At 73.0% G+C, this 51,143-nt stretch carries 52 protein-coding genes, 1 tRNA gene, 1 pseudogene and 1 riboswitch; of the genes and pseudogenes, 24 read left to right on the plus strand and 30 right to left on the minus strand.

Translation table 11 applies throughout. The features are described from left to right. Nucleotides 1-228 precede the first annotated feature (228 nt). Nucleotides 229-1,371: an ROK family transcriptional regulator gene (locus tag ACZ63H_RS09275; RefSeq protein WP_469863192.1), complete on the minus strand. Its 1,143-nt coding sequence runs from the start codon at nt 1,369-1,371 to the stop codon at nt 229-231. A 48-nt stretch (nt 1,372-1,419) separates the two neighbouring features. Between ACZ63H_RS09275 and ACZ63H_RS09280 the strand changes: the two genes are divergently transcribed. From ACZ63H_RS09280 to ACZ63H_RS09290, 3 genes are all read left to right on the plus strand, one after another. Then, on the plus strand, nt 1,420-2,493 hold the full coding sequence (locus tag ACZ63H_RS09280) for a Gfo/Idh/MocA family protein (RefSeq protein ID WP_469863193.1): 1,074 nt from the start codon (nt 1,420-1,422) through the stop codon (nt 2,491-2,493). Then, entirely contained in the window at nt 2,493-2,972 is a 480-nt protein-coding gene (locus ACZ63H_RS09285; protein ID WP_469863194.1) for a heme-degrading domain-containing protein, read from the plus strand. Before ACZ63H_RS09280 ends, ACZ63H_RS09285 begins: the two co-directional genes overlap by 1 nt. Before the next feature lie 96 nt (nt 2,973-3,068). Then, a complete protein-coding gene (locus ACZ63H_RS09290) occupies nt 3,069-3,935 on the plus strand; it encodes an LLM class F420-dependent oxidoreductase (RefSeq protein ID WP_469863195.1) in 867 nt (288 codons plus the stop codon). Nucleotides 3,936-4,033: 98 nt separating this feature from the next. On the opposite strand, the gene ACZ63H_RS09295 is transcribed toward ACZ63H_RS09290, so the two are convergent. The 4 genes from ACZ63H_RS09295 to ACZ63H_RS09310 all read right to left on the minus strand — a co-directional run bounded on the left by ACZ63H_RS09295 (nt 4,034) and on the right by ACZ63H_RS09310 (nt 6,947). Then, nucleotides 4,034-4,891 carry a fumarylacetoacetate hydrolase family protein gene (locus ACZ63H_RS09295; protein WP_469863196.1) on the minus strand — a complete coding sequence of 286 codons (858 nt, stop codon included), beginning with the start codon at nt 4,889-4,891 and terminating at the stop codon, nt 4,034-4,036. Nucleotides 4,892-5,026: 135 nt separating this feature from the next. Next, nucleotides 5,027-5,737, minus strand: coding sequence for a YidC/Oxa1 family membrane protein insertase (locus tag ACZ63H_RS09300; protein ID WP_469863197.1), 711 nt, complete (start codon nt 5,735-5,737; stop codon nt 5,027-5,029). Nucleotides 5,738-6,036: 299 nt separating this feature from the next. Continuing rightward, nucleotides 6,037-6,366, minus strand: a complete 330-nt coding sequence (locus ACZ63H_RS09305) for a DUF6412 domain-containing protein (protein WP_469863198.1) — start codon at nt 6,364-6,366, stop codon at nt 6,037-6,039. Between the two features lie 32 nt (nt 6,367-6,398). Next, nucleotides 6,399-6,947, minus strand: coding sequence for a winged helix-turn-helix transcriptional regulator (locus ACZ63H_RS09310; protein ID WP_469863199.1), 549 nt, complete (start codon nt 6,945-6,947; stop codon nt 6,399-6,401). 150 nt (nt 6,948-7,097) lie between these two features. On the opposite strand from ACZ63H_RS09310, the gene ACZ63H_RS09315 reads away from it, so the two are divergent. From ACZ63H_RS09315 to ACZ63H_RS09325, 3 genes are all read left to right on the plus strand, one after another. Next, entirely contained in the window at nt 7,098-8,486 is a 1,389-nt protein-coding gene (locus ACZ63H_RS09315; RefSeq protein WP_469863200.1) for an MFS transporter, read from the plus strand. Nucleotides 8,487-8,835: 349 nt separating this feature from the next. After that, nucleotides 8,836-9,849 carry a tetratricopeptide repeat protein gene (locus ACZ63H_RS09320; RefSeq protein WP_469863201.1) on the plus strand — a complete coding sequence of 338 codons (1,014 nt, stop codon included), beginning with the start codon at nt 8,836-8,838 and terminating at the stop codon, nt 9,847-9,849. Between the two features lie 68 nt (nt 9,850-9,917). Further along, nucleotides 9,918-10,340 carry a very short patch repair endonuclease gene (locus ACZ63H_RS09325; RefSeq protein WP_469863202.1) on the plus strand — a complete coding sequence of 141 codons (423 nt, stop codon included), beginning with the start codon at nt 9,918-9,920 and terminating at the stop codon, nt 10,338-10,340. Nucleotides 10,341-10,554: 214 nt separating this feature from the next. Here ACZ63H_RS09325 and ACZ63H_RS09330 read toward each other — a convergent pair whose 3' ends face one another. The 3 genes from ACZ63H_RS09330 to ACZ63H_RS09340 all read right to left on the minus strand — a co-directional run bounded on the left by ACZ63H_RS09330 (nt 10,555) and on the right by ACZ63H_RS09340 (nt 13,630). Next, nucleotides 10,555-11,361 (minus strand): DUF6551 family protein, encoded by an 807-nt coding sequence (locus ACZ63H_RS09330; RefSeq protein WP_469863203.1) that lies wholly within the window; start codon nt 11,359-11,361, stop codon nt 10,555-10,557. An 865-nt stretch (nt 11,362-12,226) separates the two neighbouring features. Then, complete coding sequence (locus tag ACZ63H_RS09335; protein ID WP_469863204.1) at nt 12,227-12,712, minus strand: DUF2267 domain-containing protein; 486 nt, start codon at nt 12,710-12,712, stop codon at nt 12,227-12,229. 489 nt (nt 12,713-13,201) lie between these two features. Then, on the minus strand, nt 13,202-13,630 hold the full coding sequence (locus ACZ63H_RS09340) for an Hsp20/alpha crystallin family protein (protein ID WP_469863205.1): 429 nt from the start codon (nt 13,628-13,630) through the stop codon (nt 13,202-13,204). A 169-nt stretch (nt 13,631-13,799) separates the two neighbouring features. Here ACZ63H_RS09340 and ACZ63H_RS09345 point away from each other — a divergent pair, with 169 nt between their 5' ends. After that, nucleotides 13,800-14,102: a hypothetical protein gene (locus ACZ63H_RS09345; protein WP_469863206.1), complete on the plus strand. Its 303-nt coding sequence runs from the start codon at nt 13,800-13,802 to the stop codon at nt 14,100-14,102. 61 nt (nt 14,103-14,163) lie between these two features. Here the strand turns inward: ACZ63H_RS09345 and ACZ63H_RS09350 are convergent, their stop codons facing one another. Next, nucleotides 14,164-15,120, minus strand: coding sequence for a GlxA family transcriptional regulator (locus ACZ63H_RS09350; RefSeq protein ID WP_469863207.1), 957 nt, complete (start codon nt 15,118-15,120; stop codon nt 14,164-14,166). 153 nt (nt 15,121-15,273) lie between these two features. Here ACZ63H_RS09350 and ACZ63H_RS09355 point away from each other — a divergent pair, with 153 nt between their 5' ends. After that, entirely contained in the window at nt 15,274-15,762 is a 489-nt protein-coding gene (locus tag ACZ63H_RS09355; RefSeq protein ID WP_469863208.1) for a hypothetical protein, read from the plus strand. Nucleotides 15,763-15,765: 3 nt separating this feature from the next. Here the strand turns inward: ACZ63H_RS09355 and ACZ63H_RS09360 are convergent, their stop codons facing one another. Together ACZ63H_RS09360 and ACZ63H_RS09365 are read right to left on the minus strand one after the other, a co-directional pair. After that, nucleotides 15,766-17,319: an MFS transporter gene (locus ACZ63H_RS09360; RefSeq protein WP_469863209.1), complete on the minus strand. Its 1,554-nt coding sequence runs from the start codon at nt 17,317-17,319 to the stop codon at nt 15,766-15,768. A gap of 61 nt (nt 17,320-17,380) precedes the next feature. Further along, entirely contained in the window at nt 17,381-18,694 is a 1,314-nt protein-coding gene (locus ACZ63H_RS09365; RefSeq protein WP_469863210.1) for a DUF445 domain-containing protein, read from the minus strand. A 192-nt stretch (nt 18,695-18,886) separates the two neighbouring features. On the opposite strand from ACZ63H_RS09365, the gene ACZ63H_RS09370 reads away from it, so the two are divergent. Together ACZ63H_RS09370 and rdgB are read left to right on the plus strand one after the other, a co-directional pair. Next, nucleotides 18,887-20,251, plus strand: a complete 1,365-nt coding sequence (locus ACZ63H_RS09370) for an SGNH/GDSL hydrolase family protein (protein ID WP_469863211.1) — start codon at nt 18,887-18,889, stop codon at nt 20,249-20,251. 26 nt (nt 20,252-20,277) lie between these two features. Further along, nucleotides 20,278-20,880 carry an RdgB/HAM1 family non-canonical purine NTP pyrophosphatase gene (gene rdgB / locus ACZ63H_RS09375; RefSeq protein ID WP_469863212.1) on the plus strand — a complete coding sequence of 201 codons (603 nt, stop codon included), beginning with the start codon at nt 20,278-20,280 and terminating at the stop codon, nt 20,878-20,880. Nucleotides 20,881-20,884: 4 nt separating this feature from the next. Here rdgB and ACZ63H_RS09380 read toward each other — a convergent pair. Continuing rightward, nucleotides 20,885-20,971, minus strand: a tRNA-Leu gene (locus ACZ63H_RS09380). 46 nt (nt 20,972-21,017) lie between these two features. After that, nucleotides 21,018-21,485 carry a thioredoxin-dependent thiol peroxidase gene (gene bcp / locus ACZ63H_RS09385; protein WP_469863213.1) on the minus strand — a complete coding sequence of 156 codons (468 nt, stop codon included), beginning with the start codon at nt 21,483-21,485 and terminating at the stop codon, nt 21,018-21,020. Between the two features lie 102 nt (nt 21,486-21,587). Here bcp and ACZ63H_RS09390 point away from each other — a divergent pair, with 102 nt between their 5' ends. The 3 genes from ACZ63H_RS09390 to sugE all read left to right on the plus strand — a co-directional run bounded on the left by ACZ63H_RS09390 (nt 21,588) and on the right by sugE (nt 22,774). Then, nucleotides 21,588-21,917, plus strand: a complete 330-nt coding sequence (locus tag ACZ63H_RS09390) for a DUF3618 domain-containing protein (RefSeq protein WP_344352987.1) — start codon at nt 21,588-21,590, stop codon at nt 21,915-21,917. 23 nt (nt 21,918-21,940) lie between these two features. Then, entirely contained in the window at nt 21,941-22,300 is a 360-nt protein-coding gene (locus ACZ63H_RS09395) for a GroES family chaperonin (protein ID WP_014672972.1), read from the plus strand. 48 nt (nt 22,301-22,348) lie between these two features. Beyond that, nucleotides 22,349-22,420: riboswitch (guanidine-III (ykkC-III) riboswitch) on the plus strand. Between the two features lie 33 nt (nt 22,421-22,453). Continuing rightward, nucleotides 22,454-22,774, plus strand: coding sequence for a quaternary ammonium compound efflux SMR transporter SugE (sugE, locus tag ACZ63H_RS09400; protein ID WP_030610391.1), 321 nt, complete (start codon nt 22,454-22,456; stop codon nt 22,772-22,774). Between the two features lie 19 nt (nt 22,775-22,793). Here sugE and ACZ63H_RS09405 read toward each other — a convergent pair whose 3' ends face one another. Further along, the gene (locus ACZ63H_RS09405; protein WP_469863241.1) at nt 22,794-25,853 is read right to left on the minus strand and encodes a transglycosylase domain-containing protein; all 3,060 of its coding nucleotides are present in this window, start codon (nt 25,851-25,853) and stop codon (nt 22,794-22,796) included. Between the two features lie 916 nt (nt 25,854-26,769). Between ACZ63H_RS09405 and ACZ63H_RS09410 the strand changes: the two genes are divergently transcribed. The 3 genes from ACZ63H_RS09410 to ACZ63H_RS09420 are packed head-to-tail and all read left to right on the plus strand — an operon-like array spanning nt 26,770 to nt 29,354. Continuing rightward, a complete protein-coding gene (locus tag ACZ63H_RS09410) occupies nt 26,770-27,570 on the plus strand; it encodes an ABC transporter permease (RefSeq protein WP_469863214.1) in 801 nt (266 codons plus the stop codon). Nucleotides 27,571-27,625: 55 nt separating this feature from the next. Then, nucleotides 27,626-28,390 (plus strand): ABC transporter permease, encoded by a 765-nt coding sequence (locus ACZ63H_RS09415; RefSeq protein WP_469863242.1) that lies wholly within the window; start codon nt 27,626-27,628, stop codon nt 28,388-28,390. A gap of 1 nt (nt 28,391) precedes the next feature. Further along, complete coding sequence (locus ACZ63H_RS09420) at nt 28,392-29,354, plus strand: ABC transporter ATP-binding protein (RefSeq protein ID WP_469863215.1); 963 nt, start codon at nt 28,392-28,394, stop codon at nt 29,352-29,354. Between the two features lie 45 nt (nt 29,355-29,399). Here the strand turns inward: ACZ63H_RS09420 and ACZ63H_RS09425 are convergent, their stop codons facing one another. The 3 genes from ACZ63H_RS09425 to ACZ63H_RS09435 form a co-directional block, all read right to left on the minus strand. Beyond that, nucleotides 29,400-29,807 (minus strand): hypothetical protein, encoded by a 408-nt coding sequence (locus tag ACZ63H_RS09425; protein WP_469863216.1) that lies wholly within the window; start codon nt 29,805-29,807, stop codon nt 29,400-29,402. A 117-nt stretch (nt 29,808-29,924) separates the two neighbouring features. Further along, complete coding sequence (gene rph, locus ACZ63H_RS09430; RefSeq protein WP_469863217.1) at nt 29,925-30,659, minus strand: ribonuclease PH; 735 nt, start codon at nt 30,657-30,659, stop codon at nt 29,925-29,927. Between the two features lie 78 nt (nt 30,660-30,737). Next, on the minus strand, nt 30,738-30,971 hold the full coding sequence (locus ACZ63H_RS09435) for a PTS sugar transporter subunit IIB (protein ID WP_469863218.1): 234 nt from the start codon (nt 30,969-30,971) through the stop codon (nt 30,738-30,740). A 155-nt stretch (nt 30,972-31,126) separates the two neighbouring features. Between ACZ63H_RS09435 and ACZ63H_RS09440 the strand changes: the two genes are divergently transcribed. Together ACZ63H_RS09440 and ACZ63H_RS09445 are read left to right on the plus strand one after the other, a co-directional pair. After that, nucleotides 31,127-32,413, plus strand: a complete 1,287-nt coding sequence (locus ACZ63H_RS09440; RefSeq protein WP_469863219.1) for a PTS transporter subunit EIIC — start codon at nt 31,127-31,129, stop codon at nt 32,411-32,413. Between the two features lie 177 nt (nt 32,414-32,590). Next, entirely contained in the window at nt 32,591-33,853 is a 1,263-nt protein-coding gene (locus ACZ63H_RS09445) for a PTS transporter subunit EIIC (protein ID WP_469863220.1), read from the plus strand. A 69-nt stretch (nt 33,854-33,922) separates the two neighbouring features. On the opposite strand, the gene ACZ63H_RS09450 is transcribed toward ACZ63H_RS09445, so the two are convergent. Continuing rightward, nucleotides 33,923-34,675, minus strand: coding sequence for an MBL fold metallo-hydrolase (locus ACZ63H_RS09450; RefSeq protein ID WP_467936691.1), 753 nt, complete (start codon nt 34,673-34,675; stop codon nt 33,923-33,925). A gap of 239 nt (nt 34,676-34,914) precedes the next feature. Here ACZ63H_RS09450 and ACZ63H_RS09455 point away from each other — a divergent pair, with 239 nt between their 5' ends. After that, nucleotides 34,915-35,373, plus strand: a complete 459-nt coding sequence (locus ACZ63H_RS09455; RefSeq protein ID WP_469863221.1) for a type II toxin-antitoxin system PemK/MazF family toxin — start codon at nt 34,915-34,917, stop codon at nt 35,371-35,373. Here ACZ63H_RS09455 and ACZ63H_RS09460 read toward each other — a convergent pair. The 7 genes from ACZ63H_RS09460 to clpS all read right to left on the minus strand — a co-directional run bounded on the left by ACZ63H_RS09460 (nt 35,370) and on the right by clpS (nt 40,677). Further along, nucleotides 35,370-35,831: a hypothetical protein gene (locus tag ACZ63H_RS09460; protein ID WP_469863222.1), complete on the minus strand. Its 462-nt coding sequence runs from the start codon at nt 35,829-35,831 to the stop codon at nt 35,370-35,372. The two genes, ACZ63H_RS09455 and ACZ63H_RS09460, sit on opposite strands and share 4 nt — an antisense overlap. Nucleotides 35,832-35,898: 67 nt before the next feature. After that, entirely contained in the window at nt 35,899-36,849 is a 951-nt protein-coding gene (locus ACZ63H_RS09465) for a PLP-dependent cysteine synthase family protein (RefSeq protein ID WP_469863223.1), read from the minus strand. Nucleotides 36,850-36,866: 17 nt separating this feature from the next. Next, the gene (locus ACZ63H_RS09470; protein WP_469863224.1) at nt 36,867-37,145 is read right to left on the minus strand and encodes a MoaD/ThiS family protein; all 279 of its coding nucleotides are present in this window, start codon (nt 37,143-37,145) and stop codon (nt 36,867-36,869) included. A 266-nt stretch (nt 37,146-37,411) separates the two neighbouring features. Further along, entirely contained in the window at nt 37,412-37,834 is a 423-nt protein-coding gene (locus tag ACZ63H_RS09475) for a M67 family metallopeptidase (RefSeq protein WP_469863225.1), read from the minus strand. 146 nt (nt 37,835-37,980) lie between these two features. Continuing rightward, nucleotides 37,981-39,417 (minus strand): amino acid permease, encoded by a 1,437-nt coding sequence (locus tag ACZ63H_RS09480; protein ID WP_469863226.1) that lies wholly within the window; start codon nt 39,415-39,417, stop codon nt 37,981-37,983. A gap of 327 nt (nt 39,418-39,744) precedes the next feature. Then, entirely contained in the window at nt 39,745-40,350 is a 606-nt protein-coding gene (locus tag ACZ63H_RS09485; RefSeq protein WP_469863227.1) for a DUF2017 domain-containing protein, read from the minus strand. A 9-nt stretch (nt 40,351-40,359) separates the two neighbouring features. Then, nucleotides 40,360-40,677 carry an ATP-dependent Clp protease adapter ClpS gene (gene clpS, locus ACZ63H_RS09490; protein WP_469863228.1) on the minus strand — a complete coding sequence of 106 codons (318 nt, stop codon included), beginning with the start codon at nt 40,675-40,677 and terminating at the stop codon, nt 40,360-40,362. A gap of 57 nt (nt 40,678-40,734) precedes the next feature. Here clpS and ACZ63H_RS09495 point away from each other — a divergent pair, with 57 nt between their 5' ends. Continuing rightward, nucleotides 40,735-42,081 carry a nicotinate phosphoribosyltransferase gene (locus tag ACZ63H_RS09495; RefSeq protein ID WP_469863229.1) on the plus strand — a complete coding sequence of 449 codons (1,347 nt, stop codon included), beginning with the start codon at nt 40,735-40,737 and terminating at the stop codon, nt 42,079-42,081. Between the two features lie 95 nt (nt 42,082-42,176). Beyond that, nucleotides 42,177-42,770, plus strand: a complete 594-nt coding sequence (locus ACZ63H_RS09500; RefSeq protein ID WP_469863230.1) for an isochorismatase family protein — start codon at nt 42,177-42,179, stop codon at nt 42,768-42,770. 63 nt (nt 42,771-42,833) lie between these two features. Here the strand turns inward: ACZ63H_RS09500 and ACZ63H_RS09505 are convergent, their stop codons facing one another. Both ACZ63H_RS09505 and ACZ63H_RS09510 read right to left on the minus strand, forming a co-directional pair. Continuing rightward, on the minus strand, nt 42,834-43,154 hold the full coding sequence (locus tag ACZ63H_RS09505) for a hypothetical protein (protein WP_469863231.1): 321 nt from the start codon (nt 43,152-43,154) through the stop codon (nt 42,834-42,836). A gap of 122 nt (nt 43,155-43,276) precedes the next feature. Beyond that, nucleotides 43,277-45,634, minus strand: a complete 2,358-nt coding sequence (locus tag ACZ63H_RS09510) for an immune inhibitor A domain-containing protein (RefSeq protein WP_469863232.1) — start codon at nt 45,632-45,634, stop codon at nt 43,277-43,279. A gap of 367 nt (nt 45,635-46,001) precedes the next feature. Between ACZ63H_RS09510 and ACZ63H_RS09515 the strand changes: the two genes are divergently transcribed. Continuing rightward, complete coding sequence (locus ACZ63H_RS09515; protein WP_469863233.1) at nt 46,002-46,238, plus strand: hypothetical protein; 237 nt, start codon at nt 46,002-46,004, stop codon at nt 46,236-46,238. A 15-nt stretch (nt 46,239-46,253) separates the two neighbouring features. On the opposite strand, the gene ACZ63H_RS09520 is transcribed toward ACZ63H_RS09515, so the two are convergent. Continuing rightward, complete coding sequence (locus tag ACZ63H_RS09520) at nt 46,254-46,940, minus strand: RDD family protein (protein WP_469863234.1); 687 nt, start codon at nt 46,938-46,940, stop codon at nt 46,254-46,256. A gap of 75 nt (nt 46,941-47,015) precedes the next feature. Further along, nucleotides 47,016-48,725, minus strand: coding sequence for an RDD family protein (locus ACZ63H_RS09525; RefSeq protein WP_469863235.1), 1,710 nt, complete (start codon nt 48,723-48,725; stop codon nt 47,016-47,018). A gap of 231 nt (nt 48,726-48,956) precedes the next feature. Between ACZ63H_RS09525 and ACZ63H_RS09530 the strand changes: the two genes are divergently transcribed. Beyond that, entirely contained in the window at nt 48,957-49,370 is a 414-nt protein-coding gene (locus ACZ63H_RS09530) for an SsgA family sporulation/cell division regulator (RefSeq protein WP_469863236.1), read from the plus strand. Between the two features lie 23 nt (nt 49,371-49,393). Here ACZ63H_RS09530 and ACZ63H_RS09535 read toward each other — a convergent pair whose 3' ends face one another. Continuing rightward, complete coding sequence (locus tag ACZ63H_RS09535) at nt 49,394-50,800, minus strand: FAD-binding oxidoreductase (protein WP_469863237.1); 1,407 nt, start codon at nt 50,798-50,800, stop codon at nt 49,394-49,396. 92 nt (nt 50,801-50,892) lie between these two features. On the opposite strand from ACZ63H_RS09535, the pseudogene ACZ63H_RS09540 reads away from it, so the two are divergent. Beyond that, nucleotides 50,893-51,143, plus strand: a pseudogene (locus tag ACZ63H_RS09540) (hypothetical protein); the annotation flags it as partial.

Consider the following 51,143-nt stretch of genomic DNA (forward strand, 5'->3'; position numbering starts at 1 on the left):
AAGTCACCGTGCCGCCGACAGGAACGGCCACACCGCCCGGCTGCCCGCCGTGGACACCCGCGGCCACACCGTGGCCGGTCACGCGGCTCCCCGCGCCCTCGGAAAGTCACCGTGCCGCCGACAGGAACGGCCACACCGCCCGGCTGCCCGCCGTGGACACCCGCGGCCACACCGTGGCCGGTCACGCGGCTCCCCGCGTCCCTTCCGGGCGCTGCGCGCACCGCCGCCTCAAGCGTCCCCGCGCCCGAACAGCGGTGCCAGCAGGAGCTGGGCCGCGCCCTCGGCCACCAGGCGCTCGCCGCCCGGGGCGAGCGCCACCGGTGTGGGGCCGGCCGCCCCCTGGCGCCGGGCGCGGGCCGCCAGCACCTCGGTGACGCCCCGGACGTAGACCTCCGGCGCCCCGGCGACCGTGCGTCCCCCGAGCAGGACGCCGTCGATGTCCAGCAGGCCGACCAGGTTCCCGGCCGCCACACCGAGGACCCGGGCCGCCTCCGCGATCTCCCCGCGCGCCGCCGCGCCGAGGCACAGCACCTCCACGCAGCCGCGGTTCCCGCACTCGCACCGCGGCCCGTCCAGCCGGATCACCTGGTGGCCGAACTCCCCCGCCCCGGTCCGCGCCCCGCGGTGCACGCTGCCGTCGATCACCAGCCCGGCCCCGAGCCCCGTACCGAGGTGCAGGTACGCGAACGAGCGGCCCGCCACCTCCTGCGCGCCCCCGACCGCCAGCCCGAGCGCCGCCGCGTTGGTGTCCTTGTCCACCACCACCGGCATCCGCAGCCGCTCCGCGAGCGCGTCCCGCAGCGGGAAGCCGTCCCACCCCGGGAACCCGGTGACCCGGTGCAGCACCCCGCGGACATGGTCCAGCGGGCCGGGCAGCGCCACCCCCACCCCGACCGGCGATCCGGCGCCGCCGGCGTCGGGGTCCTCGCCGAGGCGTTCCCCGGCCACCGCGCGGACCGCCGCGCACACCGCGCCGAGCACGGCCCCGGCCCCCGCCCCGAGGTCCAGTTCGCCGCGCCGCTCCGCCACCACGGCCCCGTCCAGGTCGACGAGCACCGCGCGCAGTTCGTCGCGGTCCAGGTGCACCCCGACGGCGTGCCCCGCCTCCGGCACCAGCCGCAGCACCGTGCGCGGCTTGCCCCCGGTCGACGCCCGCCGCCCGGCCTCCGCCGCGAACCCCTCCGCCCGCAGCCGCGCGGTGATCTTGCTGACGGCCTGCGGGGTCAGCCCGGTGCGCTCGGCCAGCTCCAGCCGGCTGACGCCTTCGGCCCCGGCGTCCCGCAGCAGCCCCAGCACCAACGCCGCGTTGTGGCTGCGCACCACGCCCAGATTGGCCCCCACCGGCCCACCACTGCTCTTCACGCCCCCCATTCTCCCCACCGCTTGCACTTTCGCAACAGCGTTGCCAAAGTGGAGGGCATGACTGCTACCCCCCTCCGCGTCGGCCTGATCGGCTACGGCCTCGCCGGCTCGGTCTTCCACGCCCCGCTGATCGCCGCGACCGAGGGCCTCGCCCTGGACACCGTGGTCACCTCCCACCCGGAGCGGCAGCAGCAGGCCCGCGCCGAGTTCCCGGACGTCACGTTCGCCGCCACCGCCGACGAGCTGTTCCAGCGGGCGGACGAGCTGGACCTCGTGGTGATCGCCTCCCCGAACAAGACGCACGTGCCGCTGGCCACCGCCGCCCTCGACGCCGGTCTGCCGGTCGTCGTGGACAAGCCGGTCGCCGGCACCGCGGCCGAGGCCCGCTCGCTGGCCGCCCGCGCCGAGGAGCGCGGTCTGCTGCTGTCGGTCTTCCAGAACCGCCGCTGGGACAACGACTTCCTGACCCTGCGCGGGCTGCTGGCGGACGGCGCGCTCGGCGACGCCTGGCGCTTCGAGTCCCGCTTCGAGCGCTGGCGTCCGCGGCCCAAGGGCGGCTGGCGCGAGTCCGGCGACCCGGCAGAGATCGGAGGTCTGCTCTACGACCTCGGCAGCCACGTCGTCGACCAGGCCCTGGTCCTCTTCGGCCCGGCCGCCGAGGTCTACGCCGAGACGGACATCCGCCGCCCCGGCGCCGAGACCGACGACGACACGTTCATCGCGCTCACCCACGCGAGCGGCGTCCGCTCCCACCTCTACGTCTCCGCGACGACCGCCCAGCTCGGCCCCCGCTTCCGGGTGCTCGGCTCGCGCGCGGGCTACGTCAAGTACGGCCTGGACCCGCAGGAGGCGGCGCTGCGCGAGGGCGGCCGGCCCGGCACCACCGGCGACTGGGGCGCCGAGGACGAGTCGCTGTGGGGCCGGATCGGCTCCGGGGAGTCCCCGCTGACCGGCGGCGGCACCCCCGTACCGACCCTGCCGGGCGACTACCCGGCCTACTACGCGGCCGTCGCCGCCGCCCTGCGCGGCGCCGGCCCCAACCCGGTGACCGCCCTGGAGGCGGCCGCCGCGCTCGACGTGCTGGAGGCGGCCCGCCGGTCCGCCCGCGAGAAGGTGACGGTGACCCTCTGATGCCCGAGAACACCCCGACCGTCGAGGAGCTGGAGGCGCAGCAGCGGCGCCTGGTCCTGAAGCGGTTCACCCACGAGGACGCCTGGGCCCTCGGCTGCCTCCTGGTCGACATGGCCCGCGAGCGCCGGGCGCCGGTCGCCATCGACATCCACCGCGCCGGCCAGCAGCTCTTCCACGCCGCCCTGCCGGGCTCCGCCCCGGACAACGACGCCTGGATCACCCGCAAGCGCCGGGTGGTGGAGCGCTACGGCGCCCCGTCCTACCTGGTCGGCGCCCGCTTCCGCGCCAAGGGCACGACCTTCGAGGCGTCCTCCCGCCTCGACCCGGACGCCTACGCGGCACACGGCGGCTCCTTCCCGCTGACGGTGGAGGGCGTCGGCGTGATCGGCGCGGTGACCGTCTCCGGTCTGCCCCAGCTGGAGGACCACCGGCTGGTGGTGGAGGCGCTGGAGCGGTTCCTCGGCCGTTCGGCCGACTGAGGGAACGGCGGGAATCAACCCGGGGTGCCCTCCGGTTGGCACGGGCGAAGGCCCCACGATCATGGCCACAGTCCACCACCGGAGGGATCGCATCCGATGACCACCGCACTGAAGGAGAGCGTCGGCCGGTACGGCGTCTGGAGCATCGAACTGCGCTCCGAGGACCCGGACCGGCGCGGCGAGCTGGACGAGGCCGCGGCCGAGCTGGAGGAACTCGGGTACGGCGCGATCTGGCTGGGCGGCAACAGCTCCGAGGACCACGCGGCCCCGCTCGTCGGCGCCACCCGGGGCATCGTCGTGGGCACCAGCATCCTGAACATCTGGCAGCGGGACGCCGCCACCACGGCGGCCGGCTTCGCCGAGCTGGAGGCGGCCCACCCCGGCCGGTTCGCGCTGGGCCTCGGGGTGAGCCACGGCCCGCTGGTGAAGGACTACCGCCGCCCGTACGGGGCGATGGTCGAGTACCTGGACGAGCTGGACCGGGCGGGCGTGCCCGCGGAACGCCGGGTGCTGGCCGCGCTGGGCCCCCGGATGCTGGAGCTGTCCCGCGACCGCGCGGCCGGCGCGATCCCGTACCTGACCACGCCCGAACACACCGCGCAGGCTCGGGAGATCCTGGGCGCGCGGCCGCTGCTGGCCCCGGAGCTGAAGGTGGTCCTGGAGTCCGACCCGGCCCGCGCCCGCGAGACGGCCCGCGCCTACCTCGCCAACTACCTGCGCCTGCCCAACTACACGAACAACTTCCTGCGGCTGGGCTTCACGGAGGCGGACGTCGCCGAGGGCGGCAGCGACCGGCTCGTCGACGCGGTCTTCGCCTGGGGCGAGGAGGACCGGATCCGCGCGCGCGTGAACGCCTTCCACGAGGCGGGCGCGGACCACGTGGCCCTCCAGGTGGTGACGGCGGACACCGGCGACGTCCTCCCGAGGAAGGAGTGGCGCCGGCTGGCCGCGCTGCTGGGGTAGCCGGTCCGGCCCGAGGGCGCGGGGAACCGCGCGACCGGCCCGGACCCCCGCGCGGGTGACGGACGCCGTCGTGGTTCCCGGCGCCCCCGGCGCGGCGCCTACGCGTCCTTCAGCTCCTGCCGCTGCCGGCCGAGCCCGGTGATCTCCAGCTCCACCACGTCCCCGGCGCGCAGGTACGGCTTCGGCTCGGGCGCTCCCATCGCCACCCCGGCCGGCGTGCCGGTGTTGACGACGTCGCCGGGGTACAGGGTCATGAACCGGCTGAGGTAGCGCACCACCTCGCCCACGGGGAAGATCTGCTCGGCCGTCGTGCCGTCCTGCTTCAGCTCGCCGTTCACCCACAGCCGCAGCGACAGGTCCTGCGGGTCGGTGATCTCGTCGGCCGTCACCAGCCACGGGCCCAGCGGGTTGAACGTCTCGCAGTTCTTGCCCTTGTCCCAGGTCCCGCCCCGCTCGATCTGGAACTCCCGCTCGGAGACGTCGTGCGCCACCGCGTACCCGGCGACGTGCGCGAGCCCCTCCTCGGCCGAGTCCAGGTAGCGGGCCGTACGGCCGATGACGACCGCCAGCTCGACCTCCCAGTCGGTCTTCACCGAGCCGCGCGGCACCAGCACCGTGTCGTCCGGCCCGACCACCGTGTCCGGCGCCTTGAGGAAGACGACCGGCTCGGAGGGCGGCGCGGCGCCCGTCTCGCGGGCGTGGTCGTGGTAGTTGAGGCCGATGCACACGACCTTCCCGATGCGGCCGAGCGGGGGACCGATCCGCAGTCCGGCCGGGTCCAGCGCGGGCAGCCCGCCGGACTCGGCCGCCGCCCGGATCCGGCCGAGCGCGTCCTCGTCGGCGAGGAGCGCGCCGTCGATGTCGTCCACGAGGCCCGACAGGTCCCGGAGGGTCCCCTCGGCGTCGAGCAGTGCGGGGCGCTCGGCCCCGGCCGTACCGACTCGCAGCAGCTTCACGGTCACCATCTCCCTCGATCGCGGGCGCCCGCCGATGTGTGCAGCCATCGGAGGACTGGCCGATCCTCCAATTCCCCCGTCCAGTCCGCAAGACCCTGTTCAGGTACTGGACCGTAACGGGACGCCCGCTACCGCTCAGCGGTACAGCAGCGACTGCTCCGCCGCGCTCCACGCCGTGCTGGTGACGACGTACAGCGCGGCGGCCAGCGGGACGACCGCGACCGTGACGAGGGTGAAGAAGGACAGGAGCGGGGCCACCCGGGTGACCGCGGCGAGTCCGGGCACCTGCTCGCCGCCGGCCGCCGGGGCCGGCTGTCCGGCCGCCGTGCGGCGGGCGCGCCGGTAGTTGACGGTGGCGACGGCCGCGACGAGGGCGAACAGGCCGAGGTAGACGACTCCGGCCGGGCCGAACACCCCGCCGTCGGCGAGCGCGTCGGCCCAGCGGCCGCCGAGCGGCGCCGCGAACAGCCGGTGGCCGAGCAGGGAGTTGGCCTCGCCGCCGATCGTGCCGCTGGAGAAGAGGTGGAAGAGGAGGAAGAAGGCGGGCAGCTGGAGCAGTCCGGGCAGGCAGCCGGAGAGCGGGGAGACCTTCTCCCGTTCGTGCAGTTCCCGCACCGCCCGCTGGAGCCGCTCGGGGTCGCGGGCGTGCCGGGCGCGCAGCGCGTCGATCCTCGGCTGGAGCGCGGCGCGGGCGCGCCGGCCGCGGGCGGCGGCCCGGGACAGCGGGTGGACGAGGAGTCGTACCAGCGCGGTGAACAGGATGATCGCGGCGGCTGTCGCGGAGGCGTGGAAGAGCGGGGTCAGCAGGTCGGCGAGGTGCTCGACCAGACGGGCGAAGACGGACATGGATGAGCCCTCCGGGGGTCTCGTCGTGCCGGAAACGGCCGGGAATCGGGGGTGATTCGGCGGGAATCGGCGAAACGAGCCGCGCGGGGTGACGCGTCGGCGGACGCGCGGACCTACGGGCACGCGGACGCACGGGCATGCGGACGCACGGACATTCGGACGTACGAGCATGCGGACGTACGAGCATGCGGACGTACGAGCATGCGGACGTACGAGCATGCGGACGTACGAGCATGCGGACGTACGAGCATGCGGACGTTGACGTACGGATCTCGCGCGTGCGGATGCGCGGAGGTGCCCTACGCGGCGGTCGTCGCCGGGCCGGCGTGTCCGGGGGCCCTGGGCCGCCGCCTGCCGGGCGCGTCGGGGTCGCGCTGGGGCAGGAAGGCCGTGCGGCGGGCCCGGTCGCGGATCGCCGTGCGCACCCGGGTCGGGGGCACGGCGGGCACGCGCCGCGCGGCCAGCAGGGCGCGGACGGCGAGTGCCGCGGCGACGGTGGCGGTCGCGGCGAGGGCGACGGCGGTGGTGAGGGCGCCGCTGCCGGGGAGGGCGGTCTGGAGCAGCAGCAACTGCGCCAGGAACAGCAGGAAGGCGACGGGACGCGGGACGACGACGGCACGGCCGCGCATCACGACTCCCCCTTCCCTCCTGCGTACTGCCGTCAGTGTGCCACGGGCGCCGGTTCGGTCTCCAGGGGCTCCAGCAGCCGCTTCGGCCGCGCCAGCGCCCTGCTGACCGGGTCCCGGGGGGCGGTGTCCAGCTCGGGCCCCGGCACCATGACGACGTCGGCGACCGGCACGGCGGTTCCGCAGTCGGCGCACGTTCCGTACGGCCCGATGTCACCGCCGCAGTCCGCGTGCCGGAAGGACCTGAGCCGGCCGGCGTCGGCGTGCTCGCGGCCCCACTGGCTCAGGGCGCGCAGCGCGGGCCACAGGGCGGTGCCGCGCCCGGTGACGACGTACTCGTCGCGCGGCGGGTTCTCCTGGTACCGGCGCTTTTCGAGGATGCCCTGCTCGGTGAGGGTCCGCAGCCGGTCCGAGAGGACGGCGCGCGGGATGCCGAGGTGGACGAGGAAGTCGTTGTAGCGCCGGACGCCGTAGATCGCGTCGCGGACGACGAGCAGCGTCCAGCGCTCGCCGACGATCTCCAGCGCGCGGGCGATCGAGCACTCCTGCGTCGCGTAGTCCTTGCCCAGTGCCATGCCGTCCACTGTAACCGCGTTCGGCGAATCGGTTCAGTGACCGAACCGGCAGTGCTACGGTGACGGCGACCAGGTTGATTCATTGACCGAACCGAGGCGCACGGGCTCCACCGGACCGGATCGGACGGACCGCGGGGCCCCGGAAGGACACGACAGGCCATGCCCCGGCCCGATTCCGCCACCCCGACCGCCGTCCCCGGCACCACCCCCGGTGACGCCCCCGCCCGCCCCCGTGCCACCCTCGCCCTGACCAGCGCCGCGACCGCCGTGGCCCTCATGGCGTACACGGCCCCGATGGTCACGCTGCCGGACACCGCGCGCGACCTGGGCACCCCGCTCACCGCCCAGGCCTGGCTGCTCAACGGCACCCCGCTCGGCCTCGCCGCCCTGCTGCTGGTGGCCGGCAGCCTCGCCGACGACCACGGCCGCCGCCGGATCTTCCTCGCCGGCACCCTGGGTCTCGGCCTGACCACCGCCCTCGGCGCGCTCGCCACGTCGACCTGGCAGTTCACCCTCGCCCGCATCGCCCAGGGAGCGGCCAGCGCGGCCCTGCTGGCCAGCGCGCTCGGCCTGATCGTGCACGCCTTCCCGAGCCCCCGCGGCCGGCTGCACGCCACCGGGGTGTGGGGCGCGTTCGTCAGCGGCGGCATAGCCCTCGGCCCGCTGCTCGCGGGCGCCCTGCCCGACTGGCGGCTCGCCTACGGCCTGCTGGGCGCCGCCGCCCTCGTCGTGGCCGCGTTCGGCACCCGGGCCCTGGCCGAGTCCCGCGCCCCGCGCGGCGGCCGGCCGGACGTGCTCGGCGCGCTCACCTTCGGCGTGGCACTCGCCGCCCTGGTCGCGGCCCTCACCCTGGGCCGGGACGGCTGGCTGCGCGCCCCGGTCGGCCTGCTGCTCGCGGTGGCCGTGCTGCTCGTCGCCGCCTTCGTCGCGGTGGAGCGCCGGGCCGCCACCCCGATGATCGACCTCGGGCTGCTGCGCCGGCCCCGCTTCCTGGCCTCCTCCGCGGGCGGCCTGTTCACCGGCCTCGCCGTGATCGGCATGTTCAGCTACCTGCCGGCGCTGCTCCAGCAGGCGCTGGGGCTCTCGCCCCTGGCCACCGCCTGGATGTTCCTGCTCTGGGCCGGACTGAGCTTCGCCGTCGCCCTCCAGGTCCGGCACCTGGCCGGCCGGCTCGCCCCGCGCACCCAGCTCGCCCTGGGCTTCGCCCTGCACGCGGTCGCCGTGCTGACGATGCTCGGTGCCGTGGGCGCCGGTTCCTGGCCCCGGCTGCTGCCCGGCCTGATCGTCGGCGGGGTCGGCAGCGGGCTGCTCAACGGGGCGCTGCCGCTGCTCGCCGTGGAGTCGGTGCCGCGCGAGCGCGCCGCGATGGGCTCCGGCGCCCAGCAGACCTTCCGCTACATCGGTTCCTGCGCGGGCGTGGCCCTCACCATCGCCCTCGCCACCTCGGCCGGCGACCTGGCCCGGGGCGCGGACATCGCCCTGCTGGTGTCGGCGGGGCTGGCGGTGGCGGGCGCGGCGGGCGTGCTGGCGCTGCGCGAGACCGCGTGACACCGCCGAGGGCGCGCACCCGGCGCCCGCGCTGACCGGGTGCGCCCGGGCCACCGGCCGGTGGCGGGTGGCGGGTGGCGGTCCGGGGTGTGCGGGGTGTGCGGGGTGCCGAGTCCCGGTGACCGTCACCCAGGTGCCGGCCGTCGGCACCGGCCCGCCGCGGATCCGCACCTCGACCGGCCGGGCGCTCGCCGAGCACGTCCCGTCTGCCGCATGCCGGCTCCGCCCGAAGCCGTCCGCACCGAAGGGATCCGGGCAGGCACCGGACGGCCGCACGGGCGGGGCGGCCCCCCTCCTCAGGGCCCTCCGCACCTCACTTTTGTCACGTCCCGGCAGTACGGTGTCCCCCATGCGCCCCGACACGCCTGCCGAGAATGTCGACCACACCGCCGAAGCCGCACGCCTGGAGCGGACCGCCGGCCTCTACCCGGAGGACGCCGAGACCCTCCTCCTGCGGGCGGCGGCCCACCTGGAGCTGTCCGGCGACCGCCCCGCGGCCACCACGCTCTACGACCGCCTGCTGTCCTCCGCCGCGGACCTGGCCCACCCCGCCCTGGTGCGCGCCCTGAAGGCGTCGAACCTGTGGGAGTACGGCCACGAGGCCGAGGCGAGGGCGATCATCGAGGGCATCCGCACGGCGGCCCCCCGGGACCCGGCGCCGTGGGTGATCGCGGCGGAGGCCCTGGAGTCGCACGACGAGCTGGAGGCGGCGGCGGAGACGTTCACGGAGGGAGTCCGCCTGCTGGTCCCCGGCCCGGCGGAGGAGCCCCTCCCCTCCACCCACCCCCTCCTCTACGGCCGCCACCGCGTCCGCCGCATGCTGGGCCTGCCGCACGACGACTGGGACGAGCTGGCGGACACCCTGCACACGGCCCCGGTGTCCCTGGACGAACTCCACGACCCGAAACGGGTGTGGTCGCTGGGCTCGGACAACCCGGCGGAGCTGGCGGCGGAGATCTCCCGCCTGCGCGCGGAACTGGGCGCCTACCGGCAGGCCCTGTCCCGCCCCTTCCCGGTGGCGGTCCTGCACTGGCCGGCCCCGGAACTGGAGGAACTCCTCACGACGTACCCGACCCTGTCCACGGAGTACCCGTCCCACACCGAACATCTGAGGACCATAGAGTCCTCCCTCCGGGAACTCGCCTCCTCCGGCACGGCCAACCTCGGCATCGTGACGGGCACGGTCCCGTCCTACGAGGCCTTCGCCGCCTCGGAAGCCACGCCCCCGACCGACCCCACCCTGCTCCCCCAGTACGCGACGACCCTGGCGGCCCGGGGCCGAGCGGTGGCCTGGCCTCCGGGGAAGGAGGCGGGGTGCTGGTGCGGGGCGGGGGCGGGGTATGGGGAGTGTCACGGGGCCTAGGCCGGGAAGAGGAGCGTGACCGCCGATTCGGCGGCGTCGCTTCCGGCCGGAACGAGAGAACGACCACCGTGGACACCACCCCTGGAACCCGCGCCCGGATGAGCCGGCAGAAGAGCCGGAACACGGAAGTCGAGATGGCCCTGCGGCGTGCCCTGCATGCGGCGGGGCTGAGATACCGGGTGCACCGCAAGCCGTTGAAGGGCGTGCGTCGGGAAGCCGATGTCGTCTTCGGCCCGGCGAAGGTCGCCGTGTTCGTCGACGGCTGCTTCTGGCACGGCTGTCCACAGCACGCGACTTGGCCCAAGACCAACGCCGACTTCTGGCGCACCAAGATCGAGGGCAATCGCCGACGGGACATGGACACCGACGAGCGGCTGGCATCGGCCGGTTGGCTGGCCGTTCGGGTCTGGGAGCACGAGGACCCGGTCGAGGCCGCGGCACGCGTGGGCGCATTCGTCAGGGCTCGCCGAACGAGGACCGACCGCACCTGACGGGCGGTCACGCCGTCGCGGGCCGTCGAAACCGAGGTGATGCCCGAGGGGCGCTACGCCCGCATACACATCCCGGCCCACTGCAGACGGGCCCCCTCCCTCAGCGCTTGGACGCAGATCACGCTCAGGCAATCGATACGGCAACTAGGAAGAGGGACCTCGACGCGTCCGCCCAAGTCCCTCCACATCTCAGCCCAGCCAAGTGCTTACGACCTCAGCCCTCGATACGGTTGGCCGGCCGGCGGCCCTTGTTCCAGGCATCCAGGACGAGGCGGTAACACACGCTGATCCGAGACCCTGTTCCGCTGTTATTGAAGCCACCATTGGACGAAGCACTCAAAACCTGCGAACGCCACTTGGCCGCAGTAGCGGTGCGCTCGAGTCTCTTCGCAAGCTCCGAGTCGTTGACAAGGTCGCCATGGCGGCCAAGGAACATTCCGATGCCTCCCAGGAGCATGCCGTCCCAGGACTCAGCACTGCGTCCCCATGCCTCTTCAGCGATCGTGAGAGTGCGATCGAGCACATCCGCCCCGTACCGATCCGTGATCTGCAAGACACCGGACACAGCTCCGACACTGTTGGTCGAGGAGGAGCCAAGGCCGAGCTTGTGAGCCTTCAGGACGCGGTCGGTGTCGACGAACAGAGGCACGCCACCGGTGAGACCGACGTGATACTCGTCGATCGGGCGAGGCTTGTGGGACTCCCGGTTCTTGATCAGGAAGAGGATGGCCTCCTGCTCCTGAGTGAGTCCGTAGTGAATATCCGCCCGGATAGTCTCCAGCCCGGCCAGTTCGGAGGCCCGCTTGCGATGTTGACCGTCAACGATGTACCGAGATCCGTCTTCGCGCTCCGAGACGATGATGGTTCCGATCGCCTCACGGACAAGGTTGTTCGCGATCGACTGAGCACGACGCTCATTCAGCGTGCGCTGCGCCTGCGGGTCGATACGGAGCTCGGTCAGCTTCACCTCGACGCCGTGATCAACCGCATGCTTGGGCAGGTCATACGTGTACTTGGGCATAATGACTCCTGACGCCCCGTCAAGGGATGTTGGCTGGTGCCGGATTGGGGGATGGGCGTCAGCAGCCAAGTAAACCATTTGATCTCATCCGCAGCACCACGGATCTCACCTCCGTTCGCTCGGTGCGCACCTGCACAAGCCCACTTCCCCTGGGTGCGATGAGCCTTCGCTTGCGCCGAGGGTGGCTGTCCGATGCCTGATCCCTCTTCGCGGCAGCAGGCCTGGCCGGCGGGCTTGTTACTCGGCTGTCAGGAGGGGTGGCTTGACGGCGGCTCGCGGTGAGGTAAAGGCCGGGTTTGAGGCTGTGCGTGAGATGTTCATATGGAACTTGCCGAGCGTGAGGTTGTGGGATGCGGCCCCTGATCCGGGCATCGGTTGTCCGTGAGGGCGGGACAACGTGCACCGGATACCTTTGGTAACGAAGGGGGCAATCGAAGCTGCGGTACGTTTTCCGGCTCGGCACGGTTTGCTGAAACCGGGTGCTCCGTGGCCGACTACCGGCCCGAGTTCGCCGCGCGTGTGAGGGCCTTCATCTCCAGCCGCGGTTGTCCCGTCAGACTGGTGTGGACGCACCGCATCCGCCAGTACCATCGGCCGAGGCACTGGCCTGGCGTCCGACGGCCGCCAGGCTGGCCGCTCAGCATCCGGTCCGGGCGGCCCAGAGACGACCACGATCGCCACGGGACTCCGCGAAAAAGGTCGCGGCCCGGGCGGTGCGCACGTGCTGGGAAGCAGGTGGGCGGGCGGGACCAAGTGATGGTCACTCGGCTGGTGCGGTCGTTGGTCGGTGGGGTGGGGCGGTCTCTGGCTCCGTAGGGAGGCGGCGGGCGCCGCGTGAGGGCGGCGCCCGGGGCCTTTGTGGGTCCTACGCCGTCGCCGCCAGTTCCGCCCGGCCGAACAGCAGGGCGTACCCCGGCGGCAGCTGGGTCAGGATCCGGGTGGTCAGGGTTTCGCCCACGTGGGTGGAGAGGACGCTCAGGACCGAGCTGACGTGCCAGCGGGCCGTGGCCGGGGTCGCGCCCTCGATGCGGGTGGCCACGGAGTCGACGAACTCGCGGGCCGTCACGGGGTGGGTCGCCGGGATCTGAGAGGCGATGACGCGGCCCGCCTCCTGGGGGAGCGCCTGCGCGAGGGCCACGCGTTCGTCGCCGGTGACGTGGCCGCCCAGGGCCGACAGGACGATGCGGGTGATGCGTTCCGCCTCCGCCCCCGTCGGGTACTGGCCCGCCTCACGCACCGCCTCGGTCAGCTCCGGCCAGCCGGTGTCCTCGGCCGCGTCCCGGGTGCGGGGGCGTACCGACGAGGTCGGGGCGGGGATGGTGGTTCTGGGCTGCGGGGTCGTCACGGTCATCGTGGTGGCTCCTCCTCCGGGACACTGCGGGGCACCGCAAACCCGGTACCCCGTAACGCGTCGGGCATGAGCGGGAGTTCGGCCAAAGTGCGGCCGGTGGTGCTGCCCGAGTGTGTGGGTGGCTGGATGTGGGAGTGGTTCGTGAGGGCTGAGTGGGCTGGGTGGGCTGAGTGAGCTGGGTGGGCCGAGTGCCATGTGCGGGTGCCATGTGCGGGTGCGGGTGCCGGGTTCGGACGGGGCTCCTGTCATCGGGCGCGTCCCGGGGCCCCCGGGCCCCGGGCTTCGGGGCCTCCGGGCTCCGGGGCCTCCGGGCTCCGGGGACGCGTCCTCGCTCCGGCCGGCGGTCGGGCGGGCGGGCGGTGCCGCCGATGACCGTCGGCCGGCCCGCGGTGCGTTCGATCCGGTCGGCGGCCGGCCCACGGTGCGTTCGGCCCCGTCGGCGGCCGGGCCCTGTGCGTCCGGTCGCGGCCGCGGTCGGGGCCGGTCGGGTCAGCCGCTGATCTGCCTGCGGCCCGTGCCGCCGCCGGTGATCTGGATGCGGCGGGGCTTGGCCTGCTCGGCCACCGGGATGCGCAGGGTCAGGACACCTGCGTCGTACGAGGCGTCGATGCGGTCCGTGTCGAGCGTGTCCCCCAGGAACAGCTGGCGCGTGAACGTGCCCGTCGGCCGCTCGGCGACCAGGATCTCCGCGTCCTTCGGAGCGGGGCCGCGTCGTTCGGCGCGGACGTTGAGGACGTTGCGCTCGACGTCCAGTTCGATCGTCTCGGGGTCGATGCCCGGCAGGTCGAAGTGGACCAGGAACTCGTCCCCGGACCGGTAGGCGTCCATCGGCATCGCGGCCGGGCCCACGGCGTTCGTGCCGAGTACCTGCTGCGCGAGCCGGTCGAGTTCGCGGAAGGGGTCCGTGCGCATGAGCATCACAGGTCACTCCTCTCTTCAGGCGCTGCGTGCGATGCCCTTCGACTTCTTATATAACTCCCGGCTGGAAACTTGACAAGCCTCGACTCAGGTTCGTTTCCCGCTCCGACCTGCGCGTTAACCTCGGGGCAGGCACGACGGATCAACGAGGGTTTACCAGGAGGCACTCATGGCCAGGGTTCCCAGCGCGCTTGTCGCCGCCACCGGGCTCGTCGGCGGCTACGGCGTCGCCCGTTGGACCAAGAAGCGGCAGCTGGGCGGGGCCGTGCTGGCCGTCGCCGGGGCCGCCGCCGCGCAGCAGTGGCGCGCGCGGGCCGGCGGGAAGGCCGCGGGTGCGCTGACCGCCGCCTACGTCGCCGCCTTCGCCGGCTCCCACCCGCTGGCCAAGAAGGTCGGCGCCTGGCCGTCCGTCCTCGGTGTCGCCGGCGCCGTCGCCGCCGCCTCCTGGGCCGTCGCCGACCGCAGGGCCTGACGGCCCGCGGCCGCGGCAACGGCCACAACGGCCACAACGGCCACAACGGCCACAACGGCTGCTACGAAGCCCTCTCCCCCGCGCGGAACGCCTTCCGGTACGCCTGCGGGCTCGTCCCCGCCACCCTCCGGAAGCGTTCCCGGAAGGCCGTGGGTGAGCCGAATCCCGTCTGGGCCGCGATGCGCTCCACGGGGTGGTCCGTCGTCTCCAGCAGGTACTGGGCCCGCCGCACCCGCGCCCGGTGCAGCCACTGCAGCGGTGTCGTCCCGGTCTGGTCGCGGAAGCGGCGGTTGAGGGTGCGGGTGCTCATGCCGGCCTTCGCCGCGATCTCCTCCAGCGCCAGATCGCGGTCGCAGTGGTCCTCCAGCCAGTGCAGCAGCGGCTCCAGGGTCGCGCCGGCCGGTGCCGGGGGCAGGTCGTGGACGATGAACTGGGCCTGCCCGCCCTCCCGTTCCAGCGGCATCACCGACATCCGGGCCGCGTGCGCGGCGACCGCGGAGCCGAAGTCCCTGCGGATCATGTGCAGGCACAGGTCCAGGGCCGCCGCCGCGCCCGCCGACGTCAGGAACTGGCCGTTGTCGACGTAGAGCACGTTCGGGTCGACGGTCACCTCCGGGTACCGCGCCGCCAGGTCGCCGGCCGCGGCCCAGTGGGTCGTCGCGCGCCACCCGTCCAGCAGGCCCGTCGCCGCGAAGAGGAACGCGCCCACGCACACCGAGGCGATCCGGGTGCCGTTCGCCGCCGCCGCGCGCAGCGCCTCCGCGACCCCGGGCGGCAGCGTCCGCGGCGGGTCCGCGACCCCCGGCAGCATGATCGTGTCGGCCTCCGCGAGCGCCTCCAGGCCGTACGGCGCCCGGACCGTGAAGGCGCCCGACGCGACCTCCTCGCGCACCGAGCACACCCGCACCCGGTACGGCTCCCGGCCGTCGGGCAGCCGGGCCCAGCCGAAGGTGTCGATGGGGGCGGAAAGGTCGAACGGGATGACGCCGTCCAGCGCCAGTACGGCCACGGTGTGCATGGCAGGAAGCTAGTCGGTCAACGGGTTCCCGCCAAGGCCGTTCCAGGAGGGAATTCGTGGGCGAGCCGCCTCTCCTCGCGCCTGGCGGGAATCCGTCGGGAGGTGGCAATCGTGCCGCTTCTCCGTGATCACGCCGCGCCCTAGCGTCGGCGCGTGACCAAGTTCCTCCTCGCCGTGCACGTCATCGCCGCGATCCTCGCCGTCGGTCCCGTCGCCGTCGCCGCCAGCATGTTCCCGCCCGCCGCCCGCAGGGCCCTGGCCGCCGCCGGCCCCGGTGCCGCCGCCGGCACCGGCCCCGGCGGGGGCGGCGGCACCGGGACCCTGGAGCTGCTGCACCGGATATGCCGGGTCTACGCCGTCGTCGGCGTCGTCGTTCCCGTCTTCGGCTTCGCCACCGCGAGCCGCATGGGGGTGCTCGGCGACGCCTGGCTGATCGTGTCCATCGCGCTGACCGCCCTCGCAGCCCTCGTCCTGGCCGCGGTGGTCCTCCCGGCCCAGACCGCGCTCCTCGAAGCCGGCGGCGACGGCGACGGTGCCCGCACCGCCGCCCGCCTCGCCATGGCCACCGGCGTCTTCAACCTGCTGTGGGCCGCCGTCACCGTCCTGATGATCGTCCGCCCGGGCTCCACCACCGGCGCCTGACGCTCACGGCCGGCTCGCCGCCGGCGGTGCCGCCGGGCCACCGCCCCGCGGACCCGGCGTGCCCCGGGACGACCCCGCCGCCGCCCGGGCCCGGCTCGCCACCGCCGTCAGCGGGCGGGCGACGTCCTCCAGGGAGCGGCGCTCGGCCCTCACCGCCAGGAACGCGGCGACCAGGCCGGCCGCGCACATCAGCGCGGCGCCGATGCAGAAGGCGAGGACCGTGTCGCCGACCCGGCCCGTCTCCGTCAGGTCGGCGAACAGGAGCGGGCCGCTGATGCCGCCGGCCGCGGTGCCGAGGGCGTAGAAGAAGGCGATGGACATGGCGCGGGTCTCCATCGGGAAGATCTCCGACACCGTCAGATAGGCGCTGGAGGCGCCCGCCGAGGCGAAGAACAGCACCGCGCACCAGCAGGCGGTCAGCCCGACCGCGTTCAGCGCGCCCCGGTCGAACAGCAGGGCCGTGCCGAACAGCAGCAGGCCCGACAGCAGGTAGGTCGAGGAGATCATCACGCGCCGGCCGACCGTGTCGAAGAGCTTGCCGAGCAGCAGCGGGCCGCAGAAGTTGCCGACCGCGATCACCGCGAAGTAGTAGCCGGTGTGGTCGGAGGGCACGTCGTAGAACTTGGTCAGGATCGCGCCGAAGCCGAAGGTGATGGCGTTGTACAGGAACGCCTGGCCGATGAAGAGGGAGAAGCCGAGGACGGCGCGCCTGCGGTAGCGGCCGAAGACCGTGCGGGCGATCTCCAGGAAGGAGACGCTCTTGCGCTGGTGGATCTCCAGCTCGCCCTCGGGCTCGGGCAGCCGTTCGCCGCGCTCGGCCTCCACCCGGCGTTCGATGCCGGAGACGATCTCCTCGGCCTCCCGGTCCCGGCCGTGGATCAGCAGCCAGCGCGGGCTTTCCGGGACGTGCCGTCGTACCAGCAGGATGACGAGGGCGAGGACGGCGCCGAGGGCGAAGGTGAGCCGCCAGCCGACGTTCGCGGCCAGCAGGTCGGTGTTCAGCGCGACGATCGACAGCAGGGAGCCGCCGACCGCGCCGAGCCAGAAGCTGCCGTTGATGATCAGGTCGACCCGGCCGCGGTAGTCCGCCGGGATCAGCTCGTCGATCGCGGAGTTGATCGCCGCGTACTCGCCGCCGATGCCGAAGCCGGTCAGGAAGCGGAACAGGAAGAACCACCAGGCTTCCCAGGAGACCGAGGTCAGGGCGGTCGCGGCCAGGTACACCGCCAGGGTGATCATGAACAGGTTCCGGCGGCCGAACCGGTCGGTCAGGCGGCCCCAGAACAGGGCGCCGACACAGGCTCCCGCGACGTAGAGCGCGGCGGCGACGCCGGTGACCTGCCCGGAGGAGATCGCGAGGCCGCTGCCGGACTCCGACAGCCGGCTGGCGATGTTGCCGACGACCGTGACCTCCAGGCCGTCCAGGATCCATACGGTGCCCAGCCCGATCACGATGGTCCAGTGCCAGCGGGACCAGGGCAGCCGGTCCAGCCGGGCGGGAATGTCGGTGGTGATCGTCCGGCCGGTCCCCACCGGCGGCGTCTCCGCTTCGCTCATCTGACCCCTCCTCCTCGAAGGACGGAGAACCGGGTGCCCGGCCCGCGCCGGAACAGTCCGGTCAGGCCCCCAGGCCGCGTGAGAGCGTGTAGATCAACAGCCCCGCGAGGGAGCCCACCACCGTGCCGTTGATCCGGATGAACTGCAGGTCACGGCCGATGTGGGCCTCGATCTTGCGGGTGGTGTGCTCGGCGTCCCAGCCCGCCACGGTGTCCGTGATCAAGGAGGTGATCTCCTTGCGGTAGGTGGTCACGACGTGCACCGCCGCGCCCTCCACCCAGGCGTCGACCTTGTCCTGCATCTTCGCCTCGGCGGCCATCCGCGCGCCCAGGGACAGCAGCGCGGACCGCACCCGGCGGCGCAGTTCGCTGCGCTCGTCCTCCGCCGCGGCCACGATCATCGACCGTACGGCCGTCCAGGCGGACGCGATCAGGTCCTGCACCTCGCCGCGGCCGAGCACCTCGGTCTTGAGCCGCTCCACCCGCGCCCGGGTGTCCGTGTCGGACTGGAGGTCGGAGGCGAAGTCGGTGAGGAAGCGGTCCAGCGCGCCGCGCGCCGGGTGCGTCGGCATGTCGCGCATCTCGGTGACGAACCGCAGCAGCTCCTTGTAGACGCGCTCGCCGACCTTGCGGTCCACGAACCGGGGGGTCCAGCCGGGCGCGCCGCCCTCCACGGCCCCCATCACGTCGGCCCGGTGCAGCTCCAGCCAGTCGTGGGCGCGGGTCACCACCAGGTCCACCACCCGCCGGTGCCCGCCGTCGGCGACGACCTTCTCCAGCGTCTTGCCGAGGCCCGGCGCGATCTCCTGGGCGTTGGCCCGCCGGGTGACCGCCTCGCCGACGACCGCCTGCACGTCCGAGTCGCGCAGCACGGTCAGGGCGCCGCGCAGGGCGGTGGCCAGTTCGGCGGTCACCCGGTCGGCGTGCTCGGGCTCGGCCAGCCAGGCGCCGAGCCGGCTGCCGATGCCGACCGCGCGCAGCCGCTGCCGTACGACGTCCTCGGAGAGGAAGTTCTCCCCGACGAACTCGCCCAGCGAGACGCCGAGCTGGTCCTTCTTGGTGGGGATGATCGCCGTGTGCGGGATGGGCAGCCCGAGGGGGTGCCGGAACAGGGCGGTGACCGCGAACCAGTCGGCGAGCGCGCCCACCATGCCGGCCTCGGACGCCGCCGCCACATAGCCGGCCCAGGCCCCGGCGCCCGCGTTCTGGGCGACCTTGGCCAGGACGTAGACCACCGCGACGAACAGCAGCAGGCCCGTCGCCGTGAGCTTCATGCGCCGCACCCCGCGCCGGCGCTCCTCGTCGGCCGGCGTGAACGCCGTCATGGTGCGGTACGACGCGGCCCGCTCCGGCGTGCTCGTCTCGGTAGGTTCCATCAGCTCCACCCGTTCGGTGATCCCGCCCACAATTGTCCCTTCCTGTCCGACTCCCGGAACAGAACGGGAGTTCCCGGCGTCTGTTCCACGGGAGCGGTGGCAGGGTCCTGTCAGGCTTCCCCGGCCCGTGTCGCATCATGGGCCGGCAGGACCGGAGCCCCGGGCTCCCCTCCCGAGGAGAACAACACAAGAGTGACCGAGCGTCATGACGGGGACGCGGGGGCGTCTCCCGCGAAACTCCGTGCCGTGCTGAGCGCACTCGTCGCGCTGGTCGTGGCCGTGTCCGCCGGCATCTACGTCACCGTCGCCGCCGACCCCGGCACCCCCCGCGACGCCTTCGCCGACGGCCGCCCGCACGGTGACTCCCTCGCCGCTCCCGCCTCCACCGGCACCTGGGTCGGCGCCTGGGCCGCCGCCCCGTCCGGCGCGGAGCCCGGCACCCGGGCGGCCGGCCTGGCGGGCCACTCGGTCCGCAACGTGGTGCACACCAGCGCCGGCGGTACGAGTGCCCGGGTGACGCTGTCCAATCTCTACGGCCGGTCGGACCTCACCCTGACCCACGCCTCGCTCGCCCTGGCGGCGGGCGGGCGCACCGCGGCGGCCGACGCGGGGACGATGCGGCGGCTCACCTTCGGCGGCGGCACCGGCGTGGTCATACCCGCCGGCGGGCAGGTGGTCAGCGACGCCGTGGGCGTCACGCTGCCGCCCGGCGCCGACGTGCTGGTCACCACCTACTCCCCCGACCCGTCCGGGCCGGTCACCTATCACCGGCACGCCCGGCAGGTGTCGTTCACGGCCCGCGGCGACCGCACCGAGGACACCACCGGAACGCCGTACACCGGCACGACCACGTCCTGGCGCTACCTCACGGCGCTCGACGTCGCCGGCTCCGGGGCCGCCGGGACGGTCGTCGCCTTCGGCGACTCCATAACCGACGGCATCACCTCCACCACCGGCGCCGACCGCCGCTGGCCGGACGTCCTCGCCGGGCGGCTGCGCGCGGCCCTGGCGGACGGGGAGCGGCTGCCCCGCTACAGCGTCGTCAACGCGGGCATCAGCGGCAACCAGGTCCTCGCCGACGGCCCCGGCCGGCCCGCCGAGAACCAGAGCGGCCTCGGCCGCTTCGACCGCGACGCGCTGTCCCGCCCGGGCGTCAGGGTCGTCGTCGTCGACCTCGGCGTCAACGACATCCTGCGCAACCGCCGGCTCGCCGACCCCGACCGGATCGTCGAGGGGCTGCGCACCCTGGTCCGCCGGGCGCACGCCCGCGGGCTGAAGACCGTCGGCGCCACCCTGATGCCCTTCAGGGGCCACCGCGGCTGGACCCCGGCCCGGGAGGAGGTGCGGCGGGAGGTCAACGCGCGGATCCGCGCGGGCGGGGTCTACGACGCCGTCGTGGACTTCGACCGGGCCCTGAGCGACCCCTACGACCCGCGCCGGCTGCGCGCCGAGTACGACTCCGGGGACCACCTGCACCCCAGCGACCTGGGCTACCGCACCATGGCCGGGGTCTTCGACCTGCGCACGCTGGAGGGGGCGGGGCAGGCGCGGCTGTGACCGGGCGGGGAGGAATACTGGCGGGCATGACCCGCTTGATCCTCGCCACCCGCAACGCCGGAAAGATCACCGAGCTGAGGGCGATCCTCGCCGACGCCGGACTGCCGCACGAACTGGTCGGCGCCGACGCCTTCCCCGAGGTCCCCGACGTGAAGGAGACCGGCACCACCTTCGCCGAGAACGCCCTGCTCAAGGCGCACGCCCTCGCCCGGGCCACCGGTCTGCCGGCCGTCGCCGACGACTCGGGGCTGTGCGTGGACGTCCTGGGCGGCGCCCCCGGCATCTTCTCCGCCCGCTGGTCCGGCCGGCACGGCGACGACCGGGCCAACCTGGAGCTGCTGCTCGGCCAGCTGTCCGACATCGCCGAGGAGCACCGCGCGGCCCACTTCGCCTGCGCGGCGGCCCTGGCGCTGCCGGACGGCACGGAGCGGGTGGTGGAGGGGCAGCTGCGCGGCACGCTGCGGTACGCCCCGGCCGGCGCGAACGGCTTCGGCTACGACCCGATTCTCCAGCCGGAGGGCGAGACGCGGACCTGCGCGGAGCTGAGCCCGGAGGAGAAGAACGCCATCAGCCACCGGGGCAAGGCGTTCCGCGCCCTCGTTCCCGTGGTGCGGGAGCTGCTCGGCTGATCTCTGGTGCGGCCGGAGGGACTCGAACCCTCACGGGAGTTACCCCACTGGGACCTAAACCCAGCGTGACTGCCAATTCCACCACGGCCGCCCGGTGCTGCCCGGCCATGCTAACGGCCGGGCGGCGCCCTGGGACGTCAGATGCCCAGATCCTTGATGATCTTGGCCACGTGGCCGGTCGCCTTGACGTTGTACAGGGCCCGTTCGACCTTGCCGTCCTCGTCCACGACCACCGTGGAGCGGATGACGCCGACGACCGTCTTGCCGTACAGCTTCTTCTCGCCGAAGGCGCCGTACGCCTCCAGCACCCGCTTGTCCGGGTCGGCCAGCAGGGTGACCTTCAGGGATTCCCGCTCGCGGAACTTCGCGAGTTTCTCCGGCTTGTCCGGCGAGATGCCGATGACGTCGTAGCCGGCGGAGGCCAGGACCTCCAGGTTGTCGGTGAAGTCGCAGGCCTGCTTGGTGCAGCCGGGCGTCAGGGCGGCCGGGTAGAAGTAGACGATGACCTTGCGGCCCTTGCGGTCCGAAAGGGACACCTCGTTGCCGTCGGCGTCGGGGAGGGTGAAGGCGGGGGCAACGTCCCCGGGCTGGAGTCGCTCGCTCATCGGACTAGCGTAACCGGGGGCCCTTGCGGTGCGGTGCGGCCGTGAGCTGACAGACTGTTCGCAAAGCAGCAGCAGACTTCGGCAGACTTCGGAGGCCGTACGGTGGCGGACACGTCGGACACCAGAACCCCGGCGCAGATCGAGGCGGACATCAGGCGCCGCCGCGAAGTGCTGGCCGAGACGCTCGACGAGATCGGGGTGCGCGTGCATCCCAAGACCATCGTCGGGGACGCGAAGGCCAAGGTCGTCGCGAACGTCGACCACACGGTCGGACGCGCGTACGTTCAGGTCAACCGCGTCGTGAGCGAGGTACGGGCGCGGTTCACGGACGAGGAGGGGGCGCCCCGGCTGGAGCGGGTCGTGCCCGTGGCCATGGTCGTCGTGGGGGTCGTGGGGCTGCTCGCCCTGGGAGCCCGGCGGCGCAGGGACTGACCGGGAACAGGTAGGTTCGACGCGTGAGCGCCAACAGAAACGAGCACAGCACTCCCCACCACGACAAGCTGCCCATCCGGATGCTGCACGACCGGGTTCTCGTGCGGCAGGAGACCGGTGAGGGCGAGCGGCGGTCGGGGGGCGGCATCCTGATTCCCGCCACCGCCGCGGTCGGGCGGCGGCTGGCCTGGGCCGAGGTCGTCGCGGTCGGCCAGAACGTACGGACGGTGGAGCCCGGCGACCGGGTCCTGTTCGATCCGGAGGACCGGGCGGAGGTGGAGGTGCGGGGCGTGGCGTACGTGCTCATGCGCGAGCGCGACCTGCACGCCGTCGCCGCGGACCGGTTCGAGGGGTCGGAGGACTCCACGGGGCTGTATCTGTAGCACGCGTGGACGAAGAGGGCCGGTGACGATCGTCACCGGCCCTCTTTGCCGTGCCTTTGCTACGTTGGAGGGAACCCGACGAGACGCGCCGTACCGGGTCCAAGGCAAAGACGACGCACCCCCAAGAAGAGTCACTGTCTCGGAGGTGCCGTCATGGCCTGGATCCTGCTCGTCGTCGCCGGTCTGCTGGAAGTCGCCTGGTCGATCGGGATGAAGTACAGCGAGGGTTTCACCCGCCTGGTCCCGAGCCTGTTCACCGGCGCCGGCATCGTCGCCAGCATGGTCCTGCTGTCCTACGCCGCGAAGTCCCTGCCCATCGGCACCGCCTACGGCGTGTGGGTGGGCATCGGCGCGGCCGGGGCGGCGGTGCTCGGCATGGTGGTGCTCGGCGAGCCGGTCACCGCCGCCCGGATCTTCTTCGTGTGCCTGCTGCTGGTCGCCGTGGTGGGGCTGAAGGCGACCAGCGGCCACTGAGCCGCGGGGCCCGGCGCCGTCAGAGGCCCGGGCCGCCCCCGGCGCCCCCGTCCGCGGCGGTGGCGCCGCCGGCGTCGGTGCCGCCGCCCGGCGTGCCGCCCCCGGTGGCCGTGCCTCCGCCGGGTGTGCCGCCGCCGGTGGTGGCGGTGCCGCCGCCCGGCGTGCCGCCCCCGGTGGCCGTGCCGCCGGTCGTCGTGGTCCCCCCGGTGGTGGGCGTGCCGCCGGTGGTGGTGCCGCCGGTCGCGGGGGCCCCGCCGCCCGTCGTCGCGGTCCCGTCGCCGGTCGTGCCGGTGGTGGCGCCGTCGGTGGGGGTGGGGGTCGCGCCGCCGGTGTCCTGGCCGCCGTCGGTGGTGGTGTCGGTGCCGCCGTCCTGGCCGGCGGCCGTGCCGGGCTCGGGCGTGCCGCTGGCCGGGGGCTCCTGGATCTGGTCGGCGCCCTGCTGGAGCCGCAGGTCGAAGTCCTTGACCGTCTTGCCCTTCAGCGCGTCGCGCGTGTACTGCGCCCAGATCTCGGTGGGCGGGCCGCCGCCGTTCATGCGGGCCTGGCCGAGCGCGCCGTACAGCGGCTGGTGCTTGGCCGTCACCGGGTCCTGGCCCATGACCGCGACCACCGTGGCCAGGTCGGGGGTGTAGCCGGCGAACCAGGCGGCGGTGTCGCTCTCGGCGGTACCGGTCTTGCCGGCCGCCGGACGGCCCGCGGCCTGCGCGGCGGTCGCGGTGCCGCTCTCGACCACGCTCCGCAGCACGGAGGTGGTGGTGTCGGCGGCCTCGCGGCTGACGGCCTGCTTCACCTTCTGCTCGGGCAGCCGGATCTCGTCCCGGCCGTCCTTGGTGACCTCCTCGACCAGGGTGTACGTGCCGTGCTTGCCGTGGTTGGCGAGCGTGGCGTAGGCCTCCGTCATCTCCAGGACGCTGGCGTTGGCGGTGCCGAGGGCGATGGACGGGGACGGGTAGAGGTCCGGGGTGTCGGCGGGGACGCCGAGGTCGACCGCGGTCTGCTTGACCTTGTCCGGGCCGACGTCGGTGGCCATCTGCGCGTACACCGAGTTCACCGACAGGTCGGTGGCCTTGCGGACGGTGATCGGGCCGTACGACCGCTGGTCCTCGTTCTCGGGTGCGTAGGAGCCGCCGCTCCAGCCCTGGACGGGGCGCTGGTTGGTGCCGTCGTAGACCGTGTTCGGGGTGATGGTGCGGCCGTCCTGGGTGGTCGACCCGTTCTCCACGGCGGAGGTGAACACGAACGGCTTGAACGTCGAACCGACCTGGAAGTCGCCGCGGGTCGCGCCGTTGGTGTACTGCTTCACGTAGTCGATGCCGCCGTACAGCGCGACGACCTTGCCCGTCTTCGGGTCGACGGAGGCGCCGCCGGCCCGGACGTAGGTGTCGGCCTTGCGGTTCTTCTTGTCCAGCTTGCTCATCAGCCGGTCGTCGACCGCCTTGACGAAGGCGTCCTGCCGGTTCTTCTGGATGGTGGTGGTGATGCGGTAGCCACCGGCCTCCAGGTGGTCGGTGTCGATGATGTTGTTGCCGGTCAGGTACTGGTTGACCGCCTCCACGAGGTAGCCGCGCTGACCGGACATGCCGGTGGAGATCGTCTGCTCCTTCGGCATGGGGAACTTCATCCCGGCGCGCTCGGACTCCTCCAGCCAGCCCTTCTTGACCATGCCGTCCAGGACGTAGTTCCAGCGGGCGACGGCCGCCTTCCGGTTCTCCGGGTGGGCGACGACGTCGTACTCGCTCGGCGCGTTGACGAGCGCGGCGAGGTAGGCGGCGCGGGCCGGGTCCAGGTCCTCGGCGTCGCGGCCGTAGTAGGCCTGGGCGGCGGCCTGGATGCCGTAGGCGTTGCGGCCGAAGTAGCTGGTGTTGAGGTAGCCCTCCAGGATCTCGTCCTTGGACTTGTTCTGGTCGAGCTTGATCGAGATGAAGAACTCCTTGGCCTTGCGGGTGACCGTCTGCTCCTGGGCCAGGTAGTAGTTCTTCACGTACTGCTGGGTGATCGTCGAGCCGGACTGCTTGCCCTTGCCGGTCGCGGTGTTCCAGGCGGCGCGGATCATCGCCTTGGGGTCGACGGCGGACTCGGAGTAGAAGTCGCGGTCCTCGGCGGCCAGGATGGCGTGCTGGGCGGCCTTGGAGACGTGCGCGAGGGAGACGTTCTCGCGGTTGACCTCGCCGTCGCGGGCCAGCTGGGAGCCGTCGGCGTACAGGTAGACGTTGCTCTGCTTGGTCGCGAACGCGTTGGCCGGCGGGATCTTCACCAGGGAGTAGCCGACGAAGAGCACGCCGATGATCAGCAGCACGCCGATGAAGCAGGTGCCGAGCACCATGCGCCAGGTCGGCACGAGCCGCCGCCAGCCGGTCCGCTTGGGCCGCTTGCCCTTCTTCTTCGCCTTCTTGCCCGTGGGCGCGTCACCGTCGCCGTCGCCGGGGGCGAGGACGGTGGTCTCGGCTTCCGGACCGCCGGGGATGCCCGCGGAGGGGGACGCGGACTCGGCACGGGGACCGGGTACGGCACGGGTGGCCTCGGTGCCGCGGGGCCGGGGGCCGGGAGCACCGGCCGGGGCACCGGAAGCGGACGCGCTCAGGGCACCGGCGGCCTTGGCGCCCTGGGCACCGGCACCGGCACCGGCCGCGGCGGCACCGGCGGTGCCCGCCGCGCGGGCGGCCCGGGCGGCGCGGGCGGCGGCCGGGGAGGAGGTGCCGGTGGTGCCGGTGGTGCCGGCCGCGGGGCCGGCGGGCCCGGCGCCGTGGGCACCGGCACCGGCGGACGTGGGACCGGCGGGCCCGGTGCCCCGGGCGCCGGGGACCTGGGCGGGACGCCCGCCGTCGGCGGGGCGGGGCCGAGCCGGGGAGGAGGCGGGCGTCTTCGGGCCGGGTGCACCCGGCTCGCCCGCGCGGGGCGCGCCGACCCGGCGCAGCACCTGGGTGGTCTCGGGCGCCTGACCGGCGGCGCCCGCCTTCCCGGCGTCCGCGGCGGCACCGGCCGCCCGACCGGACCGGTCGGGCCGGCCCGCCTTGCCGCCGGGCCGCCCGGGGGACGCGGGGCCCTCGGCGGACCCGGGCGGGGTGACGCGCCGCAGGATCTGGGTGCTCTCGGGCGACGAGCCCTGCTCATCCCCGGCCGGCCCCCGGGACGCGCCCGTCTTCCGGGCACCGGCCCCGTCGGCCAGGTCCGCGCCCCTCTCCTCCCCGGCTCGCGCACCGCGCGCGGCCTGCCCGGCCCGCGCCACGGACGCAGTCCGCTCCCGCGGCGGCACGCCCACGGCCCCGGAGCCGTCACCGGCCACCGCGCCGGAACGGCCGGATGCGGACCGGCCCGCGCCGGAAGGGGCGCGGTCGGCACCACTGGCACCGGAAGAACCGGGGCCCGACCGGCCGGAGCGCTCCTGCCCGGCGTCGGAACGGCCCGAGCCGGAAGGGCCGGGACCGGGCCGGGTCACGTCGGAACGACCCGACTTGGAACGGCCCGTCTCGGGACGGCCCGCGCCGGAACGGCCGGCGGCGGAGCGGTCCACGCCGGGCCGGTCCGCGTCGTGGTTCGGCGTGCCCGGACCCCTCCGGGCGGCCTCGGCACCCCCGGCCCGGTCGGTGCCCCGGGCGCCCCCCGCACCGTCGGTGCTCCCGGCGCCCCGGGGACCCCGGGGGCCCGATGACCCGTCAGGGCGTTCGGGGCGGGCCGTGTGGTGCTCGGCGGCCTTCTCCTCGCGGCCCCCCGGCTTCCCGGGCCCTTCAGCCGGCAGCGGCTTTTCCGGCGCCACGCCTTCGTTCGGCTGCTGCGGCTGCGGCTCGTCGCTCATGTCGTGCACGGACTCCTGTTTCGCGTCGTACGTTCCCGTACGCCTCGTACGCTTCTGCGCTCCCCCTGCTGAAGACTCTCGCACCCGGCGTTCCGTTCCCGGATTCCGGCACGCTTCCGGCGGAAAACGCGTGGCCGGCCACCGGGCCCGCGGACTAAGCTCCTGCGCTTCGGTGTCGAGCGGTCCGAGGAGGTCGACTGGCGTGGGCGCGGGACGGTTGTACGCGACGGTCGCGGCAGGGGGGTTCCGACGGTACGCGACCTACCGTGCCGCCACTGCGGCAGGGGTGTTCACGAACACCGTCTTCGGCCTCATTCTCGTCTACACCTACCAGGCGTTGTGGGACGAGCGGCCCCATCTCGGCGGCTACGACCAGACGCAGGCGCTGACCTACGTCTGGCTCGGGCAGGCGTTCCTGTCGACGCTGGCGATCGGCGGCGGCGGGTTCGAGGACGAGCTGATGGAGCGCATCCGCACCGGGGACGTGGCGATCGACCTGTACCGGCCGGCCGACCTCCAGCTGTGGTGGCTGGCGGCGGACGCGGGCCGGGCGTTCTTCCAGTTGCTGGGCCGGGGCGTCGTACCGTTCGTGTTCGGCGCGCTGTGCTTCCCGCTGGCGCTGCCGGCGGACGCGGGCACCTGGGCGGCGTTCCTCGTGGCCGTCCTCCTCGCGATGCTGGTCGGCTTCGGCATCCGCTACCTGGTGGCGCTGAGCGCGTTCTGGCTGCTGGACGGCACCGGGGTGACCCAGATGGCGTGGCTGCTCGGCTACTTCTGCTCGGGCATGCTGCTGCCGCTCGGTGTGTTCCCGGGCGCCCTCGGCGAGATCGTGCGGATGCTGCCCTGGTCCTCGCTGCTCCAGGCCCCGGCGGACGTCCTGCTCGGGCACGCCGACCCGCTGTCCACCTACCTCTTCCAGGGGGCGTGGGCGGCCGTGCTGCTGGGTGCCGGGCGGCTGTTGCAGTCGGCGGCGACGCGCCGGGTGGTGGTGCAGGGTGGCTGAGGGGCGGGCCCGGAGGCTGGCCGAGGGCGCACGGGCGTACCGGCTGATCGCGGGGATGTGGGTGCGGTCCACGATGGCCTACCGCGCGTCCTTCGCCATGACCACGTTCGGGAACTTCGCGGCGACCTTCCTCGACTTCGTCGCCATCATGCTGATGTTCTCCCGGGTGGACGCGCTCGGCGGCTACGCGCTGCCCGAGGTGGCGTTCCTGTACGGGCTGTCCGCGACCTCCTTCGGCCTCGCGGACCTGCTGATCGGCTCGATGGACCGGCTGGGCCGGCGGGTGCGGGACGGCACGCTGGACACGCTGCTGGTGCGCCCGGCGCCGGTGCTGGCGCAGATGGCGGCCGACCGGTTCGCGCTCAGACGGCTGGGCCGGGTGACACAGGGCGCGCTGGTGCTGGGCTGGTCACTGACCCAAGTGGACATCGACTGGACGGCGGAGCGGCTGCTGCTCATGCCGCTGATGCTGGCCGGCGGCTGCGGGATCTTCTGCGCGGTGTTCGTGGCGGGGGCCGCGTTCCAGTTCCTGGCGCAGGACGCCTCCGAGGTGCAGAACGCCTTCACCTACGGCGGGACGACCCTGCTCCAGTACCCGCCGACGGTGTTCGCGAAGGAGCTGGTGCGCGGGGTGACGTTCGTGCTGCCGCTGGCCTTCGTCAACTGGCTGCCCGCCACCCGTGTGCTGGGCCGGCCGTACCCGCTGGACCTGCCGGAGTGGACCGCGTTCGCCTCCCCGCTGGTGGCGGTGGCGTGCTGTGCGCTCGCGGGGCTCGCCTGGCGGGCGGGACTTCGTACGTATCGCGGCACAGGGAGCTGACGTGGGCGACTTCATCACACTGGAGAACGTGGAGAAGGTCTTCCAGGTGCGCCGGAGGACCGGGTTCCTGCGCCGGGAGCGGCGCGAGGTGCGGGCGGTGGACTCGCTGTCGTTCGGCGTGGGCCGGGGGGAGATGGTCGGGTACATCGGGCCGAACGGCGCGGGGAAGTCGACCACCGTCAAGATGCTGACCGGGATCCTCACGCCGAGCGGCGGGCGGCTGCGGGTGGCGGGCATCGACCCGGCGCGGGAGCGGACCCGCCTCGCGCACCGGATCGGGGTGGTGTTCGGGCAGCGGACCACGCTGTGGTGGGACCTGCCGCTGATCGACTCCTACCGGCTGGCGCACCGCATGTACCGCATCCCGGACGCCCGTTACCGGCAGAACCTGGACCGGCTGGTGGAACTGCTGGATCTGGGCACCCTGTTGGACGTGCCGGTGCGGCAGCTGTCGCTGGGGCAGCGGATGCGCGGGGACATCGCGGCGGCGCTGCTGCACGACCCGGACGTGCTGTACCTGGACGAGCCGACGATCGGCCTGGACGTCGTGTCGAAGGCCAGGGTGCGGGAGTTCCTGCGGGAGGTGAACGCCGAGCGCGGCACGACGGTGCTGCTGACCACGCACGACCTCCAGGACATCGAGCAGTTGTGCTCCCGGGTGATGGTGATCGACCACGGGCGGCTGATGTACGACGGCGCGCTCACGGGGCTGCACGAGGTCGGCGAGAGCGAGCGGACGCTGGTGGTGGACCTGGAGCGGGAACTCCCGCCGGTGGAGGTGCCGTCGGCCCGGGTGGTGCGGGTGGAGGGGCCGCGGCAGTGGCTGGCGTTCCCGGCGGGACAGTCGGCGGCGCCGGTCGTCGCGCAGCTGGCGGCCCGCTATCCGCTGGTGGACCTGTCGGTGCGGGAGCCGGACATCGAGGCGGTCATCGCCAGGATGTACGCGGAGCAGGCGGTCTCCTAGCCGCCCGCACCGGCGCCCGAGGGCCGGGGGGACGCCACGGCGCCCCTACGACGTGCACACCTTCGTCAACTCCCCCGCCGCCTCGGTCACCGGGCTCACGTCCGGTGTGGCGTCGCCGTCGCGGACCGCCGTGCGGACGTTGTCCACGGCCTCGCGGAGGTGGTCCACGGCCTGGTCGACGTCGGCGTCGTCGGTCTTGTCGCCGATCTCGCGCAGGTTCTTCTCGATGGAGTCGAGCGAGGCGTCGGCCCGGGACGGGTCGTCCGCGGCGTTCTCCACGGCCTGCTGGAGGTCGGTGACGCCGTCGGCGATGGCGTCGGCGGTCTGTACGCAGTCCAGGGCCTTGTCCACGGCGTCGCAGCCGGTGGTGAGGCCGGCGGTGAGCGCGACGGCGGCCATCGTGGCGGCGACGACGGTGACCCGGCCCCGGCGTGGGCGTCGGCTGGCGGGCATGGCGGGTTCCCTCCCCTGGAACGACTGGCCGGGCGCCCGGGGATGAGCCGTGCGCCCGTACCCACAGGGACGCCGCCGGGGCCCGGCGGGTTGCCGGCGGGCCCCGGCGGCGTCAGGTCAGGCCCGCGTCGTCTCCAGGGCCGTCCGCTGGATCGCGGCCAGGTCGGCGCAGCCGGCGACGGCGAGGTCGAGCAGGGCGTTCAGCTCGTCGCGGGCGAAGGGCTCGGCCTCGGCGGTGCCCTGGACCTCGACGAAGCGGCCGTCGCCGGTGCAGACGACGTTCATGTCGGTGTCGGCGCGCACGTCCTCCTCGTAGCAGAGGTCGAGCAGCGGGACGCCGCCGACGATGCCGACGGAGACGGCGCTGACGGTGCCGGTGAGCGGCTGCCGGCCGGCCTTGACCAGCTTCTTGCCCCGGGCCCAGGCGACGGCGTCGGCCAGGGCGACGTAGGCGCCGGTGATGGCCGCGGTGCGGGTGCCGCCGTCGGCCTGGAGGACGTCGCAGTCGAGGACGACGGTGTTCTCGCCGAGCGCCTTGTAATCGATGACGGCGCGCAGGGAGCGGCCGATGAGCCGAGAGATCTCGTGGGTCCGGCCGCCGATCCTGCCCTTGACGGACTCGCGGTCGCCGCGGGTGTTGGTGGCGCGGGGCAGCATGGAGTACTCCGCGGTGACCCAGCCCTCGCCGCTGCCCTTGCGCCAGCGCGGGACCCCTTCGGTGACGGAGGCGGTGCAGAAGACCTTGGTGTCGCCGAAGGAGATGAGGACGGAGCCCTCGGCGTGCTTGCTCCAGCCGCGTTCGATGGTGACCGGGCGGAGCTGTTCGGGCGTACGGCCGTCGATGCGAGACATGCCGCCGAGCCTAGCCGTAACGGGCGAAGGGGCTCCTCCCGCGTCGGGAGGGGCCCCTTCAGGGTGAACCGGTCCGGCTCACATCATGTCTTCGATCTCCGCGGCGATCGGGTCGGCGTCGGTGCCGATGACGACCTGGATGGCGGTGCCCATCTTCACCACGCCGTGGGCGCCGGCGGCCTTCAGGGCGGCCTCGTCGACCAGGCCTGCGTCGGACACCTCGGTGCGCAGCCGGGTGATGCAGCCCTCGATCTCCTCGATGTTGTCGATGCCACCGAGCCCGGCGACGATCTTCTCAGCCTTGCTGGCCATGTTCCTTCTCCCTGCTCCGAACCGCTTTGTCGCAGTAACCCACAGTTGGCCCATCTTTGCGAGCGGTCATGCCGTCCGTGCCCAATGATGGCGATCACAACAGCGGAACCGTCCGTCGACTGGTCTACACCACCGTGGGGAGGGTCGCCAAACCCATGAGCGCCGAGAGCACGGCCGTTCCCCTCCGGGCCCGCTGGAACGGTCTGTTCCAGGGCCTGCAGAAGATGGGCCGCAGCCTCCAGCTGCCCATCGCCGTGCTGCCGGCGGCGGGCATCCTGAACCGGCTGGGCCAGCCCGATCTGTTCGGCGCGGACGGCCTGGGCTGGACGGACGTCTCCAAGGTGATGAGCGGGGCGGGCGGCGCGCTGCTGGACGGGCAGTTGGGGCTGCCGCTGCTGTTCTGCGTGGGCGTCGCGATCGGCATGGCGAAGAAGGCGGACGGCTCGACGGCGCTGGCGGCGGTGACGGGCTTCCTCGTCTACTACGGCGTGCTGCGGCAGTTCCCCGAGGGGTGCCCGGCGGGCGCGAAGGCGGTGGCGGCGGGGTGCCAGGCGGCCGGCGGCACGGTGTCCGCGTTCACCTACCAGAACCCGGGGGTCTTCGGCGGCATCGTCATCGGCCTGCTGGCGGCCTGGTTCTGGGCCCGCTACCACCGCACCCGCCTGGTGGACTGGCTGGGCTTCTTCAACGGCCGCCGGCTGGTGCCGATCATCATGGCGTTCGCCGCGATCGCGTTCGCCGTGCTGTGCCTGCTGGTGTGGCCGGCCGTCGGGGGCGCCCTGGAGAGCCTCAGCGGGTGGCTGCGGAACGCGGGCGCCTGGGGCGCGGGCGTCTTCGGGGTCGCCAACCGGGCGCTGCTGGTGGTGGGCCTGCACCAGTTCCTCAACGTGCCGATCTGGTTCCAGTTCGGCAGCTACACCAAGCCGGACGGCACGGTGGTGCACGGCGACATCAACATGTTCCTCCAGGGCGATCCGCACGCCGGCCAGTTCACCTCGGGCTTCTTCCCGGTCATGATGTTCGCGCTGCCGGCGGCCGCGCTGGCGATCACGCACTGCGCGCGGCCCGAGCGGCGCAAGGAGACCGGCGGGCTGATGCTCTCGGTGGCGCTCACCTCGTTCGTGACCGGCATCACCGAGCCGCTGGAGTACTCGTTCCTGTTCGTCGCGCCCGCCCTGTACGCGGCGCACGCCGTGCTCACCGGGGTGTCGATGGCGGTGACCTGGGCGCTCGGGGTGCACGACGGGTTCAGCTTCTCGGCGGGACTGATCGACTACGTGATCAACTGGAACCTGGCGACGAGACCGTGGGCGATCATCCCGATCGGCCTCGCCCTGGCGGCGGTGTACTACGTCGTCTTCCGGGTCGCGATCACCCGGTTCGGCCTGCGGACACCGGGACGGGAGCCGGCGGAGGAGGTGGAGGACGTCACCAAGGTCTGAGACCGCGTCACCCGAGGTCCGAGGCGCACAGCGCGTAGCGCCGCGGTCGCGGAATCACGGGTTCCTTACGTCCCCTTCATCGTGCTACAACAGGTCTACACCACAGGTGGTGTAGACCAGAGACGCTGCCGTCCCCTTCCATGGTTCCCGGGCGGCGCCCTGCCCGATGGAGGAAGTATGACCACCGCCACCGAGTCGGCGGCCCCGGCTGCGAAGCCGGCGAAAAAGAGGGGAGCGGGCCTGCTCCAGGGCCTGCAGAAGGTCGGCCGCAGCCTGCAGCTCCCGATCGCCGTCCTGCCGGCCGCGGGCATCATGGTCCGGCTCGGCCAGGACGACATCTTCGGCAAGGACGGCCTCGGCTGGGACAAGGTCGCGACCGTCTTCAACGCCGCGGGCGGCGCCATCACCGGCAGCCTGCCCATCCTGTTCTGCATCGGCGTGGCCATCGGCTTCGCCAAGAAGGCGGACGGTTCGACCGCGCTCGCCGCGCTGGTCGGCTTCCTCGTCTACAGCAAGGTGCTGCAGGCCTTCCCGGTGACCGAGGAGCACATCGAGAAGGGCAAGATCGTCGCCGCGACGTACAACGACCCCGGGGTGCTCGGCGGCATCATCATGGGTCTGCTCGCGGCCGTGATGTGGCAGCGGTTCCACCGCACCAAGCTGGTGGACTGGCTCGGCTTCTTCAACGGCCGCCGGCTGGTGCCGATCCTGATGGCCTTCGTCGGCACCCTGGTCGGCGTCCTCTTCAGCCTCGTCTGGGAGCCCATCGGCAACGGCATCACCCACTTCGGCGAGTGGATGACGGGCCTCGGCTCCGGCGGCGCGGCCCTGTTCGGCCTGGTCAACCGCAGTCTGATCCCGATCGGCATGCACCAGTTCGTGAACACGGTGGCGTGGTTCCAGCTCGGCGACTTCAAGAACGCCTCCGGTGACATGGTGCACGGCGACATCACCCGGTTCCTCGCCGGCGACTCGTCCGCGGGCCTGTTCCAGACCGGCTTCTTCCCGATCATGATGTTCGGCCTGCCGGCCGCCGCGATCGCCATCGCGCACTGCGCCCGCCCCGAGCGCCGCAAGGCCGTGATGGGCATGATGCTCTCCCTCGCGCTGACCTCCTTCGTGACCGGTGTGACCGAGCCGATCGAGTTCACCTTCATGTTCATCGCCCCGGTCCTCTACGTCATCCACGCGGTGCTGACGGCCGTGTCCATGGCGGTCACCTGGGGACTGGGCGTCCACGCGGGCTTCAACTTCTCGGCCGGCGCGATCGACTACATACTGAACTGGAACCTGGCGACCAAGCCGTGGCTGATCATCCCGGTCGGCCTGGTGTTCGCGGCGGTCTACTACGCGGTCTTCCGGTTCGCGATCGTCAAGTTCGACCTGAAGACCCCGGGCCGCGAGCCCGAGGAGGAGGTCGAGGACCTCACCAAGGCGTGAGCGAGGCCGGTACGGCATGAGGAAGGCCCCGGAAGCCCATGGCTCCGGGGCCTTTCGCGTGCCCGGCTGTCAGATCTCGTACGTCTGCCGCGGCGCGGCCAGCTCCACCGGTCCGGGGAACGCCTCGCGCGCGTGCCGCAGGTTGACCTGGGGGTCCGTCCACGGCGGGATGTGGGTGAGGAGCAGCCGGCGGGCGCCCGCGCGGGTCGCCGTCTCGCCCGCCTCGCGGCCGTTGAGGTGCAGGTCGGGGATGCTCTCCTTGCCGTGCGTGAACGCGGCCTCGCACAGGAACAGGTCGGTGTCCCGGGCCAGCTCGTCCAGCGCCTCGGTGACGCCCGTGTCGCCGGAGTACGTCAGGGACTTCCCGGCGTGCTCGACGCGGATGCCGTACGCCTCCACGGGGTGGCGGACCCGCTCGGTGTGCACGGTGAAGGGGCCGACCTCGAAGGTGGAGGGCTTCACCGTGTGGAAGTCGAAGACCTCGCTCATGGAGGAGGCGGAGGGGGTGTCCGCGTAGGCCGTGGTCAGGCGGTGTTCGGTGCCCTCGGGTCCGTAGACCGGGAGGGGGGCGCACCGGCCGCCCTCGTGGCGGTAGTAGCGCGCCACGAAATACGCGCACATGTCGATGCAGTGATCGGCGTGCAGATGGCTGAGGAAGATCGCGTCGAGGTCGTAGAGACCGCAGTGGCGCTGCAGCTCGCCCAGGGCGCCGTTGCCCATGTCGAGAAGCAGCCGGAAGCCGTCGGCCTCGACGAGGTAGCTCGAACAGGCCGATTCCGCGGACGGGAACGACCCCGAGCAGCCGACGACGGTGAGCTTCATGAAGCAGAAACCTCCGTTGGCGGAAGTGCGGTGGGCAGGATGGTGGGGCCACTCGGGACGAGGGGCTGTCGGGGGTCGTGCGGTTCGTCGAGCGTAAGGCGCGACGGGGCGGGTCGCTCCTCCGCCAGGGGCCGTTGTGGGCGAACTCACCTGTGCTGTCACCGGTTCGGCTGGACCGGGGGCGCACCGGGTTCCCCGGAGGGCGCGCGATGTGCGGCGCGCGCCGGTAACGTCGTCGTATGGACACGTCCTGGTGGCTGGCGCTCGCGGCGGTGGTGCTCCTCGCGCTGGTCGCCACGCTCGTCGACGGCTGGGGCCGCGGCCGCCGGCCCGCCGGGCGGCGCCTGCGGCCGCCGGGCCGGCCGGGCCCGCGGGCCGGGCACGCGCCGCGGCCGTCGCCCGGGGACATCTGGTGGGCGCACGTCCCCTTCGAGGACCGGGCGGGGCACAAGGACCGGCCGTGTCTGGTGCTGGCCGTGCGCGGCGACCGGGCCACGGTCGCGAAGATCACCAGCAGGTACCGCGACGAGCGCAGCGGGGTGATCCCGCTGCCGCCCGGCGCGGTCGGCGACGCCCAGGGCCGCCCCAGCTTCCTGGAGACCGACGAGCTGCGCGAGGTCCCGGTGGACGGCTTCCGCCGCCGGGTGGGCGTGGTCGACCCGGTCCTGTGGGACCAGGTGCGGCACCTGGCGGGCTAGCCGATCCGGACGGTGACCGTCCACTCCTCGACGCCCTCGCAGGACACCCCCTCCGGTGCGCTGGGCTCGGGGCAGCGGGGGCGGGACGAGGCGAGCCGCACCGTGCCGGCGCGCACCGCGCGGTACGCGGCCGTGGCGTCGCCCGGCTGGAGGACGAACCCCGCGTTGACCGGCTGAAGCCCGGTGCCGCTCGCGGTGACCGGCTTCCAGGGGCGGGCCCGGGTGCCGTCCAGGGTGAGGCGGACCTCGCCGCCCTCGGCCACGCAGACGGTACGGCCGTGATCGGCGGCCGTCAGCCGCGCCGCCGTCGCGTCGGCGCAGCCGCCGGCGGAGCGGCCGGCCGACGGCGAGGCGGTGCGGGGCGGCGCCTGGCCGTCGCTCCCGGTGTCCCGCTGGGAGCCGCAGCCGGCCAGGAGCAGCGCTGCCGCCGCGAGGGCGAGGGGCGTGGTACCGCGCATGGGGTCCGCCTTTCCGCAGGAGTACTGGTGCGGATGTGACGTACCACCGGCGCGCGCGGATCCCCCGCTACGCCCAGAGCTGTCCATGGAGGGTCGCGATGGCCTCCTCGGTGGTGGCCGCCGTGTAGACGCCCGTGGAGAGGTACTTCCAGCCGCCGTCGGCCACGACGAAGACGATGTCGGCGCTCTCCCCCGCCTTGACGGCCTTGTTCCCGACCCCGATCGCCGCGTGCAGGGCGGCGCCGGTGGAGACGCCCGCGAAGATGCCCTCCTGCTGGAGGAGTTCGCGGGTGCGGGTGACCGCGTCGGCCGAGCCGACCGAGAAGCGGGTGGTGAGGACGGAGGCGTCGTACAGCTCGGGGACGAAGCCCTCGTCGAGGTTGCGCAGGCCGTAGACCAGGTCGTCGTAGCGCGGTTCGGCGGCGACGATCCGTACGTCCGGCTTGTGCTCGCGCAGGTAGCGGCCGACGCCCATCAGGGTGCCGGTGGTGCCGAGGCCCGCCACGAAGTGGGTGACGGAGGGCAGGTCGGCGAGGATCTCCGGGCCGGTGGTCGCGTAGTGGGCGCCCGCGTTGTCCGGGTTGCCGTACTGGTAGAGCATCACCCAGTCGGGGTGCTCGGCGGCCAGTTCCTTGGCCACCCGCACCGCGGTGTTGGAGCCGCCGGCGGCCGGCGAGGAGATGATCTCGGCGCCCCACATGCCGAGCAGGTCCCGGCGCTCCTGCGAGGTGTTCTCCGGCATCACGCACACCATCCGGTAGCCCTTGAGCTTGGCGGCCATGGCGAGGGAGATGCCGGTGTTTCCGGAGGTGGGTTCGAGGATCGTGCAGCCGGGGGTGAGCCGGCCGTCCTTCTCCGCCTGCTCGATCATGTGCAGGGCGGGGCGGTCCTTGACCGAGCCGGTGGGGTTGCGGTCCTCCAGCTTGGCCCAGATCCGCACGTCCGGGGACGGCGACAGCCGCGGCAGGCGCACCAGGGGGGTGTTGCCCACCGCGGCCAGCGGGGAGTCGTAGCGCATCGCTGCTCGGGAGCCGATCAGCGCATGCCGCCGGCCACGGCCGGCAGGATCGTGACGTTGTCGCCGTCGGACAGCTTCGTCTGGATGCCCTCCAGGAAGCGGACGTCCTCGTCGTTCAGGTACACGTTGACGAAGCGGCGCAGCTGGTCGCCGTCCACGATGCGGGCCTGGATGCCGGCGTGCCGGGTCTCGAGGTCGGCGAACAGCTCGGCGAGGGTGTCACCGCTGCCCTCCACCGCCTTCTGGCCGTCGGTGTACTGGCGGAGGATGGTCGGGATGCGGACCTCGATGGCCATGACTCGGGGCTCCTGTCGGAAGGTGTCGTCGGTTCGGTCGGGCGCGCGGCGGCGGACCGCCGCGGCGCGGGGCCGTACGGCGGCAGCGGGTGGGTCAACTCAGGGCGCTCGGCCCGCACGGGTCGACGTGCAGCCGCGCCGCGAGCGGCGTGCCCGGCGCCCTGTCGGCCACGTCGAGAAGAACCATGGGCTCATCGTATCGATTCCCGGTCCGCGTCCCGGAGTGTGATTCCGCATGCCGGACGCATTCCGTCCGGTGGGCGAGATCAGTAGGTCGCCACGACCCTGACCTCCTCCTCGGTGACCTGCCCGTCCACGATCCGGAAGGAGCGGAACTGGAAGTCGCCGAGGCCGTCGGTGTCGGCGGTGGAGACCAGGACGTAGTGGGCGCCGGGTTCGTTGGCGTAGGAGATGTCGGTGCGCGAGGGGTAGGCCTCGGTGGCGGTGTGGGAGTGGTAGACGACCACCGGCTCCTCGTCGCGGTCGTCCATCTCGCGGTACAGCTTCAGCAGGTCGCCCGAGTCGAACTCGTAGAAGGTGGGCGACATCGCCGCGTTCAGCATGGGGATGAAGCGCTCGGGGCGGTCCGAGCCCGCCGGGCCCGCCACCACGCCGCACGCCTCGTCGGGGTGGTCCTTGCGCGCGTGGGCGACGATCCGGTCGTACAGGGCCTGGGTGATGGTCAGCATGGGGGTCAGGATAAGCAGAGGGCCGTCCTGTACCGGTTGGTGGTACGGGACGGCCCACATGCTGGACGTCCTGAGCGGCGGCCGTCGGGGGCGCCACGAGAGCTCCCGGCGGCCGGACGTCCTTTCCGGGAGGTCCGGGGTCCGGGTCAGCGCTTGTGGAAGGCCGCGGCCTCCGGGTTGCGGCGCCGGAGCACCAGGTAGGCGACGGCGAGGATGGCACCCCACACCGGCGCGCAGTACAGCGAGACGCGGGCGTCCTTGTCGATGCCCATCAGCACGATCACCATGCCGATGAAGGCGAGCGCGACCAGGCTGGTCCACGGCGCGCCCGGGGCGCGGAACTCCGAGCGGGGCAGCTCGCCGCGGTCGGCCTTGGCCCGGTAGCGCAGCTGGCAGATCAGGATGACGATCCACGCCCACATGCCGGAGATGGTCGCGAAGGACACCACGTAGTCGAACGCCTTGCCCGGCCACTGGTAGTTGATCCAGACGCCGACCAGCATCAGCGCGGCGGAGAACGTGGTGCCGACGAGCGGGGTGCCGCTGGTCGTCAGCTTGGTGAACGCCTTGGGACCCTGGCTGTTGAGCGCCAGGTCGCGCAGCATGCGGCCGGTGGAGTACATGCCGGAGTTGCAGGACGACAGCGCGGCGGTGAGCACGACGAAGTTGACGATGCCCGCGCCGGCCGGCAGGCCCATCCGCTCGAAGGCGACCACGAAGGGGCTGTTGCCCGCGCTGAAGCTGGTCCACGGCACGACCGACAGGATCATGATCAGCGCGCCGACGTAGAAGACGGCGATGCGCCACGGCACGGTGTTGATCGCCTTGGGCAGCACGGTCTTGGGGTCCTTGGACTCGCCCGCGGTCACACCGACCAGCTCGACGGCGAGGAAGGCGAACATCACCATCTGCAGGGTCATCAGCGTGTCGTCGATGCCGTGCGGGAAGAAGCCGCCCTGGTTCCACAGGTGGGAGACGGAGGCGGTGTCACCGGCGTCGGAGAAGCCGATGGTGAGGATGCCGGCGCAGATCAGGATCATGCCGATGATGGCGGTGACCTTGACCATGGAGAACCAGAACTCCAGTTCGCCGAAGAGCTTCACGGAGATCAGGTTGGCGCCGTAGAGGACGACGGTGAAGACCAGGGCCGACAGCCACTGCGGGATGTCGAACCAGTACGTCATGTATTTCGCCGCGGCGGTGACCTCGGTGATGCCCGTGACCACCCAGAACAGCCAGTACGTCCATCCGGTCACGAAACCGGCGAACGGACCGATGAACTCGCGCGCGTAATCGGAGAACGAACCCGACACCGGGCGGTACATCAGCAGCTCGCCGAGCGCCCGCATGATCAGGAAGATGACAAGGCCCGCGACGGCGTACGCCAGGATGAGGCTGGGGCCGGCCTTGGAGATGCCCTTGCCCGCGCCGAGGAACAGGCCGGTGCCGATGGCACCGCCGATGGCGATCATCTGGATCTGCCGGGCACCGAGCCCGCGCTGATACCCCTCGCCGCCCTCGCTGCCCTCGCCCCGCACGGCCTCATTGCCGTCGTGATGCTGGTCGACCTGCGCTGAGGTCATGGTGGTGCGCCTTTCTCCATAACGACCCGGGCCGGTCAACGGCCGCGGATCGGGTCTCGATCCCCCCGGATGAATGGAGCTGTTGCCTGGCCGACGGTCGTCGGCTCGGTGGCGCACCCGGCCGAACATGGGTGGTGTTCGCCGGGCGGTCGTGAAGATTTATCACGCGCGCAATACTGATCACAGAGGGGCAGTGTGAGCCACGCCACAGATAAAAGCGGACAAAGATGGTCCGAAAGTATCAAAAATGACCGCGAGGGTGATGGGATCGTTATTCGGAATTGAGCGTTCCCTGAGCGAACAGCGAACGGAACCAGCCAATCCGGGTCACGGCAGCAGGGTGGACACCAAGGTTTCCTGCAGTCCGCCCAGCCAGAGGTAGGCCAGCACCATGGGCTTGCGCGGGTCCTCCTCCGGCAGCCGGTAGAGCAGTTCCGTGTCGTCCTCGTCGGTGATCTCCAGCCGGGCGCCGATCGCCAGCCGCAGGTCGTTGAGGGCGCCGAGCCACTGCCGGGACTCCTCGGGGGACAGCTTCAGCACCGCCCCGCCCTCGCCGGCCGGGGCGAGCGCGTCCAGGGAGCGGATCACGGCGAGCGCGTTCTCCCGCTTGCCCGCGCGCAGGTCGTTCTCGGTGTAGCGGCGGAACTCGGCGGAGTGCGCCCGCCGCTCCTCGGCCTCGGCCGGCGAGGCCGAGGCCCGCTCCGGGTCGCTGTAGGCGTCGGGCAGGAGCCTGCGCAGCACCGGGTCGGCGGGCGGCTCGCTCGGGCCCTCGGCGAACAGCTCGGCGAGCGGGTCGTCCGGGGCGTCGGCGCCGGGCCCGGGGCCGATGAGCTCCAGGAGCTGGACGGCCAGCGACCGGATGATGGAGATCTCGACGTCGTCGAGGGCGACGGCCGCGCCGCCGCCGGGGAGCGGTTCGAAGTGTCCGGGCATCTGCGGCGTTTACTTCCGGTCCTGCTGGAGGGTGGCCCACAGACCGTAGCCGTGCATCGCCTGCACGTCGCGCTCCATCTCCTCGCGGCTCCCGCTGGAGACGACCGCCCGGCCCTTGTGGTGGACGTCGAGCATGAGCTTGGTGGCCTTGTCCTTGGAGTAGCCGAAGTACGTCTGGAAGACGTAGGTCACGTAGCTCATGAGATTGACCGGGTCGTTGTGGACGATGGTGACCCAGGGGACGTCAGGCTCGGCTACGGGGGAACTCTCCTCCGCCGACGCGGGGCGTTCGATCTCTACGGGCGCGGGTGACGTCACATGGCCCATGCTGCCACGCCCGCCATAAATCGTCACACCGACGAAAAGGGAGTACGATTCCCCGACATGAACACAGCGGACCTTGGGCTGCCGGTGGACGTTCCCTCGACGGCGCTCTTCACGGACCAGTACGAGCTGACGATGCTGCGCGCCGCGCTGAGGGCCGGTACGGCCGAACGGCGGAGCGTGTTCGAGGTCTTCACCCGGAGGCTGCCGGACGGGCGCCGCTACGGCGTCGTGGCCGGCACGGGGCGCGTCCTGGACGCGGTGGAGAACTTCCGCTTCGACGCGGGCGTCCTCGGCTTCCTGCGCGAGCGGCAGATCGTCGACGAGGAGACCCTGGCGTGGCTCGCCGGCTACCGCTTCGGCGGCGACATATGGGGCTACCCCGAGGGCGAGGTGTACTTCCCCGGCTCGCCGATCCTGCGGGTCGAGGGCAGCTTCGCCGAGTGCGTCCTGCTGGAGACGGTGATCCTGTCCATCCTCAACCACGACTCCGCGATCGCCGCCGCCGCCTCCCGGATGGCCTCCGCCGCCGGTGACCGGCCGCTGATCGAGATGGGCGCCCGGCGCACCCACGAGCTGGCCGCGGTGGCCGCCGCCCGCGCCGCCTACGTCGGCGGCTTCGCCACCACCTCCGACCTCGCCGCCGGGTTCCGCTACGGCATCCCCACCGTCGGCACCTCGGCGCACGCCTTCACGCTGCTGCACGACCGCGAGCGGGACGCCTTCCAGGCCCAGGTGGAGACCCTCGGCCGGGGCACCACCCTGCTGGTGGACACCTACGACGTCGCCGAGGCCGTCCGTACGGCGGTGGAGGTGGCCGGCCCCGAGCTGGGCGCGGTCCGCATCGACTCCGGCGACCTGCTGCTGGTGGCCCACCGGGTGCGGCAGCAGCTGGACGAGCTGGGCGCGACCGACACGAAGATCGTCGTGACCTCCGACCTGGACGAGTACGCCATCGCCTCGCTGGCCGCCGCGCCGGTGGACGCCTACGGCGTGGGCACCCAGCTGGTGACCGGCTCCGGGCACCCCACCAGCTCGATGGTCTACAAGCTGGTCGCCCGCGCCGACTCCGCCGACCCGAAGGCGCCGCTGGTGCCGGTCGCGAAGAAGTCCAGCGGCGGCAAGATGTCCATCGGGGGCCGCAAGTGGGCGGCGCGCCGGCTGGACGCGGACGGGACCGCCGAGGCCGAGGTCGTGGGCACCGGGCCGGTGCCGCCCGAGCTGGCCGGCCGGCAGCTGCTGGTGCCGCTGGTGCGCGGCGGGACGGTGGTCGCCCGGGAGCCGCTGGACGTGACCCGGGAGCGGCACATCGCGGCCCGGGCGAATCTGCCGCTGTCCGCGACCCAGCTCTCGCGCGGGGAACCCGTCATTCCGACGGAGTACGTCCACGGGCGCCCGGGTAGCTAACAGCGCGACCGCCGTCCGCCCCCTCTCACCCCTCCCGCACGGGCCCGGAAGTCTCTAGGCTCGGTTACTTCACTCTCAGTCGGAGGACACCCACCATGCGCCGCGCCTTGATCGTCGTAGACGTGCAGAACGACTTCTGCGAGGGGGGCAGCCTCGCGGTGGCCGGAGGGGCGGACGTGGCCGCCGCCGTGACCGAGCTGATCGGGGAGGCGGCGGGCACGGGGTACCGGCACGTGGTGGCCACCCGTGACCACCACATCGCGCCCGGCGGCCACTTCGCGGACGATCCCGACTACGTCCGCTCCTGGCCCGCGCACTGCGTCGCGGGCACGGAGGGCGTGGGCTTCCACCCGAACTTCGCCCCCGCGGTCGCCTCCGGCGCGGTGGACGCCGTGTTCGACAAGGGGGCGTACGCGGCGGCGTACAGCGGCTTCGAGGGCGCGGACGAGAACGGCGTGTCCCTGGCCGAGTGGCTCCGCTCCCGGGAGGTCACGGAGGTGGACGTGGTGGGCATCGCCACGGACCACTGCGTGCGCGCCACCGCCTTGGACGCCGTGCGGGAGGGCTTTCGCACCCAGGTCCTCCTGGACCTCACGGCCGGGGTGGCCGCGGAGACGACCGAGCGGGCCCTGGAGGAGCTGCGGGCCGCGGGGGTCGAGCTGACGGGCAAGCCGGTGGTCGGCGGATAGAAGGGGGCCGCCTCACCCCGTGGGCGGCCTCGTCCCACGAGCCGCCTCACCCCGCGGGCCGCCTCACCCCACCGTCACCGGCCCCCGGAGCAGCGCCCGGATGGGGTGCCACAGCTCCGTCGCCAAGGCGCCGTCGGCCGCGCGGGCCGTGCGCCAGACCAGGCCGTCGGGGTGGTGCAGGACCGCCGTGACCTCGTCCGGCGTCGGGGGCTCGGCGTTGCCCCGCAGGTACACCGCCCGCAGGCCCAGGTTCCGGAGCCGGGTGAGGGCGCGTGCGCGGTTGCCGGCGTGCACCAGGACCCGCACGCGGGCGGCGCCGTACGGCAGGTTCAGCGCCACCACCACCGTGCCGTTCGGCAGCTTGCAGAAGCCTCCAGCGGCCATGCGGTCACTTCCCCGTTCCGGTCGGTGTCAATAAGCGGTCCACAGGACGCACCTAAACACGATCGGCGGCAACCCGCCAGAGGGGTTGCCGCCGATACGCTACTGACCTGCGGTGACGGAAACTACTTCACCGCGGGACCGACCTTGAGCGAGATCGTCGAGCCGTCCTTGGCCTCCTTGACGATCGTGATCTTGGTGTTGGTGTCAGTGACCTTCACGCCACCGGTCGGGTTCGCCGGGTCGTAGTAGGTGCTGGCGTGGTCGTTGAAGACCGGCACCCCCTTGGAACCCTTGATCTTCAGCGCGACGTCGGCCTTGTGCAGGGTGATGCCGTCCGTGGCGTACAGGCTGAACGGCGAGTCGTAGGCCTGGACGCGGTTGCGCAGCAGCGTGCCGTCGGCCCACTTCAGCGCCGTCGGGTGCGAGTCGACCGGCAGGATCAGACCGGTGCCCGGGTGGCCGCTGGTGCTGTTGGTGTTGTTGTCCGCCTGGGAGGTGTCCCACTTCCAGATCAGCAGGCCGTTCTGGTACGGGTAGTGCTCCACCCAGTCCGGGCGCGACGCGAAGCCGAAGTTGTACGGGCCCGTCTTCAGCGTCTTGTCGTACGACACGTACTGCCGGTTCTCGGCGATGTAGTACTGCTTGTAGTCCTTGGTGAAGCCCGAGCCGATGCGGGAGAAGCCGTTCGCGCTCCAGCCGGCGTCCGCCTTCTCGGCGTCGTCGGAGAACAGCGGGGCGCCGTCGGCGGTCACCGTGATCTCGTCGGCGGTGAAGCCGTTCTCCGCGACACCGCCGTCGGTGGCGTAGCGGAAGCGCAGGTCGATCTTCTTGCCCGCGTACGCGTCGAGCGGGAACGACAGCTTCTTGTGCGTCTGCGAGAAGCCGCTCAGCGCCGGCTTGCCGCTGGCGTCCTTCGGCAGGGCCTGGCCGTCCGCCGTGCCGTCCAGCGCGGTCCAGTTGGCGCCGCCGTCGGTGGACACCTCGGTGTAGACGTAGTCGTAGCCGTCCTCGGTGGCCCACCAGCCGTCCAGGGTGAGGCTCGCCGAGGTCTTGCCGGACAGGTCGACGGACCGGGTCAGCGTGTTCTTCAGGTCGTTGCCGCTGCCGCTCCACCACTGGGTGGAACCCTGGGCGGGCGGGGTGATCGTGGTGGTGACCGCCTTGTCGGGCAGGTTGACCACGAGGGCCTGCTTGTCGAAGGTGTTGTACTCCGCCAGGCCCAGCTTGTGCGTGGACTGCTTGCCGGCCGTGGCGGTGTCGAAGTTCAGCCAGCCCAGCTGGAGCTTGTCCCAGGAGTTCATGTCGCCGGGCAGGTCGCCGATGGACTCCTTGCCCCGGCCGAGCCAGGAACCGGAGGACATCAGGGTCCAGAAGCCGGTGGAGTTGTCGCCGCCCGCGGTGTCGTACTCGTCCGGCAGGCCGAGGTCGTGACCGTACTCGTGGGCGAAGACGCCGAGGCCGCCGTTCTCCGGCTGGATGGTGTAGTCGCCGACCCAGATGCCGGTGTCGCCGACCTGGGTGCCGCCGAGCTTGTTGTTCTGCGGGCCGGTGGCGCCGGCGTCGGTGCCGAAGGCGTACCAGCGGTGGGCCCAGATCGCGTCCTTGCCCTCGGCGCCGCCGCCGGCGGACTCGTCCTCACCGGCGTGCACGATCTGGAAGTGGTCGACGTAGCCGTCCGGCTCGTTGAAGTCGCCGTCGCCGTCGTAGTCGTACCGGTCCCACTGGTCGTACTGGGCGAGGTCCTTCTTGATGTCGGCGTCGCTGCGGCCGGCCGCCTTCTGCTGGGCGACCCAGGCGCCCAGGCCGTCGCTGACGACGTTCCACACGCTCGGGCAGTTGGTCGAGCCGCAGGCGTTGTTGCCGTAGCGGGCCTCGTTGTAGGGGACCTTGACCCAGTCGCTGACCTCGCCGGAGACCGAGTAGCGGCCCGAGGACTGCTTCTCGTAGTACTTCTTCAGCGACTCGGTCTTCGCGCCGGTGCCGAAGTACAGGTCCTGGTAGTGCTTCTGGTCGTAGTCCTTCTGCCAGGCCGTCGAGTTGTCCTTCGCACGGTCCGGCGCGGCGATCTTGTTGTGCAGCGGACCCGCGGTGCCGCCGTACTTGGGGTCGGTCCTGTCGCCGAACTCCACCAGGATCGTGAAGATCTTGTCGGTCTTCTCGCGGCTCAGCTCGACGTACTTGCTCTTGCCCTTGCCGCTCTTGAGCTTGACGACCTTCGAGCCGTTGCGCTCCTGCGCGGTGGCCTTGCCCGATATGAGCTGCTTCAGGGCCTCTTCGCGCTGGGCGTCCTGGGTCTTGCTCAGGGGGCCGTCCAGGTCGTGGTTGTGCTGCTTCACCGGCGCGGGGTCGTGCCGGTTCGCGGCGGCGGGCCGGGGCTGCGTGCTCGCCTCGGCGACGGCGAACGTCGCGAACGAGGCGGACGCCGCCGCGAGGGTCACGCCGATGGCGGCCGCTCTGAACGTCCAGGATCTGCTGGTCACTTGAGTTCCTCCCCCGCGTCGCGCACACGGACAGGGGGTTCCGGGCATGGAGGAATCCGTGCGCGCAAGATCAACGCGTGTAGTCAAGTGACGACATTTGACTAGAGGTTTGGCAGAAAAGACAGACCTTGACTTGAGCAGGACAAGTGCACTATGCGGAGGTGGCGTTCGCTTTACGGACAGGTGGCCACGGGGCGGCCGACGTGCCGCCGCGTCCGCGCGAGGAGGCGGTGCCTCCGTGCGCCCCCCGTGCACCGGGACCGTGTCAGATCACGCTTACCGGACGTTCCGCTCGGGCATGGACGCCAGGAGAATCGAACGGCACCCCCCGCTCCCCGCCCCGAAGACTGCCGAGGACACGATGGCCATGCCGCGTCCGACCGCCGCACAGTTCGCCTACGGCTTCTGCACCGTGATGTTCTCGACACTCGCCATGCTGCTGCTGTCCCAGACGGCTTCGGGGCACTGGATCGTCGTCATCGCCGTCGCGGCCCTGGTGCTGGGCCTGCTGGTCGCGTGGACGGTCCCCGCGCCCGGGGCGCGCGGAGCGCGGGCGTCCGCGGGGGCCGTGGCGGACGAGGGGCGCGTGCCCACGGCCCTGTGACCGGCGGCGGCCCGCTCAACGGGTGCTGACCACCACCGTCTTGGCCGCCTTGTCGTGCAGGCCCTGCTTGTACGGCTTGTCGAAGAAGCTCCAGCCGCCGGCGACGGCCGTCCAGACGCAGGCGCAGCAGAAGGCGAACGGCACCCACAGCACCAGGGCGCGGGTCAGCGAGGTCTGCGTGGACGGGGTGGCACCGTTCTCCAGGTTGGCCACCCGCAGGTTGAGCCACTTCTTGCCGAGGGTCTGCCCCGTCCTGCTGATCATGACGGTGTCGTAGGCGATGTAGAGCACGGCCGCGATGAGGGACTGGGCGACGGACCGGCCGACCTCGATCCGGTCGCCGTCGACGGTGTACTCGCGCACGCCGAACGCCCAGGTGAGCAGCCAGACGACGATGCCGACGAGGATCATGTCGACGATCCGTGCGAGGGTCCGCTTGCCGCTGTCCGCGAGCGGGGGCATGCCGGCCAGCGGATCGGCGGGGTACCCGCCGGCCCCGGACCCGTACGGGCCGCCGCCGTACGGCCCGCCGCCGTGGGGGCCGCCGCCGTACGGGCCGCCCCCCGGCGGGGGCTGGCCGCCGCCGTACGGGGGCGGGGTGTCGTACGGCGAGCCCGGCCCCTGGTCCGACGGGGGCCGCTTCCTGAAGGGGTCGTCCTCGGGGGGCTGCTCTCCGGAGCCGGGGGGCGTCTCGCTGCTCATGGCCCGAGTGGAACCCGGGGGCCGCCGCCGCGCATCCGGCAGACGGCCGTACGGAGTACCGCCCCTCCCCCGGCCTCAGCCCGCGACGAACGTGTGCGCCGCCTTGTCGTGCCAGCACTGGCGCCAGGGCCGGTCGAACAGACACCACAGCACGCCCACGACACCGACGGCCAGCAGGCCCGGCACGCTGAACACCAGCCAGCGGCGCAGCGCCGGGGCGAACGTCGGCGGCTCGTGCGCCTCGATGTCCCGCACCTCCAGACCGCACAGCTTCTTGCCGAGGGTGCGGCCCCAGCGGACGGTGGGCAGCACCTCGTACAGCACGCCGGCGAGCAGCAGGACGGCGAGGACGATGCCGAGGCTGGTGCCGGTCGTGCCGTCGATCAGCCACACGGTGACCTGCCGGCCGGACAGCCGGGCCGCGTCGATCTTCCGCTGCACGTGATCCGCGGCCCGGATGCCGAGGGGCACCGCCGCGGCGGCCGTCACGGCGCCGATCACGGCCAGGTCGATCAGCCGCGCGGCGAGCCGCCTGCCGAGCCCGGCGGGGCGGGCGGCGGCCTGCCGGCGCGCGACGGCCTGGAAGAGGTCCTCCACCGGCGGCTTCCACGGCGCGACGGACGGCTCGTCCCCGCCCCCGGCCAGCTGGTGCACCTGCTGCGCCCAGGACGCCTGCCCGCCACCGGGACCGGTGGTCATGGGGGTGACGGGGGCGGGGGCGGCGGACTGCTGCGGCACCGGGGGCGCCACGGCGGACCGGGGCGGCTGGGCGGCGGGACCCCCGTGGGGCAGGTGCGCCGCGGGGGGTGCCTGAGGGCCGGGACCCGGGTGGGGCAGCTGCGCCGCCGGGGGTGTCTGCGCGGACGGGGGCGTCTGCGCGGCGGCGGCCTGGGCGGCGGCCTTTCCGGCACCGAAGCCGGGGGCGGCGGGGGTGCCGACGGGGCCCGGGGCGCCGAAGCCGGCCGGGGTGCCGTCGGGGGCGGCGGGCCCGGACGGGTCGGCGGGCACGGGGCGGATGGTCATCGTGCCGTCGTCGGTACGGGCCGCCGCCGGGCCGGGCACGGGGCGCCGGAAGACGAACGTCCCGGGATCCGGGGCGTCGCCGTCCTGCGCCGGGGGGACGGCCGGGGAGTCCGCCGGCATCCGGGGATCGGCACCCCGGCCGCCTTGCCCGCCGTCCCCGCCGAACCCGGCCGACCGGTCCCGCTGCCCGGGCAGCCCGGGAGCGGCGGGCCGGCCGTGGACACCCGACTGGCCGGGCAGTTCGGGCTGGACGGGGGCGCCGGGGAGGCGGGGATCGCCGGACTGGGCGGCGGCGCCGGGCAGGCCCGGTCCCCCGGACTGACCGGGTACCCCGGGCTGAACGGGGGCGCCGGGCAGGCCGGTTCCTCCCGGCCGGCCGGTCCGGGCCCACTGGTCGGCCTGACCGGCCGGGCCGCTCTGGGCCGGCTGTGCCCACTGGCCGGCCTGGTCTCCGGGCTCCTGGTGGCCGGGGGTGTGCCGTGGGCCGGGGCCGGGGGTCTGCCCGGGGCCGGCGAGGGGGGCCGCCGGGGCGGCGGGCGGGTCCTCGTCGAAGAAGTGGGGGCCCGTCTCCTCCACGGAGGGGGCGGCCGGCCGGGCACCGGGGGGCGGGATGAGCGGCTCGCCGTCCTTCGGCGCCGGACGGCTCGTGCCGGGCACCCAGGAGGCGCCGTTCCAGTACCGGACGTAGCCGGGGATGGACGGGTCCGGGTAGTAGCCCTCGCGGGGCCTGTCGTCGCCGGGTGCCGGGGTTGGGGCGCTCATGTCCGTCGTCCCGTATCTGCTCGGGGGTGGGATGGGGGCCTCCACATCTATCAGACCGGGGCACCGCGCAACGCCAGTCCCGCGGGACCCACCCCTTTCCGGGCAATGCGGTACCGGCTCACCGGTCCCGCGAAAAAAATCTTTCCGGACCCGCGTAATGGTCCGGCCCCCGCCCGCTCTCCCCCGGTACGGGCCCGGTCCGCGCGGCCCGAGCAGAAAGGAGACACCGTCATGCGGCACACCGTGGTGGAGCGGGAGCTGGAGCTGGGGCTCGTCCTGTCACCGGCGCGCAGCGTCCCGGTCCCGGCCCGGCTCACGTACCGCTCCGACGACCCCTACGCCGTCCACATCGCCTTCCACATCGACTCCGAGCAGCCCGTGCACTGGACGTTCGCCCGGGAGCTGCTGGTGGAGGGGGTGTTCCGGCCGTGCGGGCACGGGGATGTGCGGGTGTGGCCGGCGAGGGCGGACGGGCGCGGCGTCGTCCTGATGGCGCTGAGCGCGCCGGACGGCGACGCGCTGCTCCAGGCGCCGGCCGCACAGGTGTCGGCCTGGCTGGAGCGGACGCTGCGGGCGGTGCCGCCGGGGACGGAGGGCGGGCAGCCGGGTCTCGACGACGCGCTCGACCAGCTCCTCGCCCGGTGATCCGGGCACCGGGGCGCGCCGTGTCAGAACAGCTTGCCGGGGTTGAGGATGCCCAGCGGGTCGAACGCCTGCTTCACGGCCCGCTGCATCTCCACCCCGACCGGGCCCAGTTCGCGGGCCAGCCACTCCTTCTTCAGCACGCCGACCCCGTGCTCCCCGGTGATCGTGCCGCCCAGCTCCAGGCCGAGGGCCATGATCTGGTCGAAGGACTCGCGGGCCCGGCGGGACTCGTCGGGGTCGCGGGCGTCGAAGCAGACGGTGGGGTGGGTGTTGCCGTCGCCGGCGTGCGCGCAGACGCCGATCGTCAGGTCGTACTCGGCCGCGATCCGCTCGACGCCGTCCAGCATCTCGCCGAGCCGGGAGCGGGGCACGCACACGTCGTCGATCATCGTCGTGCCCTTGACCGCCTCCAGCGCGGTCAGCGAGAGCCGCCGGGCCTGGAGCAGCAGTTCCGACTCGGCCGCGTCCTCGGCGGGCACCACCTGGGTGGCGCCGGCGGCCTCGCACAGCGCGGCGACGGCGGCGAGGTCGGCGGCCGGGTCCGGGGTGTCGAAGGCGGCCAGCAGCAGCGCCTCGGTGGTCTCGGGCAGCCCCATGTGCGCGAGGTCGTTGACCGCCTTGACGGTCGTACGGTCCATCAGTTCGAGGAGGGAGGGGACGTGACCGCCCGCCATGATGCGGCACACGGCGTCGCAGGCGGCGGTCGCCGAGCCGAACTCGGCGGCCAGCACCAGCTGCCCGGGCGGCTTGGGCTTCAGCGCCAGGACCGCGCGGACGACGATGCCGAGGGAGCCCTCGGAGCCGACGAAGAGCCGGGTGAGGTCGTAGCCCGCGACGCCCTTGGCGGTTCGCCGGCCGGTGGACAGCAGGCGGCCGTCGGCGAGGACGACGTCCAGCCCGAGGACGTACTCGGCCGTCACCCCGTACTTGACGCAGCACAGGCCGCCGGAGGCGGTGCCGATGTTGCCGCCGATGGTGCACATCTCCCAGCTGGAGGGGTCCGGCGGGTAGTACAGGCCGTATTCCTCGACCGCGCGGGAGAGGGTCGCGTTGACGACGCCCGGCTCCACCACGGCGATCCGGTCGACGGGGCTGATCTCCAGGATGCGGTCCATCTTGGTCAGGGACAGCGCGATGCAGCCGTCGGTGGCGTTGGCGCCGCCGGACAGGCCGGTGCGGGCACCCTGCGGGACGACGGGGACGCGCAGCTCGGTGGCGGTGCGCAGCACGTGCTGCACCTGCTCGACGGTGCGCGGCAGGACGACGACGGCGGGCCGGCCGGCCGGGCAGAAGCTCGCCATGTCGTGGGCGTAGGAGGCCGTGACGTCGGGGTCGGTCAGAACGGCCTCGGGCGGCAGGCCGGCCAGGAGCCGGTCGGTGAGGTTGCCGGTGTGCTCGTCGCGTGGCGCTTCGATGCGGCTCATGATCACAGCGTGACACTCGCGGCCATCGGTGTGAACCCCGCCCGCGCCGCCCTTGGGCCACCCGGATGTGCTCGTCATATTGACGCACAGTGAGCGCCATGGACAACCGGCAGTGCGTGGGTACGTCCCTGATCTCCGAGCCGCCGGCGCCGCGCCGGTCCCTCCGGGTGGCGCGGTGGCTGCTGGTCGCCTCGCTCGTGGGGAGCCTCGCCGTGGGCGCGGCGCTGGTGGTGCTGCCCGGGGAGCCGCCCCGGCACGGGGCGGCCCGGCCGCGCGCCGCCGGCCCGCCGGCCCCGCCCCGGGGGGTGGATGCGGCTGTGGGGGTCTCCCGCGGGGCGGGCGCGCTTCC

This window comes from Streptomyces sp. NPDC104831, from assembly GCF_055583025.1.

Excerpts from the sequence above, each read along its gene's own strand:
- ACZ63H_RS09280 (WP_469863193.1), top strand. The coding sequence starts at position 1,420 with ATGACTGCTACCCCCCTCCGCGTCGGCCTGATCGGCTACGGCCTCGCC.
- ACZ63H_RS09500 (WP_469863230.1), top strand. The coding sequence starts at position 42,177 with ATGCGCCGCGCCTTGATCGTCGTAGACGTGCAGAACGACTTCTGCGAG.
- rdgB (WP_469863212.1), top strand. The coding sequence starts at position 20,278 with ATGACCCGCTTGATCCTCGCCACCCGCAACGCCGGAAAGATCACCGAG.
- ACZ63H_RS09300 (WP_469863197.1), bottom strand. The coding sequence starts at position 5,737 with ATGTCCGTCTTCGCCCGTCTGGTCGAGCACCTCGCCGACCTGCTGACC.
- ACZ63H_RS09290 (WP_469863195.1), top strand. The coding sequence starts at position 3,069 with ATGACCACCGCACTGAAGGAGAGCGTCGGCCGGTACGGCGTCTGGAGC.
- ACZ63H_RS09440 (WP_469863219.1), top strand. The coding sequence starts at position 31,127 with ATGAGCGCCGAGAGCACGGCCGTTCCCCTCCGGGCCCGCTGGAACGGT.
- ACZ63H_RS09285 (WP_469863194.1), top strand. The coding sequence starts at position 2,493 with ATGCCCGAGAACACCCCGACCGTCGAGGAGCTGGAGGCGCAGCAGCGG.
- ACZ63H_RS09425 (WP_469863216.1), bottom strand. The coding sequence starts at position 29,807 with ATGCCCGCCAGCCGACGCCCACGCCGGGGCCGGGTCACCGTCGTCGCC.
- ACZ63H_RS09320 (WP_469863201.1), top strand. The coding sequence starts at position 8,836 with ATGCGCCCCGACACGCCTGCCGAGAATGTCGACCACACCGCCGAAGCC.
- ACZ63H_RS09365 (WP_469863210.1), bottom strand. The coding sequence starts at position 18,694 with ATGGAACCTACCGAGACGAGCACGCCGGAGCGGGCCGCGTCGTACCGC.
- sugE (WP_030610391.1), top strand. The coding sequence starts at position 22,454 with ATGGCCTGGATCCTGCTCGTCGTCGCCGGTCTGCTGGAAGTCGCCTGG.
- ACZ63H_RS09435 (WP_469863218.1), bottom strand. The coding sequence starts at position 30,971 with ATGGCCAGCAAGGCTGAGAAGATCGTCGCCGGGCTCGGTGGCATCGAC.
- ACZ63H_RS09515 (WP_469863233.1), top strand. The coding sequence starts at position 46,002 with ATGCCGCGTCCGACCGCCGCACAGTTCGCCTACGGCTTCTGCACCGTG.
- ACZ63H_RS09465 (WP_469863223.1), bottom strand. The coding sequence starts at position 36,849 with ATGCGCTACGACTCCCCGCTGGCCGCGGTGGGCAACACCCCCCTGGTG.
- ACZ63H_RS09315 (WP_469863200.1), top strand. The coding sequence starts at position 7,098 with ATGCCCCGGCCCGATTCCGCCACCCCGACCGCCGTCCCCGGCACCACC.
- ACZ63H_RS09480 (WP_469863226.1), bottom strand. The coding sequence starts at position 39,417 with ATGACCTCAGCGCAGGTCGACCAGCATCACGACGGCAATGAGGCCGTG.
- ACZ63H_RS09505 (WP_469863231.1), bottom strand. The coding sequence starts at position 43,154 with ATGGCCGCTGGAGGCTTCTGCAAGCTGCCGAACGGCACGGTGGTGGTG.
- ACZ63H_RS09475 (WP_469863225.1), bottom strand. The coding sequence starts at position 37,834 with ATGCTGACCATCACCCAGGCCCTGTACGACCGGATCGTCGCCCACGCG.
- ACZ63H_RS09485 (WP_469863227.1), bottom strand. The coding sequence starts at position 40,350 with ATGCCCGGACACTTCGAACCGCTCCCCGGCGGCGGCGCGGCCGTCGCC.
- ACZ63H_RS09455 (WP_469863221.1), top strand. The coding sequence starts at position 34,915 with ATGGACACGTCCTGGTGGCTGGCGCTCGCGGCGGTGGTGCTCCTCGCG.
- ACZ63H_RS09495 (WP_469863229.1), top strand. The coding sequence starts at position 40,735 with ATGAACACAGCGGACCTTGGGCTGCCGGTGGACGTTCCCTCGACGGCG.
- ACZ63H_RS09460 (WP_469863222.1), bottom strand. The coding sequence starts at position 35,831 with ATGCGCGGTACCACGCCCCTCGCCCTCGCGGCGGCAGCGCTGCTCCTG.
- ACZ63H_RS09415 (WP_469863242.1), top strand. The coding sequence starts at position 27,626 with ATGTGGGTGCGGTCCACGATGGCCTACCGCGCGTCCTTCGCCATGACC.
- bcp (WP_469863213.1), bottom strand. The coding sequence starts at position 21,485 with ATGAGCGAGCGACTCCAGCCCGGGGACGTTGCCCCCGCCTTCACCCTC.
- ACZ63H_RS09345 (WP_469863206.1), top strand. The coding sequence starts at position 13,800 with ATGGCCAGGGTTCCCAGCGCGCTTGTCGCCGCCACCGGGCTCGTCGGC.
- clpS (WP_469863228.1), bottom strand. The coding sequence starts at position 40,677 with ATGGGCCATGTGACGTCACCCGCGCCCGTAGAGATCGAACGCCCCGCG.
- ACZ63H_RS09360 (WP_469863209.1), bottom strand. The coding sequence starts at position 17,319 with ATGAGCGAAGCGGAGACGCCGCCGGTGGGGACCGGCCGGACGATCACC.
- ACZ63H_RS09450 (WP_467936691.1), bottom strand. The coding sequence starts at position 34,675 with ATGAAGCTCACCGTCGTCGGCTGCTCGGGGTCGTTCCCGTCCGCGGAA.
- rph (WP_469863217.1), bottom strand. The coding sequence starts at position 30,659 with ATGTCTCGCATCGACGGCCGTACGCCCGAACAGCTCCGCCCGGTCACC.
- ACZ63H_RS09305 (WP_469863198.1), bottom strand. The coding sequence starts at position 6,366 with ATGCGCGGCCGTGCCGTCGTCGTCCCGCGTCCCGTCGCCTTCCTGCTG.
- ACZ63H_RS09335 (WP_469863204.1), bottom strand. The coding sequence starts at position 12,712 with ATGACCGTGACGACCCCGCAGCCCAGAACCACCATCCCCGCCCCGACC.
- ACZ63H_RS09525 (WP_469863235.1), bottom strand. The coding sequence starts at position 48,725 with ATGAGCGCCCCAACCCCGGCACCCGGCGACGACAGGCCCCGCGAGGGC.
- ACZ63H_RS09350 (WP_469863207.1), bottom strand. The coding sequence starts at position 15,120 with ATGCACACCGTGGCCGTACTGGCGCTGGACGGCGTCATCCCGTTCGAC.
- ACZ63H_RS09520 (WP_469863234.1), bottom strand. The coding sequence starts at position 46,940 with ATGAGCAGCGAGACGCCCCCCGGCTCCGGAGAGCAGCCCCCCGAGGAC.
- ACZ63H_RS09445 (WP_469863220.1), top strand. The coding sequence starts at position 32,591 with ATGACCACCGCCACCGAGTCGGCGGCCCCGGCTGCGAAGCCGGCGAAA.
- ACZ63H_RS09275 (WP_469863192.1), bottom strand. The coding sequence starts at position 1,371 with ATGGGGGGCGTGAAGAGCAGTGGTGGGCCGGTGGGGGCCAATCTGGGC.
- ACZ63H_RS09470 (WP_469863224.1), bottom strand. The coding sequence starts at position 37,145 with ATGGCCATCGAGGTCCGCATCCCGACCATCCTCCGCCAGTACACCGAC.
- ACZ63H_RS09340 (WP_469863205.1), bottom strand. The coding sequence starts at position 13,630 with ATGCTCATGCGCACGGACCCCTTCCGCGAACTCGACCGGCTCGCGCAG.
- ACZ63H_RS09330 (WP_469863203.1), bottom strand. The coding sequence starts at position 11,361 with ATGCCCAAGTACACGTATGACCTGCCCAAGCATGCGGTTGATCACGGC.
- ACZ63H_RS09530 (WP_469863236.1), top strand. The coding sequence starts at position 48,957 with ATGCGGCACACCGTGGTGGAGCGGGAGCTGGAGCTGGGGCTCGTCCTG.